The sequence below is a fragment of the Collinsella sp. AF25-2LB genome, assembly GCF_003458415.1.
Taxonomy (GTDB): domain Bacteria; phylum Actinomycetota; class Coriobacteriia; order Coriobacteriales; family Coriobacteriaceae; genus Collinsella.
Genome location: NZ_QRUF01000016.1, coordinates 1 through 43,087, shown reverse-complemented (window position 1 = coordinate 43,087; position 43,087 = coordinate 1). Strand labels below are relative to the sequence as shown.

The following is a 43,087-nucleotide window of genomic DNA, read 5'->3' as shown; positions in this document are numbered from 1 at the left end:
AAGCTGGCCGCTGCGCGGCCAGCAGACTAAAGTCTTGAAAACACAAAAGGAGGGGCCTCGTAAGGCCCCTCCTTAGGAAAGGGAATCGATTTATTCCACAGCCGTAGATTAATCCTAGCCGCTACTCCATCATGTCGAGAACGGAGGGGCGAAGCTCGCTCTCGGCGGCCTCGGGATCGGTCTCGCGCAGGCGGTTGATGTAGCGGTTGTACCACATCACGGCAAGGCCCAGGAAGACAACCACGCCGCCAACGTTGTAGACCAGCGTCAGCCACAGAGGCTGATCAAGCGGAATGGTGCCGCAGATAAGCACGAAGCAGAAGACCACAAGCAGGAATGCGGCAACGACCAGGCCAAAGCTGCGCGAGCCCATGCGGAAGTCACGGGGAGCGGCGTCGAAGTTCTTGCGCAGCATAAAGTAGGCAAGCAGAATCAGCAGCGGCGGGAGCAGAGCCGTGGCAGCCGTCATGTTGGTGACAATCATGAGCAGGTCGTCGAGGTTACCAGAGCCCAGAGCCGGGATGATCAGGATGGGAACGACGATAGCGAACTGCAGCCAAGCGGCGCGGGCGGGAATGCCGTGCTCGTTAAGCTCGACAATCTTGCTACCAAAGACGCCCTTGGGGATCTCGGTGAAGAAAACCTTGATGGGAGCCGAGGTCCACATCATGAGGGAGCCCAGCGTTGCGGCAAGAAGGATCAGGCCGATGACGCGCGTGGACACTTCCATGGGAATGCCAAAGTGGGCAAAGACAGCGCCGAATACGTCGAAGATGCCGGTGGAGATGGCAACGCTGCCCTCGGGGATGAACAGGTTAACCAGCAGCGAAGCGCCTGCATACAGAAGGCCGATGGTCAGGCCGGCGATAACGACAGTGCGCACGAAGGCCTTGACGCCGCCCTTGAGGTCGTTGAGGAACACGCCGACAGACTCAGCGCCGCCAACGCCCTGGATGATCCAGGCAAGCGTACCGAAGAAGCCCCACGTAGTTGCGAAGTTGCTCGTGTCGGGAGCCATGTTAGCGGGCGTGGGAGCCGTAGCGAACTCGACGCCGCCAAAAGCAGCAGCCAGAGACAGCAGGATGAACACGGCGGTCAGGCCGAGAGCCGCGGTCGAACCGAAGGAGGAAATGGAGCCGATCCACTTAGCGCCCTTGGTCGAAACCCACGTGGCGATAGCAAAGACGACGATCTCGATAATGGTGATCCACAGCTGCGAAAGCTCGGCGTTGGCACCAAAGAACACGTAGCTCGCGTAGATGATGACGTTGGGCAGGACGGACGCAAAGAAGAACAGGTTAACGAACCAGTAGCTAAATGCCGTCAGGAACGCCCAGCGACCACCCATCGAGGTCTTAACCCATGCGTACACGCCAGACTCGGAGTCCTTGTTGAGGCCGACGAACTCGGCGGTAACCAGGGTATAGGGGACAAAGTACAAAAGCGTGGCGAAGAAGAACGACGGCGCAGCCGCCAAGCCGATGGCCGCGTTGTTGTTGATGATGTTCTTGATACCGAACACGGCGGCGACCGTCATGCCCAGCAGAGCGAACGAACCAATCGTTCCTCGTTTTTCAGAGCTCATAAGCCCTCCCAATCATCTGTTAAATGTCATCTAAAACCGTCCGAGCTGCAAGTGCAATCGTGGACGGCGCACCTGCTAAGGGGAATGGGGAAAAGGGAGTCAACAAAGCCATCCCCCTTAACGGCGCGAAGCAAACGTCCAGGCGGACGAATACTACTTGTTGGGGAAGGAATAACCTTCAACCGTCACGTGCAGTACCACGACGCGGGGATCCGCGGCATCGGCCACGACACGGTAGGCCTCGTCAATTTCGACGACGGCAACGCCGCCGGCGGGAATCGTCACAGTCTCCCCCGTACCCTCAAAGCGCTCGCGATCATCGATATCGCTGTAAGCGCGGGTGCAGGTTAGGCTTGCCTTGGGGGCAACCTCGACGGTCAGGTCGCCGTCGAGCGGGGCGAGCACGGCATGATAGCGACGGTGACCGACCAGATCGGCGGTAGCCGCCTCGTGGGCGTTCACCCACCAGTACACCAACGAGTCGCCGATGGAGTAAGCCACGTCGTGCTGCAGGTCGGCAACACCATCGAGCGCCTGGCCGGTACGCATCCACTTCCTGACGGACTTCATCTGAGCGTCGAAATCGGCGCGCGAATTAAAGACATGCATGACTTATGCCTCCTTAATGGGTGCCAGCGCCTGAGCCAGATCGGCAGACGTCAGCGGTCGCAGGGACACCTCGAAACTGAAGCTCTCAAAACGGGTGCGATAGGAATCGAGCACCTCGGAACCCCAAGAGTTCGAGCCAAGGCCGAGCAGCTGGTCGTTGATGTTGACCGTGACCGTGTCACCCTTGACAAGGTCGTAGACGTGCTTGGCGTTATCGATGGCCTCGCAGCTATAGGGCCATGCCGAGAACGAGAACGGGTTGGAAGCGGCGTCGGTCGGACGAGTCACCAACACGCCGTCACCGTGGCTGGAGCGCAGGGCGACCCAACGGGTGCCCTCGCGGTTAGCGCAATCCTGGGGCATGACATACGGCGTGAACATGTCGTCGACCGTAGTGCGGTAATGGCCGACCGGGTTGGCGCGCAGCGAGTCCGGATAGCTCTCGCCCGGGCCGTGGCCATACCACTCGACGGCACGATCGCAACCGGGGACCTCGAAGGAGATGCCGATGCGCGGGATAATGTCCGAATAGTCGCCGTAAGGCTCGCCGGAAACCTTGAGGTCGACACGACCGCTCGGAAGCACGGTGTAGACGAGCTCGACGCGCATGCCGAACGCGCGGACGGGAGGAGCGATACGCTGGCTCACGGTCACGACGACCGCATTGCCATCCTGCTTCCAAGAAACCTTGCGGGTAGACGTCTGCATCACATCGATGAAGTTGTCCTTCCACAGTGAGTCATACTCCTGCGCATGGTTATCGACGAGCGGATGCCAAAAACCAACCTGGGGACCAGAGGCCATGACGTCGCGGCCGGATGCCTTCCACTCGCTCACGGTGCCGTTTACCTTACTGAAGGTCAGCTCGCCGTTGAGGGAGTGAATGCGAATCTCCTGCTCGGTCTCCTCGACCGTAAGCTCAGGACGAGTGGGAGCCGCGATGGCCGACGCTGGATGGTTTGCGATGGCAAACTGGCTTACGCCCAGTTGGAACATCGGCTCGCACCAGACGTGAGCGGCCATGGTGTAAGCGCGCACGGTCAGCAGGGTCTCGCCTACCGCGGCCTCGCGAATCACCAGCGGAAGCTGGACGGACTCGCCGGGGGCAACCGCGCCGGGCATGAGCGTCTTGCGGCACACTACGTCGCCGTTCACCAGGGTCTCCGCCGACAGGCAGACATCCTCGAGGGTGGTGAACCAACGCTTGTTGGTGACGGTCAGCTCGCCCGCCTCGGCGTCATAAGCCATGCGAACCGGGCAGATGACCTGGCCATACTCAGTGAGGCCCGGGCTCGGCTGCTGCCAGGGGAACACCATGCCATCGATGCAGAAGTTGCTGTTGTTGGGGTAATCGCCGTTGTCGCCACCATACATATCGTAGGCAACGCCGTCCTCGGTCACAGCAGCCAAACCGTGGTCGCACCATTCCCAGATAAACTGGCCTTGGATGCAATCCCAGCGATCGAAGACCTCCTGGTACTCGGACAGGCCTCCGGGGCCATTGCCCATGGAGTGACCGTACTCGCAGTTGATGCGCGGCTTGGGGAACGGATGCTCGCCAAAGTCGTTCATCTGCGACACACGGGAGTACATGGTGGAAATGACGTCGACGGTATCGGCGTTGCGGTCCTCCTCGTAATGGACCGGGCGACCATCGAGCTCGTGAGCCTTGGCGTACATCGCGCGGATGTTGCAGCCATAGCCGCTCTCGTTGCCCATCGACCACATAATGATGCAGGCGTGGTTGCGCTCCTGCATCACCAGGCGCTCAATGCGGTCGACATAGGCCGGCTCCCATGCCGGGTCGTCGGTGACCAGGGCGATATTGCCGATATTCTCGAAGCCGTGGCTCTCCATATCGGTCTCGGCGACCAGCATGATGCCGTACTCGTCGCACAGCTCGTAGAAGCGCGGATCGTTGGCGTAGTGGGACGTGCGCACCGCGTTGATGTTGTGCTGCTTCATGAGCTCCAGGTCGCGGCGCATGCGATCGAGGCCCACGGCGCGGCCCTTGTGATCGTCGTGATCGTGGCGGTTGACGCCATGCATCTTAAAGTAAGTGCCGTTGAGGTAGATATGATTGCCCTCGACCGTCACCTCGGCAAGACCCTGGCGATGTGGGACGTACTCGCTCACCTTGTCGCCGTCGTAGACCTCAAACGTAAGGTCGTAGAGGAAGGGGTCCTCGGGATTCCAGAAGTGGGCATCGGTCACGCTGCACTCGGCATGGCCGTCGACGCACTCGCCCGTAGCCACCACGTTCTCGCCATCGCTGAGCGTAAACACGATGCGGGAAGCGCCCTCGGCAACCGTATCGAGCGTAATCAGAGCAGTATCGCCCTCGCGGTGCGTGCGGAACCTAAAGTCGACCAAGTGCGCGGCGGGACGCTGCATAAGGTACACATCGCGGAAGATGCCCGAGGCCCACCACATATCCTGGTCCTCGATATAGCTGCCATCGCTGTACTGCAGGACCTTGACAGCAAACAGGTTGTCGCCCTCGACGAGCGCGTCGGTCACGTCGAACTCGGCAGACAGGCGCGAACCCTTGGTCATGCCGATAAACTGACCGTTGACGTACAGCTCGCCATAGCTCTCGATGCCGTCGAAGCGAATGATCTCGCGAGCGCCGGCAGGAACGGCGGGAAGGTTGACGATGCGCTGGTAGACGCCCGTGGGGTCGTCGGAGGGAACGAACGGCTGATCCACCGGGAACGGGAAACCCTCGTCGGTGTAGGCAAGGTTGCCATAGCCATCCACCTGCCACAGATGCGGGACCTCCACGCGATCCCACTCGGGCTTGTACGTGGAGAGCTCCTCGTTGGAGACGGTAGCGGGGCCCTCAAAGAGGCGGAACTGCCACGAGCCGGACAGCTGGACAAACCCGCGCGACAGCTCGCGGCTGTACGTCGCAGCGAGATCGGCGGTCTCGTAACCCATAAAGTACGCATGGGGTGCCAGGCGGTTCCTGTGGGTGAGCGCTTGGTTTTCCCAATCGTTAATGGCGTCCATGGTGATGCTCCTTCGTCATCGTAGTGATTCTTGTGCAACCGGTTGTCCTTATCTTACGGGCGATGCAAAAAACTGTGCAACCGGTTGTCCGCTGAACGGTCGATTTCGCCGGATTAACGGTGCAACCGGTTGTACAACCGCGGCACTTATGTCACCCTGAGTATCGAAACTCAGCGCAAGACATCGTTCTTAAGCTCGTAGGCAACCGCCACGCCCGCTGATATCTCACCCATACGAGACGTATTCGATTGCGGCTTGGTTGCAAAACGACACCGGTCACCGGATATCATGAACGCTGTTCAGGCGCACTATAGTAAGCTGTATCCGCACTAGCCCGTACCAGTGACAACATCGACCGCATTTTCCAGGAGACGCCATGACCCAACCAGTTCGCACCGCACCTACGCTTGCCGAGGTTGCCGCAGCTGCCGGCGTGTCGCGCTCCACGGCATCGCGCGCCCTCAACGATTCGCCCCGCATTAGCGAGGAAACCAAAAAGCGCGTCCGCGCGGCGGCCAAGGAAGTCAATTTTGTCCCCAACGCTCGTGGCCGAGCGCTCGCTGTCGGGCGCACGGAAATCATCGCCGTGCTCGTGACCGAGCCTCTGAGTGAACTCTTCAGCGACCCCACCTATAGCGAGTTTTTGAGCGGCATTACCGAGGAACTGTCGGAGTCTTCCTATCTGCCCGTTATCTTGCAGGCGTCTTCCACGCATGAGCGCAACCGCGCACGCGAGCACTTTGAGCGCCGCTCGTTCGACGCCGTGATCGACGTCTCCCCCTACAAGGGCAGCGAGCTGCTCGAGGTGCTGCGCGAGCTGGGCGTACCCACCGTGTTGTGCGGCCAGCTCGAGGGCCACCCCTATCGCGACGTGTTCTCGACGGTCTACTCTGACGACGAAGAGGGCGGACACTTTGCGGCACTCGCCATGAAGAAGCGCGGGCGCAAAGATATCGTCGCCGTGTTGGGACCGCAAGACAACCCCGCTGTTGTCGACCGCCTGCGCGGCTACCGCGCCGTCTTGGGCGAAGATCTCCCAGACGCAAACGTTATCTATACCGGCTGGAACAGCGGAGACGGCTATCAGGCCATGCACCAGATCCTCGCGCGCGAGATGGCTTTCGATGGCGTGCTCTGCGGATCGGACCGTATCGCGGCTGGCGTCATCACCGCACTCAACGAGGCAGGCCTATCCGTTCCGGCGGACGTTTCTGTCGTCGGCTTCGACGATCACGAGATTGCGACGCGCTGCGTCCCCGCGCTCACGACCGTCCGCCAGCCCCTGCGCGAAGAAGGCCACATGGCCGCCAACATTGCGCTCGATATGATCAAGGGTGCCGAGCCGACCACCTCCGTGATGCACATGCAGCTGATCCAGAGAGACTCGCTATAAGATACTGGGACAGGCTTTCCGCCAGACAGTTGTTGCGGAAAGCCTGTCCCGTTCTGGGCGCTCATTCTGGGGCACAGTTTCCGTTAGACAGCTCAACCGGAAACTGTGCCCCATTATTTTGCCGAATTCTGGGTCGCGCTTTCCCAGAGGACCCCCTTTGGGAAAGCGCGACCCGTTCTGGGCGCAGATTCCGGGACGCACTTTCCGCGATGCCCGGTCACCCCATACCCTCACAATCTCGGCGTATAAAAAACGAGGGAAGGCACACGTCCTTCCCTCGTTACGAGCAATATATAGCCGCTCGCCTACATCAGGCGCAGGCTGACGTCCTTGAGCTGGGCGCCGGAAACGGCACTCGGGGCGCCCGACATAAGGTCGGAGCCGCTGGCCGTCTTGGGGAACGCCATGACGTCGCGGATGGAGTCGGAACCGGTGAGCAGCATGCACACGCGGTCCAGGCCCAGAGCGAAACCGCCCATCGGGGGCGCACCAAACTTGAGCGCCTCCATGAGGAAGCCGAACTGAGACTCGGCGCGCTCCTCGGTAAAGCCCAAGAGCTTGAGCATGGACATCTGCATCTCGGCGTTGTGGATACGCATGCCGCCGCCGCCAGCCTCAAAGCCGTCCATGACAAAGTCGTAGGTGCAAGAACCAGCCGCCAACGGGTCGGCCTCGATCTTGGCGATGTCGGTCTCGGTCGGCAGGGTAAAGGGCTGATGCTCGGCTGCATAGGCCTTGCGGTCCTCATCCCAGTGGAACAGCGGGAAGTTGACGACCCACAGGAAGTCGTGGCCCTCGCGCTTGATCTCGAGCGCGTTAGCCATGTGGGAACGCATGCCGCCCAGGATCTCGTCGGAGAGCAGGCGCGGGCCGGCGGCAAACATCACAAGGTCGCCGGGCTCGACGTCCATGCGCTCGCGCAGAGCCGCCATCTCCTCGTCCGAGAAGAACTTGACGATGGGGCTGTTGATGGAGCCGTCCTCGCGGAAGGCGATCCAGGCCAGGCCCTTGGCGCCAAACGTGGAGGCCACGCCGGCGAGCTTGTCGATCTTGGCACGTGCCCAGGCACCGGCGCCCTTGGCGTTGATGGCCTTGACGACAGAGCCCTCCTCGTTCGCGGCAGTCGCAAAGACCTTGAACTTGGAGTTGGCAAAGATGTCGGTCAGGTCGACCAGGTGCATGCCATAGCGGGTATCGGGCTTGTCGGAGCCATAGGTGTCCATGGCCTCCCAGTAGTCCATACGACGCAGCGGCGTGGGCATCTCGACACCCATGCGGCCGAAGGCATCGGCAAGAACCTCCTCGAGCGCGCTCATGACATCGTTCTGGTCCACGAAGGACATCTCGATATCGACCTGGGTGAACTCGGGCTGGCGGTCAGCGCGCAGGTCCTCGTCGCGGAAGCACTTGGCAACCTGGTAGTAGCGCTCGACGCCACCGACCATGAGCAGCTGCTTCAGAAGCTGCGGGGACTGCGGCAGGGCGTAGAAGTTACCCGGCTGGATACGGCTGGGAACGATGAAGTCTCGAGCGCCCTCGGGCGTGGACTTAAACAGGGAGGGCGTCTCGACCTCCATGAACTCACGGTTGTGCAGCGCCTCGCGAATGGCAAAGGTGAAGTCGGAGCGCAGCTTGAGGTTGGCCATCATCTCGGGACGGCGGAGGTCCAGATAGCGATAGCGCAGGCGGGTGTCCTCGCTGGTCTCGATGCCGTCCTCGATCTGGAACGGCGGGGTGACGGACGTGTTGAGCACCTCGGCGTGGTCGGTCAGGACCTCGATCTCGCCGGTCGCGAGCTTAGTGTTGGTGGTCTCCTCGCCACGGGCGCGCACGACGCCGTGGATCTTGATGGGCCACTCGGGACGCATGGTCTCGGCGATCTTAAAGGCATCGCCGTCGGAGTGCTCGGGGTCGAAGGTGAGCTGCGTGATGCCCTCGCGGTCACGAAGGTCGCAGAAGATAAGGCCGCCGTGATCGCGGCGACGGCTCACCCAACCGGTGAGGGTGACCTCTTCGCCCACGTTCTCGAAGCGAAGCTCGCCGCAGGTACGGGTGTGCATGGAATGCTCATCGATGGGACGGGTCTGGCTCATACCAGTGATCCTCCTTTATGGATCTGTGCCGCCCCGTGTCGTTCCGGGCGGCGTCGTACAGATTTGCCCAGCCTGCGTAAACCGCGCAGCCAGACATGGCGTTCTATCTTATCGCACCCGCATCGATGTGCCGCGAAAAAGTAGCTCTTGCCCAAAGACTTGACGGAGACGAAACAATTGACGCACCGCGGCACCCGCCCGCGCTCGTCACGTGCGACAATGTGCCCCAATACAACTGCACTCGGAAAGGCCCGCCATGACCGCACGCCTCATCGTTATGGATATCGACTCCACGCTCATCAACCAAGAGGTCATCGACCTGTTGGGCGAAGAGGCCGGCGTGGGCGAGCAGGTGGCACAGATCACCGAGCGCGCCATGCGCGGCGAGCTAGACTTTAAGCAAGCACTCGAGGAACGCGTGGGGCTGCTCGCCGGCCTGGACGAGAGCGTATTCGAGCGCACCTTTGAGCGCGTGACATTTACCCCCGGCGCGCTAGAGCTTGTGCGCTCGGCACACAGCAAGGGCTGGAAGGTCGGCGTGGTAAGCGGCGGCTTTCACGAGGTCGCCGACAAGATCGTGGCCGCCGCGGGCATCGACTTTTGCCTCGCTAACCGCCTGGAGGTCGTGGACGGCAAGCTCACCGGCAAGCTGGCGGCAAACATTGTGACCAAGGAGTCCAAACTTATCCAGCTGCTGGATTGGGCAGTTGAGTGCGGCGTCGATATGGCACACACCGTGGCAATCGGCGACGGCGCCAACGACATCCCCATGATTCAGGCCGCGGGCACGGGCATCGCGTTTTGCGCCAAGCCCAAGACGCGCGAAGCCGCCCCGTTTGCCATCGACGAGCGCAACCTGATGCTCGCCATGGACATCATCCTGCGCGACTAGCAAGTTCGCCCAACAATTGAATCAGCCTGTCCTATAGTTTCCGAACAATTTTGTCTTAGTGTTCGGAAACATACCTTTTGAGTGCTAGACTTTGCGCCGTCGAAGGGAACATATATGGATAAGCGAGATCTTGAGCAGTTGCTGAGCGATGTTGCCGGCGGAGCAGTCACCCCGGCTGTCGCCCTTACGCGCATCCAGACGGCGCCAACCGCCGATCTGGGCTTTGCGCAGCTCGATCTTTCGCGCGGAGTGCGCCAGGGAGCCGGCGAGGTCGTCTACGGTGCCGGTAAAACCGCCGAGCAGATTGCCGCCATTATCGAAGCGCTGCACGATACCGGCCAGGAGCGCATCCTGGTCACGCGCCTGGACGCCGAAAAGGCAGCCCGCACCTCGGAGCTCCTCGACAACGGCATCGACCTGGGATATGTCCCGGACGCACAGCTCGCCCTCGTGGGCGGCAAGCCCTCCCCCACTGGCAACGGACGCATCGTCGTCGCCTGCGCCGGCACGAGCGACCTGCCCGTCGCCGAGGAAGCCGCATTGACGGCCGAGTTCTATGGCAACGAGGTCGACCGCCTCTACGACGTGGGTGTCGCCGGCCTGCACCGTCTGCTCGCGCATGCCGAGGAGCTTGCCCAGGCACAGGTGGTCATCGCCATTGCCGGCATGGAGGGCGCACTGGCGAGCGTTGTCGGCGGCCTGGTGAGCTGTCCGGTCATCGCCGTTCCCACCAGCGTGGGCTACGGCGCAAGTTTTGGTGGCGTAGCCGCACTGCTCGCCATGCTCAACTCCTGCGCCAGCGGCGTATCGGTCGTCAATATCGACAACGGCTTTGGTGCCGCCTACCAGGCAAGTCTTATCAATCATCTGAGCGCCGGCACACCCTGCGCCCGTTAAGGAGCATTCCATGTCCAACCATCAGCACACGCTTATCATCGACGGCACCTCGGGCATCAGCGGCGACATGACCGTCGCGGCCCTGCTCGACCTGGGCGCCAGCGAGGAGCACCTGCGCGAACAGCTCGCCACACTGCCGGTCGACGGCTTTACGATCGCCGTCACGCGTGCAAACAAGCATGGCATCGACGCCTGTGATTTTGACGTCCAGCTTGCAGAGGAGCTCGAGAACCACGACCACGATATGGCCTGGCTCTACGGCAACGAAGCAGCTGCCGAGCACATGCACGAGCATGAGCACCACCATCATGACCATGACGAGCACGAACACGAGCACTGCCACGAGCATGACCATGAGGGTCACCATCACGCCCACCACCATCACCACCGTTCTTTGGCGGATGTCACCGCCATCATCGATGGCTCACGGCTAAGCGATGGTGCCAAGCGTCGTGCCCTCGCCATTTTTTCCGTACTCGCCGATGCCGAGGCAAAGGCTCACGGCAAAACGCCCGAGACCGTCATGTTCCACGAGGTAGGCGCCGTCGATTCCATCGTCGACGTCTGCTCTGTCGCCATCTGCCTCGATGACCTAGGTATTGAGGACATCGTGGTCGAGTCGCTCTCCGAAGGCCACGGAACCATTCGCTGCGCCCACGGCCTTATGCCCATTCCCGTCCCCGCTGTCGTCAACCTGTGCCAGGCGGGCAATATCGCCCTCACGCCCGCACCGGTCGCTGGCGAGCTCGTGACGCCCACGGGCGCCGCCATCGTCACCGCGCTGCGCACGTCCGAGCACCTGCCGGCACGCTACCACATCGAGGCCGTCGGCTACGGCGCCGGCAAGCGCCCCTACGAGGGTTGCTCTGGCACGCTCCGTTGTCTACTCGTTGACGTGGATGCATAGCCATGGATGCCCGCAAAGAAAAAAGCCGCGCTGCCATCGTTGCAGCGTTCTCCGAGCTGCTACGCGAAGAGGATTACGGCAAGATTACCGTCGGCGACATCATCGCTCGTGCCCACGTAGGCCGCGCGACATTCTACGGCCTCTTTAAGAGCAAAGACGACCTACTGTCCGAGCTCGTGAACGACATCTGCACCCACGCCCTCGACGACGATGGTACGCCGCTCGACGACCCACTCGTGCAAGTCGAGCATATCCTCAACAACCTCTGGGAACGCCGTCAGGGCGTTCGAGCCCTCGTAGCCGGCGCCGGCTCACGCGTCTTCGCCGACTGCCTCCGCAAGACCATCATGTCGCGCGCAGCCGAAACCGTCCCCGTCGACCCCGCAGGCCCCGCCGCCACCATGGACCGCAGCTTCTTACTACACCACATAGCCTCAAGCTTCGTAGGAATGGTCCAATGGTGGGCCTGGCACAACTTCCAAGCAAACAAAGCCGACGTAGCCAAAGACTACCTCTCAGCCATAAAGCCCCTCTTCACCTAAGTAAGAAGCTCATCCCAAATCATCGACCCAACCCAGGCCGCCACGCATCCCAAAGTGTCATTCACACTTCAACGCCCCCAACAGCAACAAGCCCCTCCCATCTATATTCAGATATATATGTTGGGCTGCTTGTTCGAAGGCAACTGGATTCCCGCAGGGTCCGGCATAGGTTAACTTTCCGCCGCATTCCGCAGGACGCAAGAAGCTCCCGCCGCACGAAGTGCGCAGCGGGAGCTTCTTGCATGTCCGAGGACGCGGCGGAAAGTTAACCTATGCCGGACCCGGGCGTTATATCAATTGTCTTGGCCTAGAACATGCCCAAGAAACCATGCACAAACAGCGCGGCCAGAGCGGCACCGACAAACGGAGCGATGCCAGGAACAAGCAGGCCGTACTTCCAGTTGTTGTCAGCCTTGTTCTTAATCGGCAGCACCTGATAGGCCATGCGAGGACCAAGGTCACGGGCCTGGTTCATGGCGAAGCCAGTGATACCTCCCATGCCCATGCCAACAGCCCAAACGATCAGACCGACGCAGATAGCGAGCATCAGGACGTTCTCGCCAGCACGGTTAGCAGCAGCAAGGATGGCGCTGATGAACACAAAGGTGCAGATAGCCTCGCAGAAGAAATTACGGGCATAGTTCGTACCCTCGGTGGTGGGGTTGGTCGAGAAGATGTTGCGCTGAGCAATGGGATCGATGACACCATCGGAAGCCTTGAACTCATCGGCATACATCAACCATGCGATCACGGCACCCGCAAAGCCGCCGAGCATATCGGCAATCATGAAGGGGATGCAGCTGCTCCACGGCACCAGACCGACGATGCACTGGGCAAGCACCATAGCCGGGTTCATGCACACGGCGCCACCAAAGACAAACAGGCAGACCGAGATGCCAAAAGACCAAGTGGTGATGGCAAACATATGGCCGGAGCCCTGATACTTGGTACCCTTAAGCACGGTATCGCAGTGCACGCCCACGCCAAAGATGATCATGAGGGCCGTTGCGCCGAATTCGCAGAGGAGTTTGGTAAGCATAAAACCTTATCTTTCTTGTCGGTTATAAACGATTCGTTTAGGCCGCGTACTAGTGCTGTGCGACGACAACGCCCAGGCCATCGGGAATGACGGCCACCTTGGCATCGGCACCCTTCATCTCAAAGGCGAGCTTGAGCGCCTCATCGAGGGTGTTGACCGGCGTCATGTGCATATCCTTGATCATCTGGTGATCGCACAGGTCGGTGACCATGATCACAGGGTGATGCGCCAGGATGCGGGCAAAGATCTGGCTCGTCCACTGGTCGGGCAGGGTCTCGTCCTTAGGACGGTCGATGCAGGCACGCTCAAACTCCGCCGGATCGTTGTCGGCGATGTTGTGATAGAAGCCCTCGCCACCGTGACCGTCGGCACAGCCGGCGACGTCGATGATCACGCCGCCCTCGGGAAGCGTAGCCTCGGCAGAGCACATGCCCTTCACGGCCTGATAGATGTTCTGGTCGAGCGGGTAGCCGCCGTTGGTGGTAATGGCAATCTCGCACTCGACGGGCTCAACGCCGGCAAGGCTCTTCACGAACTCGCAGCCAGCCTCGTGCGCCTTGTGGATGTCGCCGGCAAAGGAGCCGATGACCTCGTGCTTGCCGTTGAGCACCACGTTGAGCACAAAGGCAAGGTGAGCCATCTCGGCAGCGGCAAACATGTCCTCGCTCACGTGGTTGTGGCACAGGTTGCCGGCACGCGAATGGGAATCGTTCACAAACTGACCGTTGTGGTTGTACATGATGGTCTTGTAGCTGGCGATGCCAGGCAGGACGGACTTGCGGCTACCAGAGAAACCGGCAAAGAAGTGCGGCTCAATAAAGCCCTCGGCAAGCAGCAGATCGCAATCGGCAGCAATCTTGTTGATGATGCACTCGCCGCCAGAAGGCAGGGTGCCGATCTTTTTCATCATGCTGTCATCGGTCGCGACGTGCATAACGATTTCCTCGTTGGCAACGATCTCCTCGCCGTACTTGTTGACGAGTTCCTCATGCGTCGACGGACGATGCATACCCGTAGCAACCAAAATGCGCACGCGAGCCTCGGGCGCAGCGGAATGGATGTGATGCAGCAGAATAGGCATCGTCACACGCGAGGGAACGGGACGCGTATGGTCGGAGCTAATGATGACGATATCCTTCTTGCCAGCACAAAGCTCCTCGAGCGACGGCGAGCCATAAGGGTTGGCAAGCGACTCCCCTACCAGCTCTTCCTGCGATTTCGTGGTCTTAAACTCGTTTTGATGACCTTCCATCACACCCGCGAAGTTCTTATCCTCGAGCTCCAGATGCAACGTCTTGTGGTCAAACGGCAGTTCACATTCAAACAATGACGAGCGCCCTCTTCCTTTTCAACTGACACACTAGATAAACCGTTGGAAGGATACGCCGCTCACCGAAAAACACCACCGTCCACCGACTCATTAACACAACGTTCATATTTGACCCACAACAAAACGGCCGCGACCCCAAACGGGACCGCGGCCGCTACAGTCGTAAGGCGAGAAGCACCACATGCATCTCAATCCCGATCGATAAGGCGCGCGGCGCGAAGCGCCAAACGCGCCGCCGGGACAGACCCCATCCAAAACGCGCGAAGCGCGCCATTAATTCCCCCAGCAGTAATCCACTGAAGACCGGACATCGCAGGGCCCGCCATTAGTTTACTTTTAGGCACACTCCGCAGGACGCAAGAAGCCCTCGCCGCACGAAGTGCGCAGCGAGGGCTTCTTGCATGTCCGAGGACGTGCCTAAAAGTAAACTAATGGCGGGCCCGGACGACTACAGGGCTATCGATTACCCCGTGTTCTGCAGTCCTGCCGAGACGCCGGTCACAGTCGAAAGAATCAGGCTCATGTACTCGGCCTTCTTCTCCTCGGCCATCTCGTCCTGGTTCATACGCACCTCGCGAAGGGCGCGGACCTGGGCGATGGACAGGGCGTCGACGTAGGGGTTACGCACGCGAACGGCGCAGCCGAGCACGCGACGACGCTGCAGCGGCCATTCATCACCGACGATGGCAAGGACCCACTTACGGGTGAGCTGCATCTCGGTAAAGACCTTCTTGGACAGATCATCGCGGTCGCCCAGATGCAGATACATCTTGGCGATGCGCTGATCGGTCTTAGCAATCGACATCTCGATGTTGTCGATAAAGGTGCGGAAGAACGGCCACTCCTGGTAGGCAGCCTTGAGCTGGTCAAGATCGCCCAGCTGCTCGCAGGCGGTGCCCAGACCGTACCAAGCGGCCAGGTTAATGCGCGCCTGGCTCCAGCTGAAGATCCACGGGATGGTACGCAGGTCATCGAGCGACTTGGCGCCCAGACCGCGCTTGGCGGGACGCGAGCCGATCGGCAGCAGACCGACCTCGGTCAGCGGCGTCACGGTCGAGAACCACGGTGTAAAGTCCTCGGTGTTCAGCAGGTCCAGATAGCGTTCGTGGCTTGCAGTGTTGAGCTTCTCGGCCATATCCCAGAACTTCTGCGTGGTCTCGGTGTTGGTCTTCTCGACACTCGGGGCCGACTGCAAAAGCGTTGCGGCGGCAACGGACTCAACATGGCGCTGAGCCAGCGTGCGGTTGCCGTAACGGGCAAAGATGACTTCGCCCTGCTCGGTAAGCTTAAAGAAGCAGTTGACCGAACCCTTGGGCTGCGCCAGCACGGCCTTGTTGGCCGGGCCGCCGCCACGGCCCACGGCACCGCCGCGACCGTGCATGAGCACCAGGTCGATATCGTTCTTCTCTGCCCACTTGGCGATGCGCTCCTGCGCGGAGTGCAGCGCGAGCATGGCCGTGGTAGGACCGGCATCCTTGGAAGAGTCGGAATAGCCCAGCATGACCTCCATGCGGCGGTTGGTCTGGGCAAGGCGCTTTTGCACCACGGGCAGCGTAAGCATCTGATCGAGCACGTCGACGCAGCCCTCGAGGTCCTCGAGCTGCTCGAACAACGGGATCACGTCGAGCTCGGGGACATCCTCCTCGTGTGCAAAGGACAGGTGCGCCAGCTCAAAGACGTCGGCCACATGCTGAGCGCTCTTGGTAAACGAGATGATGTAGCGGTGCGCCATCTTCTTGCCGTAGCGCTTTTGGATGGAGCCGATAGCGCGGAAGGTATCGATGACCTCGCGCGTCATGGGCTGCAGGTCGCCATGGATACCGTTCTCGTGGATATCCTTAAGGGCGCGGGCATGCACCACGGAGTGCTGACGGAACTCCATCTCGACCATATGGAAGCCGAAGGACTCGACCTGCCAGATGATGGTTTGGACCGGGCCGTAGGCAGCACGGACGGCACCGCAGGCGGCCAGCGAACGCTGGACGACGCGCAGGTCATCCAGGAACTCGTCGGCGCTGTGGTACATGGTGTCGGTGATACGACGGACGGTGGCGTTCAGGCGGTCGGCCATGACGAGCATGACGGCGCGATGCGGCTCGTGCTCGGAGATCAGCTCGGCGCGGGCCGTGTAACGAGGGCTCATCTCGACCTGATGGTTCCACAGGTTAATGAGCTCGGCCGACGGCTTGCTGTAGGTAGCCTCGAGCGTGAGGTTGCGGCCGATGTGGCGGCACTTGTCCTCGAGCTTGAGCACCATGTGCGTAAAGTACTTGGCGGCGACCTCACGGCTCACCTTGGCGGTGACGTTGGGGTTACCGTCGCGGTCGGAACCGATCCAGCTGCCGGGATGGAAGAACGCCGGGCACAGCGGCGGCACAGTACCGGCCTTGTCGCCCAGCACCCAATCGTCAAAACGACGATAGATAACGGGGATAACGTCGAACAGCGTGTTATCGAAGATGTCGATGATGGTATCGGCTTCCTCGACCGGCGTGGGCTTCTTGAGCGCGATGGGACTCGTACGCACCAGGGCGTCGATCTCCTGCAGCATATGGCGCTCGTTCTCCACCAGGTCGGAGCCGCCCAGACGCGGACGCTCCTCCAGCAGGTTGGAGATACGGCGGATCTTGCCCTCGACGGCCTTACGACGGGCCTCGGTGGGATGTGCGGTAAAGACAGGGTGGAACTCGAGCTTGTCGAGCAGCTCGTTGGCACCCTCGACACCCAGCTCATTCACCAGCTGGTGATAGGCAACGGTAAGCTCGTTGGCAGGATCGACCTCGGTATCGGTCGACGCACCGGCCTCGCGCTCGCGCAGCTGCGCCACACGGTAGTTCTCCTCCGACAGGTTTGCCAGATGGAAAAAGCTCGTAAAGGCGCGAACGATGACCTGCTGCTTATCGAGCGGCAGGCTGTCGATCAAATCGACGACCTCACGAAATGCCACGGCAGTGGGCTCGTCGGCGGTGGGCACGCCCTGCTCGTCGACGGCTTCGTCGGCAGCGCAGGTACCGGGGTTGCCGGCATTGACCACAATCTCGGCTGTCAAAATCTTGTCGAACAGGTCCGCGATCTCGGGATCATACTCGCTAAGCACACGGCGCTCCAGGCGCAAGAACAGCGCCAGATTGTCGCGCAGCTCCTCGGGGATCTCGATCTCGGCGAGACGCTCCCTGGACTCGGCATTCGAGCCGATTCGGTTAACGAGGCGGTTGACCACGGCAGCGACGCGCGCCGCGGCTTCGGGTACAGACTGGTTGCTTAGGTTCTCAGCCACGTTTCCTCCCATTCCTCCTTCTATGCACGTAACATGCGGTATTCATTATAGGCGCTTGAGAAATACTTTCGACACTGATTGCGCTTTACCACACAAAAGTATTTTCTGCATTGCAAAGGTTTTTGCCCTAAATGGTCGTATTTCTCGGTGGGCGGCATACGTAAACGGGGGCATTCCGCATAAAAGCGAAACACCCCCGTAACAATCGCTCTCCATGAGCAGGACACGTTAGCAGGCCCGAAGCTCAAAAAGATGCGCTACAGGCGCTCGCGAACCGCCTCGACGACGTTGTCCAGATCGGCGAGCACCTCGTCATGGCTCTGCATGTCGCGCACTTTGACCTTGCCGGCGGCAAGCTCGTCGCCACCCAGGACCAAGATGAGCTTGGCGCCTACCTTATCGGCTTGCTTAAACTGGGCCTTGAGCGAACGACCCTGATAGTCGGCCTCGGCCACGATACCTGCGGCGCGAAGCTCCTGCGTAATGGCAAAGACGTTCTGACGCAGCTCCTTGCCGGCGTTGGCGACATAGACGCACGGGGCCTCATCGGCACCCAAATCGCTGCCAAAGGCCTGCAGGGCCAGCAGGGCGCGCTCAAAACCGACAGCAAAGCCGACGCCCGCCGTGGGCTTGCCACCCTCGAGCTCGACCAGGCCATCGTAGCGGCCGCCGCCGCCGATGGAGCCGACGCCGGCGCCAGGGGCCTCGACCTCAAAGACAGTACGGGTGTAGTAGTCCAGGCCGCGCACCAAGGTGGGATCCTCGACATACTCGATACCGGCGGCATCCAGATAGCGCTTGACCTGCTCGTAGTGCTCGCGGCACTCATCGCACAGGTTGTCACCCATCAGCGGAGCCTCGGCCATGATCTCGCGGCAGTGGTCGTTCTTGCAGTCGAAGGCACGCAGCGGGTTGAGCTCGGCGCGCTCGCGGCACTCATCGCACATCTCGTCGGCGTGATCGAGGATGAACTGCTTAACCTGCTCGCGATAAGCCGGACGGCACTGGGCGTCACCCATCGAGTTGATGAGCAGACGAAGCTTGGAAAGATCGAAGCCCAGGCGCTTGTAGAACTCCATGAGCATGATGATGCACTCGGCGTCTGCCGCCGGATCGGGAGCGCCGAGCCACTCGATGCCCACCTGGTGGAACTGGCGCAGGCGGCCCTTCTGGGGACGCTCGCCGCGGAACATGGCCTCGGCGTAGTAAGCCTTAAACGGCGTGGAGCCCTGGGGCACCAGATTGTTCTCGACGACGGCGCGCACCACGCCGGCCGTGCCCTCGGGGCGAAGTGCCAGGCGCTGCTTGGGCTTGAGTTTGGTGTCGGTGCCCTCGGTAAAGACGCGCTCCAGGTTGGCACCGCTGAACACGCGGAACATTTCCTTGCGCACGACGTCGGTCGACTGGCCGATACCGTGGACAAACACGTCAACCTGCTCGATCGCGGGCGTCTCGATGGGTTTAAAACCAAACGGCTCGAACACGCCGGCCGCAATCTGCTGCATCTTTTGCCAGGCGCGCATCTCGGCGCCGATAAGGTCGCGGGTTCCCTCCGCCTTCTGTGCCTGCATGGGCAAACACCTTTCTTTTGTATCGCGTCATAGGTAGTGGACATTATACGGCACAAAGCAGCAACGCGGCGGCGCGCCTGACCGAACGAGGGTATGGGGACTCGTTCGGCCAGACGCGCCGCCGCTGTTTGTGATCCCTTTTCCTCCGTCCCCTTCGGATCACGTGATCCCTTGGGGACGGAGGAATAGGGATCATTTCGTAGGCCCGTGGCCGCCTTGGAAACCGAATGATGGTACGAGCATCCATTCGGCTTCCAAGGCGGCCACGGACAGAACGGGACGAACAGAAAAGAGCGACGGACGCCTACTCCCCCGCCACGCTCGCGCGCAGCTTGGCGGCGATGGGCTCGGATACCAGCAGGAACACGAGCATGACCACGGAGCACGCCAAGCACACGATCCAGGTGCTCGCAAAGGAGCCCGAGACGGCAAAGAGCACGTAGACCTGCCACAGCTCACCGACAAAGCTCATGCCGGCAAGCACCGCCGAGGTAGCGATAACGGTAAGCGAGCCCAATACGCGGCCACTCACCTTATCGGCAACATGACCGATAACGAGCGAACCCACGACACTCACCACGGTGGAGATGGCATTGGAGACGTTGTACTGCGCAAGGGAAATACCCAGGTTGCTGACGATCAGCGGCTGGAACAGGCTCATGCAGTTGACGAAAATCGTGTAACACGTGGCCATGATCACGAAGCCGGAGGCCACCACGAGCCAGCCGGGGAAGAACTTACGCTGCTGGGGCATACTGCTCCTTTTAGACAAACGAATAGCCTGCGCCGGGCGCCGGTAGTGCCCAAGATTGCCTTGAAAGACAAGGGCATAGGCCTTACGGCCATGCCCGCAGGCTTGAAAGGCAAGGTTGGGTGCTACCGGTGGTCGGCGATATAGCCCAAAGCGACGGCGGTATAGGCCGCGGCACCGAGCGGCAGCTCGGCATCGTTAAAACGTGCCTTGGGATGGTGCTGGGCAAAGTGTTCGTCCGTGTCGGTTACGGCCGCGCCCACGGTAAAGTACGCACTTGGGATCTTGCTCGAGATAAGCGCGAAGTCCTCACTCGCCATGGCATGGAAAAGCGGCAAGAAAGCCGTCTTGGGCAGCACTGCGCCCACGTAGCCAAGCGACGCCTGAGTCATATCGCTGTCGAGTACAAGCGGCGGAACATCCGAAAGCGTCTCGATGGTCGCCGGCGTACGATAGGTCGTAGCAACGCCGTTAACGACCTCCGCGATGCGGGTCTTTAGGTGAGCCATGAGCTCAACATCAAAGCCGCGCAGCGTTCCCTCGAGCACGCAGGTGTCGGGGATGACGTTGGCCGCCAAGCCGCCGGCGAACTTACCAACGGTAAGTGCGACTTCCTTGGCCGCCGGCACCTCGCGGGAGATAAGCTCCTGGAGCGCCAGGTGCACGTGGACGCCGGCCGTGATGGGGTCGATGCAGATCTCGGGGCTGGAACCGTGGCCGCCCTTGCCCTGGAGCGTGATGCGGAAACCGTACACACCCGAGAGCGCCGGGCTGCCGTAGAGCACCAGGCCAAGCGGCGACTGGCTGTTGACATGCATGGCAAAGGCCGCCTGAGGGCGCGGGTTCTCGAGCAAGCCGTCGGCGATGGCAGCGCGTGCTCCCTCAAAGGTCTCCTCGCCCGGCTGGAACAGCAACTTGACGGTAGCGTTGGCCTCCACAAGCTCGGCCTCGCGGGCCTTGAGCAGGCGCGCCGCACCAAGCAGGGCCGTCGCGTGCATATCGTGACCGCAAGCATGCATGCAGCCATTGGTGGATGCAAAGGGCTCGCCGGATTCCTCGACAACGGGAAGGGCATCCATATCGCCTCGGAGCATGACGACCGTTCCGGCCTGCTCGTCCTTGCACGTGCCATTGCCCTGAGCGGCCGCACCGGCACCGATCAGGCCAACGGCGCAGGAACCGTCGACTAGCGTGGTATGGGGGATGTCCATCTCGTCCAGACGTGCCTGGATATAGGCAGACGTCTGCGGAAGATTGTTACCCAGCTCGGGCATCTGGTGTAGATCGTGTCGCCATGCAGCGAGCTCGTCTGCAAAAGCCTGAGCTTCTGCGACAAGACCGTCACCGATAGCGGCCTGCGCCGCCGCGGTGGCCTGGGGCGCTGGTTGCGGTTGAAAATCGGACAGAGCTGATGCCATAGAAGCCCTCCAGTAACGTTTTTGCAGCACGCACTTTGATAGCGTAAAGTGCAAGGTACAACTGTAAGGGCATGACATAAAAATGCCGCCCTGGGAGGGCGGCGCAACAAGTTGTTTACAATTGCGGGTGTGATTTTCGGCGCAAGAAATCGAAATGCGTCTCGCTCAAGATAATCGAAAGAAAGATGAGCGCGAAGCCGGCGAGCAGGCGCGAGGTGAGCGCCTCCCCCATCAGCAGCACCGAGAACAGCACGCCCGAAGGCGACTCCATCGAAAGGAGCAGTGAGCCCGTCGAGGCCGAGACATGCGCCAAGCCGACGTTTTGGATGAGCAGAGCCGCGCATGTGCAACCAACCGAGAGAAACGCCATCGCGCTGATAAAGCTCGGCGTCCACACGGACAGAGGCGCTTGGGTCTCGAATAGCAGCGACGTTGCCAGGCTCAGCACGCCGTTGCCCACAAACATCCAAAACGTGATGACGTTGATGTCCATTTTGCGACCGTACTTGGCAGTCACCGCCATCTGGATGGCGAAAAAGACCGCACCCGCCAGCGTAATGACATCACCGATGTTGAATTCAACGCTATCGAGCGCCACCAAGCCAATGCCCGCCAAGCACAGCAGCGCCGCGCCCAGGTTATAGCGGGTGAGTTTTTCGCCGCTCAGAAAATAGCTCGCGAACGGCACAACGATGCAATACGTGCCCGTCAAAAAAGCATTCTTGCCCGCCGTGGTGTGCGCCAGACCGACTGTCTGCAGGGCGTAGGCGGCCCACATAAGTGCGCCCATGCCAAGTCCGACGATAAGGTTGCGGGCGTTGAGGTGCGCGATGATGCGCTTGTGGAAGATGAAAAACATGACCAACGCCGCAGGCAGAAAGCGCACGTAGAGCAGTTCGAACACCGGAATGGTGTCGAGCGCGTCCTTCATGGTCGTAAAGGAGTAGCCCCAGACGACTGCCACCGAAAGCAGCAGGACTTTCCAGAACAGCGGCGAGCGAGCGCCGGCGCCGCGGGAGGTGCCGCCCGCGCCCAGGTCCTCGCGAGCAACAGGGCTATCGGGCATCATTTCGATATTGTCAGTGGCATGCTGGGCCATAGGGCATCCTCGCGCTCAATCTGGGCGTGGTGTCCGCACGCGCATGGCTGCGTGCCGCCTCATGGTCAAATAAAAGCAGGGCGCACCGGACCCCCGGCACGCCCCGCTACTGTAGCAACAACCAAGCAGCCCGTGCAATTCACTACGCTAAAGCGTTTTGTTCCGCCGTTCTACCGAACGGCGGACCGGCCGACGCTGCGCGAGCTGCATTCACGCCAATCTGACGTTCAATTTCAAGGGCGCGACCAGAAGGTCAGCGCCCTTTCATTTCACGTCACCTTGGCGCAAATGCGGCTCGCTCGCTGGCATTAGCGCTGCATCGGCGTTAACGTTGCTGTACTAAATAAGCTTTGTTGACTCCAGTTTTTCGATGATCCAGTCGTTGGCTTTGATGACCGGACGGCGGAAGACGACGCCCAGGGCCAGCGACGGAATCAGATAGCTCGCCAGAATGCCTAGCTCAATCCAGTACTCCATATGGTAGGCGCCAGCCATGGCGGCATGCATGGCGTTGATGCCGTGGGTGAACGGCAGGAACGGATAGATCGCCTGGAACACGGGGCCGGTCATCTCGATAGGGAACGTGCCGCCCGAACCGCCGACCTGCATGACCAGCAGCACGACGGCGAGCGCCTTGCCGATATCGCCAAACGACACCGTAAGCGTGTAGACGATATTGGAGAACACGAGACTCGCGACCCAGCCCGCCAGCACAAACTGCAGCGGGTTGTCGCACTGAATGCCAAAGAACAGGATGTCGCCCGCACACACGAGCGTTGCCTGCAGCAGGGCCAGACCGCCAAAGAACAGGTAGCGGCCCAGGTAGATCTCGTGCAGGCGCACGGGGATGAGCTCGTTGATGAGCTCATCGTCAACCGAGACCTTCATCATGGCCGCCAGCACGATCGAGCCGACCCATAGCGACAGAATCGTGTAGAACGGTGCCATGGCCGAACCGTAGTTACGAATCGGATAGACCGGCTTGCGATCGAGCGCGACGGGGCCGGAAAGCGACACGGCCAAACCCTCGGGATCGTTGCCAATCATCGTCTTGATCGTGGCAAGGTCGTCCGACATCAGGGCGCCATCGAGCTCGTCCTTAAACGCACTGATCTTGTCCGACGCCTCGCCCAGCTGATCAGAAGCCTTGTTGACCAGCTTTGCAGCCTTGGAGAGGCCCTTTGCCAGCGAACCGGATGCGTCGGTCAGGCCGTCTACGGCGCTATCCAGATCGCCCGAGATGCCATCGAGCGAGTCCAGGATGCCCGAAACCGTCTTCTTGAGCTTCTTGGCCTTAACCGAGAACGTGGAATCGTAGTCGGACTTGGCGCCCGAAATGCCCGCCTTGGCATCGGCGATGGCCTGATCGACCTCGGCACGCGTGCTGTTGACCTCTGCCATGCTGTCAGAAAGGGACTTAGCAGTTGCCGTCAGGTCCTTGGCGTTGTTGCGATACTCCACCGCGATCCTGCCCAGCGATGTTGCCACAGATTTAAGGCTCTCCTGGAGCTTTTCGTCACTGACCTGCTCGGCAAAGCCGCGGAGCTGGTCGGCCGTGGCGTCGATATCGTCGGCACGTGTATTGAGCGCCGCCGCGGCATCGTTGAGCTGAGACACCGTAAGGTCGACATGCTGATTCGCGGCATCAAATGCCTTCGCAAGCCCGGCGGACACGTTGTCGAACGAGCCCGCGCTTCCGTCAATCGCGGCGTTGATGGCGTCGTTGGCGGCCTTCAGCGCTTCTTTGGAATCGCTCATGCCGCTCTTGGCATGCTCCATCAACTGCTTGGTCGACTCATCGACCGTACCCGTCTGCTGGAGCATACCGCTCGCCGACGTCAACGAATCGGACGTAGAGCTCAAAATGCCCGCCAGCGACGAAGCATTAGCCTGAACGTCTTGCAGGTCCCCAATCGAATCGCCGAGCGTCGAGGACAGGTTGGCGATAAAGTTGCTGACCTGGTCGGTGCTCATGTAATCGAGCAGGCTGGACACCGTCTTAAGACCGATGCTCGTAATGGTCTCGGTAAAAGATTCGTTAACCTGGTTCTGAACGGCGCTCGAACCCTTCTCGGTCACGATCTGCGCGATGGCGTTGGCCTTCTGATTCTCGTAAAACTCGATATCGGCATGCTTAACGTCGGTCGAAAAGAGCGTCATCATATCGGCACTAAACGTCTTAGGGATAACGACAGCCGCATAGTATGCGCCCGATTTGACGCCCTCGATAGCCTTTTCGCGATTGTTGAGCACAACCCAATCGAAGCTCTCGTTGCCGCGTAGGGTGGCGGTCACGTTTTCGCCCACGTTGACCTCGACGGGGATCAGATCGCTCTCGTAACCCTCATCGGTGTTGACCACGGCGATCTTAAGATTGCCGGTGTTGCCGTACGGATCCCAGCTGCCGGCGATGTTAAACCACGCGTACAGGCACGGTACGATAATGAGGCCCATCACGACAACCAAGCCGATTACGGAGCGAGACACGTTTTGGACATCGCGCTTAAACAGATGCAGGATGTTCTTCATTTATGCCTCACCTCCTTTGGAGTGCTTGCCGAGCGGGGCGTTCTTTTCATTCATCACAAACGTGTCATCCCCGTTCTCGGGCACATGGGCCGCATCGCGATGACCACATTGGTTGACAGCCTGAGTCTTGGGTTCAGACCCCCGCTCGCTCGCATTCAAGCCGAACATGCGACGAGCGGCCGGAATGGCGGCCGTGTGCTCGCGCATCTCGCGGCGCAGGTCCTCATCCGAAAGCGCCGAGATGCGCATCTGGGTGTTGAGGCTCGAGCGGATGTACTCGATATTGATAAGCCAGCCGCAGATGGCAATAACCGAGATGATCCAAATGACAAGCAGGATGATCTTGCCGTTATTGTCGATATCGAGAACCGTCGACAGGACAAAGAGCAGGACCTGAACGCCCACCACGGCGGCAAAACCGCCCTTGATGTAGTACGGGTAGCGATGTTCAAAGGCGACCGCATGATCGAGCAGTTCGCGACGGTACGAATCGGAATCGAGCATGACACGCATGGCCGTGCGCAGCGAGTAGCGCTGGCGCGGCAGGTCGTTGGACTCGCAAATCATCATACCGGTCGTGGAGAGCTGTTTATCAAAGAGCAGGTTAAGGTTGAGCAGCAGCGGACGCAGCTGCAGACCGATAAAGAGCGCCACGATCAAGAACACGCCCAGAATGCACAGGTTAAACAGGTAGTTGAACGAATACATGCCGCCGACCGTCTCGCGCAGCAGATTGATGCCGTAGGTAAAGGGCAGCAGCGGGTGCAGCCACTGGAAGAAGCCGGGCATCATCTCGATGGGGTACATGCCCGACGAACCCGGGATCTGCACGATGACGAGAATGACGCCGATAGCCTTGCCGATATGCTTAAACGTGGTGGACAGCGCATAGATGATATTGACGTAGGTGAACGAAATGGCGATGCCGCCCAGCACGAACAGCAGCGGGCTGACGCACTGCACGCCAATCACCAGATCGCCTACCGTAACGATGATGGCCTGCAACGCGCCCAGGATCACCATGAGCAACCAGCGGCCAAAGTAGCCTTGGCGCGCCGTAAAGCTGCCAACACCTTCACGGTCGACCTCGAGCTTGTAAATGGCGATGAGCACATAGCCGCCCACCCAAAGCGCCAGATTGGTGTAGAAGGGAGCGATGCCCGAGCCAAAGCTCTTGACCGGATAGATTGACTTGGACGTCAACTCAACCGGAGACGCCATGAAATCTGCCACGTCATTGACATCGACGCCCATCAGATCGGCCAGCTCGCCCATGGACTCGGAGGTCTGCAGCGCCGCGATGTCATTGGCGGCGGTTGCAAGCTTGTCCTGGACCTTGGCAAGCGAGGAATCGGTCTGGGACAGCGTGGTCTTGGCCTGGCCGAGCGTAGCGCTAAGCTGCGCCAACGTGCCGCGCGCATTTGCAAGTGTAGGTGTCATACCCGAGACGATACCGGTCAGGTCGCCCGAAACGGCAGCAAAAGAGTCGAGCGCGCTCGAGGCCTTCGGCAGCGCGTTTTGGCCCAAGTCCGTCTGGGCTTGGCCAAGGTTGGTCGCACCGGTATGAATTGCGTTATTGATAGCGTCACTGGCACCCGAAACAGCCGCTGCGTCATTCGCCATGGCGCTCGACTGCGCGGACAGACCGTCCTTGATGCTCTGAAGCTTTTCATTCTGCTCTCGAAGCAAATCGATGGTCGATACAATGCGCGCGTCAATTTCCTCGGAACCTGTCGACGTGTCATTGGCGAGAATCTCCAAGTGCCCGATAACGGCCTTATTGTGGTCGATCGTCGCTTGAAGAGACTCGAGCGAGTTGTCGATACGGGTGGTCGTAGATGTGACCGCGCCCGTCAGCTTGCCGATGGCAGCGTTCGCAGAGGCCGACGTCTTGGTGAGCGCAAGGCTGCCTTCCGAGAGCGCCTTGGAGAGCGAGGTGATGGAGTTGCCCGCCGTGGTGCGAGCTTCGCTCAGCAGGTCGTTGCCCTGGGAGATCGCCTGCGTCAGCGACGGTGCCTGGCCTTGCAAGCCGGCAAGTGCCGCATCAGCCGAGGCGATAGCGCCACTCGTCTTATCGATGGCGGCATTCATATCGCCAATCGAATCGCGCACCTCGCCCAAGGTGTCGGACGCCTCGGACACCGAACTTGCCAGCGAGTCCTGAGTCTGGGTTGCCTTGTCCTTTAAATCGACACCGGCATCCTTGGCGATACCGGCAACAGTCTTGCCTACCGTAGAGACAAATTCCGAGTTGATCTGCTCCTCGATGGTGTTTGCACCGGTATCGGTAACCTTGGGCGCAATGGCGCTCTTCTTCTCATTGACGTAGTACGTGAGCTTGGGCTGATGGTAGTTGCCGTCGAGCATCGAAACCAGGTTATCCGAGAAGTTCTTGGGAATCACGATAGCGGCATAGTACTCGCCGCTCTCGACGCCCTCCTTGGCATCGGCCGTCGAGTCGACGAACGTCCAGCCCAACTGATGATTCTCCTTGAGCTGGTCGACCACTTTGTCGCCAGCGTTGAGCTCACCCACCAAGTCGTTTTGGGTGCCTCGATCGTTGTTGGCGATAGCAATCTTGATGCCTTGGGTGTTTCCATACGGATCCCAGTTTGCCACGATGTTATACCAGGCATACAGCGAGGGAATAACGCACACGCCTAGGGTAACCACCAGGGCGACGGGGTTCACAAGCAGTCGCTTAATGTCGCGCTTAAATATCGCAAAGGACACCTTTGCATTGGATAGTTTGCTGCCGAGACTCACGCTTGGACCATCCATCCTGTCGTTGAATCGAATCGTACTATCGATAACCATTGTACGTAAGCGCTTTAGCGTCTCAGAGCACAATGGTATTGAGTTTTGCGGGTAGCAATATACTACGAAGACGAATTAGCGTACAGTTGTACAGTATCTTTAATTTCAGCAGGTCACAAAACCACAACCCGCACAAATTAGCAATTCAAATAGTCATCGGGGACGTTCTTAAACGACTGGTCAAACAAGAACGCCCCCAACGACTAGTTTGGACCACGGTAACATCGATGTTTTAGCAATGCCAGCGAGCGGGCGCCAGAGCGAACAAATTGGCATGAAAAGAGGACGGCATAGACCTTCTGGTCATGCCGTCCTCTTTGAATGACAAGTTGTCGCTCTGGCGCCCGCGCAGCGTCGACTGGTCCGCCGTTCGTTAGAACGGCGGAACTGAGGGCAGCGTCGAGCCGTTACGCGGTTTGGTAAAACCGCGTAACTACCTAACTACATCAAGTTGCAAACAGCCGCCGCGAAGGCAACGGGGTCCTCGGGGAGGATGCCCTCGACCAGCAGGGCCTGATCGTAGAGCAGACCAGAGTACTGCTTGATCTTGTCGGCGTCGCCTGCCTTCTGGGCAGCGACAAGCTTGTCAAAGACCGGGTGCTTGGCGTTGAGCTCGAGCACGCGTTGGCTCTTGGGCATGCCGTCGGGCGCGCCCTCGGGTCCCTTCTGGAGCACCTTCTCCATCTCGAGCGAAAGTGGGCCCTCGGTGGTGATACAAGCGGGGGCATCGGTCAGGCGCGCGGAGACGGCGACTTTCTCGACCTTGTCACCGAGCGCCTCCTTCATAGCGCTAAAGAGGTCCTCGTTCTCCTTGGTGGCGTCCTCGGCCTCCTTCTTCTCGTCCTCGGTCGCCAGGTCAAGATCACCGGTCGCAACGTTCTTGAGCTCTAGATGACGATCCTCGACCTCGGGCTCGGCACCGTCGGCCACAGCCTTCTCGGCAGCCTCGCGGGCAGCATCGTCCTCGTAGATCTTGGGCATATCGCACGCCACGTACTCACGCATAGCCTGGAACGTGAACTCATCCACATCCTGCGTCAGCAGCAGCACGTCATAGCCGCGGTCGAGCACGCCCTTTACCACGGGCATCTTGGCCAAGCGCTCACGCGAGTCGCCGGCGGCGTAGTAGATGGCCTTCTGATCCTCAGGCATGCCCTTGGCATACTCGGCCAGGGTAATCATCTTCTGTTCCTTGGCAGACCAGAACAGCAACAGGTCGGCGAGCTCATCGGCCTTCATGCCATAGCTCGAGTAGATGCCGTACTTAAGACCGCGGCCAAAGTTCTCAAAGAACTTCTCGTAGGCCTCGCGGTCGTTGTCACGCATATCCTCAAGGTCGGCGGTAATCTTCTTTTCCACACGCTTGGCGATGGCCTTGAGCTGACGGTTCTGCTGCAGCGTCTCGCGCGAGATGTTGAGCGACACGTCGGCGGAATCCACGACGCCGCGGACAAAGTTGTAGTAGTCGGGCAGCAGGTCGTCGCACTTCTCCATGATCAGGACGTTGGAGCTGTAGAGCGCCAGACCCTTCTCGTAGTCCTTGCTGTACAGATCGAACGGCGCGCGTCCCGGCACAAACAGCAGGGCGTCATACTCGAGCGTGCCCTCGGCGTGGAAGCTGATGGTGCGCGCAGGATCGTCAAAGTCGTGGAACGTGGACTTGTAGAACTCGTCGTAGTCCTTCTGCTCGACATCGGAGCTGTGCTTCTTCCAGATCGGTGTCATGGAATTGACGGTCTCGAGCTCCTGGTAGTCCTCGTACTCGGGCTTGTAATCGTCGCCGGCGTCCTCGGGCTTGGGTTTCTGGCGGCTCTTGGACACCATCATCTGGATCGGGTAACGCACATAGTTACTGTACTGCTGAATCAGGCTCTTGAGACCCCACTCGGTCAGGAAGCGATCGTAGGTCTCGGCCTCGCCGTCGGCATCGAGCTTCTCGTTCTCGCGCAGCGTCAGGATGACATCGGTACCGTGCTCGGCGCGCTCGCCGTCCTCGATGGTGTAGCCCTCAAGACCGTCGGATTCCCACACATGGGCGACATCCTCGCCGTAGGCGCGGCTGACGACCTTCACATGGCTGGCGACCATAAAAGCCGAGTAGAAGCCCACGCCAAACTGACCGATGATGTCGACATCGGAGCCCTGCTGCTCGGCGTTCTCGGTCTTAAACTCCTCGGAGCCGGAATGGGCGATGGTGCCCAGATTGCGCTCCAGCTCCTCGGCGGTCATGCCAATGCCGTTATCCGAGATGGTAATGGTGCGGGCGTCTTTATCAAAGGAGACGCGAATGGCCAGGTCGCCCTGGTCGATCTTGACGCTCGGGTCCTGCAGGCTCTTAAAGTTGAGCTTGTCGACGGCGTCGCTCGCGTTAGAGATAAGCTCGCGCAGGAAGATTTCTTTATTGGTGTAGATGGAGTTGATCATGAGGTCGAGCAGTTTTTTGCTCTCGGTCTTAAATTGACGCATGTGCAGTCCTTTCGCGCTACCCCTGTCCGCAAAAACGGCTCGGTCGCCCGAGCCGCATCGCAGACCTGCTATGTTCAGACTTAGATTTTATAACCCATTAACGCGCATATATACATACGGAATCGAAAAACTGTATGTCCGAGCGCTCTGATGCGCCAATTGCCAAGGAGTGTCCCAAACTGCCGGCAGGAAAGGAACGTTCCTATCTGCCATCTACGCGCTTGGCCATCCAGGCATGAGGCTGGCCCTCGTCTTCGTAGTCCACCGGGGCAATCTGCGTGTAGCCCGCCTTGGCATAGAGCGGCAGCACGTATTCCTGAGCATGCAGCTTAATGAGCTTGGCGCCGGCATCACGCGCGCACGTATCACTGGCCTCGACAATCTTGCTCGCCAAACCGCGACGGCGCATGCTCGGCAGCACGGCCACGCGCCCCATAATGTAGGTCTCCCCCGCCGCGACACCTTCGTCCAAGTCGCACGCCGGCGACACCGGAGCCTCTGCGTCAGCCGCGCGCTCAAGCTCTTCGGGAAACACGCGCGAGCAACCGGCAAGCTCGCCGTCTACATAGAGCGTCACATGAATGCAGTTCGGATCCTCGTCGATAGCGTCGAACTCATTCTCGTAGCCCTGCTCGTCCATAAAAATGACGCGGCGCACCAACGCCGCGTCATCAAAGCATCCCGTCTTAAGTTGGATATCCATGGCTGCCCTTTCATTCAATGCGAACGTTAGGGACAGATTTTAGCGAAAATGAGCTCCGCGTACGCTAAACTTCGCGCGAGCCTTCGCCAGGCAGTCGTAATGACCCACGTTATGGGCATCGCTCGCGATGAAGCTGTACAGGTTCTGATCGAACAGGCGCTGTGCCGGCTTTTTCTCGCGACCAAAGCGACCGCCGGCAATAAAGTCCGCCGAAGCCTGCAGCTTGCAGCCCATATCGACCAGGCGCTCCGCCACGCTTACATCCTTTTGAACCGCACGATAGCGCTCAGGATGAGCGATGATCACCTGGTAGCCACGGCACTGCAAATCGTAAATCGTGTTCTCGTACTCTCTAAACGCATACGCATCGGCATGTGTCGAAAGCTCGAGCAGAAACTCGTTGGTTCCATCGAAATGCAAGTGCTCCGCGGCATCGATACCAAGTTCAACGAGCTTTCGATGGTTGACCTCGAAGCCCATCTGGAGCGGAAAACCGTCAGCGTTATCACGCAGCAGCTCAAAGGCATCCCACATCTTGTCGTAATCAAAATAGGGATCACGGCAGTGAGGAGTGCAAACGATTCTGGTTACACCGGCCCGCTTGGCAGCCTCGAGCATCGCCAAGCTCTCATCGAGATCGGCGGCGCCGTCGTCTACACCCGGCAAGATATGGCAATGAATGTCACGCATAGGTCAGCCTTAATCAACTAAACGTTTGCTCGGTTGGTGAAGATGCCCTTTTTGGAAGTCCCCTGATCGTCGGAGCCCTTCTTAACCTTCTTACCGTCCTTGGTGTAGTAGGAGTAGTAGTACTCGCTGGTCTCGGTCTCGCAGTAGTTCATGACGGTACCGATGAGCTTGACCTTCTCGGACTTCTTAAGCTGGCCGATAGCGTTGAGTGCCTCCTCGCGCTTGGTGAAGTCCTCGCGCACCACGAACAGCGTACCGTCGGTCAGGCTGGCAATCTCGGCAGCATCGATGAAGGTGCCGACCGGGGGAGCATCAAAGATGACGTACTGGAACTTGGCGGACAGTGCCTTTACCAACTTGGCAAAGCGGTGAGAGACGATGATGTCGGCAGGATTGGGAATATGCGGCTCGGCATCGAGGAAGTAGAAGTTCTTCTGACCCGTCTCGACAATTGCCTGGTCAATGGAGATCTGCTCGGAAAGGACCGCATAGAGTCCGCCGCGCGAACGAACGCCGAGCATATCGGAAAGGGACCTGCGGCGCATATCGGCCTCGACCAGGAGCACGGACTTGCCGCTCGTGGCGATAGCCTGGGCAAGGTTGATGGAAACCGTAGACTTGCCCTCGTTGGGAATCGAGGACGTGACGGTAATGGTGCGAATGGGGTCGTCCACGCTCGCAAAGCGGATGTTGGCCAGAAGGGTCTTGGCGGCATTCTGTACAACGAGCTTATCGGTGTTCTTTGCCTTAGCCATGCCTATTTACCACCTTTCATAGCCGGAATTCGGCCAACAACGGGAATGCCCAGGAGCTCTTCTGCCTCTTCGGCACCGCGGATGCGGGTATTGAGCATGTCTGCCAAAACGACATAGGCGACTGCGATAAAGATACCGGCGAGGAACGCGACAGCAACGTACAGCATACGCTTGGGACCGCTGGGGGCTTCGGGGGTCTTAGCCTCGTCGATAACGTTGATGCTCTGGGCAGCGCCGACGTTCTGAGCGACCGTACTCACCGAGCTGGCCATGGCCTTTGCGACCTTAGCCGTCTCCTTGGCATCGGTGCCGGTAACCGAAAGCGTAATGACACGCGTGGTGGTCTCGGAGGAAACAGACACCTTGTAGTCATCCAGATCGGTGAGGCCCAGTTCATTGGCTGCGCCGCTCTTAACGCTATCGCTATCCAGCAGCGTGGCGATATCGTTGGAAAGCATCTGACTCGCCGAGAGATCGTTGTAGCTCATCTGACCGCTATCGTCGGTCTTGGCGAGAATGTACATGCTCGTCGTCGCGGTATAGGTGTTGTCCATCGCAACGAAGGACACGATGCCCATGGCGATCGCGCAGACCACCGGAAGGGTGATGACCAGCTTAAGGTGTTTTTTGAGCAGCTGGAACAGTTCGAGAAGGGTCATGCAGCTTGCCTTTCATTTCCCCAGTTCGGATTGACAAAACCGTCCGTATGTTATCGCATCTTTTTACCGAGGCCAAACTCTATACATAAGAAACAGGCTCTCCTGTAAAAATGTCGGAAGCAATCGTAAAATTGCACAACAACGCCGCACCCGAAAGTCAAATGCGGCGTCTACATCAATATCTATGTTGCATCGCTATGCGAATGGCTCGTCCTGCTGTATGGGAAACGTCACCGTAATGGTGGTTCCCACGCCCAACTCGCTCGACAGATCGAGCGTGGCGTGATGATACAGGGCCGCATGCTTGACAATGGCAAGCCCCAGACCGGTTCCGCCGCGTGCCTTGGACCTACTCTTGTCCACGCGATAGAACCGCTCAAATACCTTGCCCTGTTCTTCAGGCGCGATACCGATTCCCGTGTCGGCGACCGCGAGGAACGGATGGCCTTCGTCGTTGGTGCCGCACTGCAGCGTAACCGTACCGCCGGGTCGATTGTAGCGGATGGCGTTGCTTGCCAGATTATAGATGAGCTCGTCAATCAAGCGCGACACGCCCTCGATGACCACAGGCTTGGTCTCATGACTGATCGTCACATTCGCCTGACGGGCGACCTGTTCAAGACGCTGCTCAACCGCGTAGATGGCACGCGAGAGCTCAATAGGCTCCGTGGATCCAATGGGCACCGCCTCGCCCTCAGTTGCACGCTCGGCCTCGTCCAAGTTAGACAGCGTAAGGATGTCGTTGACAAGCGCCGCCAAACGGCCCGCCTCACGATAGATGCGACCGCCAAAGTTGCGCAGGTCGTCCTCGCCCTCGACCATGCCGTTTGCGATGAGCTCGGCATAGCCCGAAATCGCCGTAAGCGGCGTCTTGAGCTCATGGGTGATATTCGCCGTAAACTCGCGGCGCATACGATCGTTGTCCGCTAGCACCGCCATTTGGCGCTTGAGTTCCTGGCGCTGCGACTCGATACGCTCAAGCATGGGGACCATCTCGGCATAGGCGTGCTCATAGCTACGGCGTGGGTGGTCCAAATCCACCTCTTGCAACGGCGCGATGATGGCACGGGACTCGCGGCGCGCCATAAAAAACGAGAGTACCGCACCCGCTGCCGCGATAAGCAGCATCGGCGCCACCATCGACAGCAAAATCGCCGCAACGCCAGGCTGGGCCTGCGCCAAGCGGACAACCTGGCCGTTATCAAGGGCGACGGCGCGATACAGCATAATCTCGTCGAGCGTAGAGCTTGCGCGCTCCGCGGAACCCAAACCACTCTCAAAGGCCTCGATGACCTCGGGGCGATCGCCATGGTTGGGCAGTGTGGAAGGCGACGCCTCGTTGTCGTAGGCAACCGATCCATCCTTGTTAATCAGCGTGATGCGCAAGTCCTCGCGATCGAGGCTACGCAAGAACGGGATGGGCTCCTGCTGCTCGTCGAGGGCGGCAGCAATGAGCTCGGTTTCCTGCGCCAGGTTGGCACTCGTGGCATCCGCCAAGGTGTTTTGCACAAAGAACGCGCCCAGCACCGTAAACGCCACGATAACCGCCATGGCACAGACAAAGATCGTCACAAAAACGCGGTGCGACAGCGTATGTTTTCCCTGGGGGGCGAAGACCACGGGTTACTCCTCCGATGCGGTAGCCGCGGTGTCGTCACCTTCGGCACCATCACCGGCAGAAGGCTCGGCCAAGCGGTAGCCCACGCCGCGCACGGTCTCGATGGCGCTGGCATGCTCGCCCAGTTTTTGGCGAAGCGTCTGCACGTGCACGTCAACGGTGCGCGAACCGCCGTCGAAGTCCCAGCCCCACACGCTCTGCAGCAACGACTCGCGGGTAAAGACCACGCCGGGCTTGCGCATGAGGTACTCGAGCAGGTCGAACTCGCGCAGGGTGAGCTTAAGCGGCTCGCCGGCAACGGTCACCTCGCGATGGCTGGGCGAGAGCACAATGTCGCCCACGCTGAGCACATCGCTTGCCTGTTTGACCATGCCGCCGCGACGCAGCAGTGCGCGGCAGCGGCTGGCGAGCTCCATGAGCGAGAAGGGTTTAGTCAGGTAATCGTCGGCACCGCCATCGAGCGCCATCACCTTGTCGAGCTCGGTGTCCTTGGCGGTAAGCATCATGATGGGCACCGTCGCCGTCAGGCGGTCGGCGCGCAGGCGGCGCATAATCGCCAAACCATCGGTATCGGGCAGCATGATGTCGAGCAGGACAGCATCGGGTACCCGTCGCGCCACGGCGGCCTTAAACTCGCCGTCGCACGAAAAGCCCTCGGCCTCGATTCCCTGCTTGTGCAGCGCATAGACCGTCAAATCCCTGATGTTGTCATCGTCCTCGACGTAATAGATCATGTTGAACCCCTTTGCGGCCGACATGACCGCATCTTAACCCTAAAGGTGCCTGTACTAGATGGTATCAGCCAAAACGGCCCGTCAAATAATCCGCCGTGCGCGGATCGATCGGGTTTTTGAAGAGCTGGGCAGTGGGCGCATGCTCCACCAGCTCGCCCAGCAAAAAGAACGCGACCGAGTCGGAGATGCGCGCCGCCTGCTGCATATTGTGCGTAACGACCACGAGCGTGCAGGTCTCTTTGAGCTCACAGGCCAGCTGCTCCACCACCAGCGTCGACACAGGGTCGAGTGCCGAGGTCGGCTCGTCCATCAGCAGAATGTCGGGCTGCACGGCCAGCGCGCGGGCGATGCACAGACGCTGCTGCTGGCCGCCCGAAAGACCCAGACCCGATTCTTTGAGCTTGTCCTTGACCTCGTCCCACAGGGCGGCGCGTCGCAGGGAGTCTTCGACCAGCTCGTCGAGCACGACGCGGTCGCGCACTCCCATGCCGCGAGGACCGTAGGCGACGTTGTCGTAGATGCTCATGGGAAACGGGTTGGGGCGCTGGAACACCATGCCCACGCGCTGGCGCAAACGGCAGATGTCGTAATCGCCCAGGATATCTTGACCATCGAGCGCAATCTTGCCCTCGATACGGCAATCCTTGATGCCGTCGTTCATGCGGTTAAAGCAGCGCAGCAACGTGGACTTTCCGCAGCCCGAAGGCCCGATAAATGAGGTGATCTGCTTGTCGCGGATCTTGATATTCACGTCCTTGAGCGCATGATGGTCGCCATAGAACAGGTCGAGGCCCTCGACGTCGATGCGCGTCGGCGAGGCGGCAAGATCCTCTGCCGTGGGGCGAGTCGCATCCCCAACCTCGCGCTCGTGCGCGGCCTCGGCCTGCGCTTCCATGAGTTCTTCAAGCTCCGTGGGCTCCACAGCCGCAGCAGCCGTCATACCGCATACCTCCACATCGATATCAATTCAGCAGTATCGATAGTAGAAATCGCGGCTCATATGCACGTGAGCGCATTGTCAAGTGTTTGTAAGGGCACGCTGGCTATGCGGCGGGCAGCTCGATGGTGAATATCGTGTGTTCGGGCGTCGATTCACATGCAACGGTACCGCCGTGTGCCGCGATGATCTCCTTGGCAATAGCAAGGCCCAGACCGGCACCACCGCGATTGGTCGCACGCGCCGCATCCAGGCGATAGAACTTCTCAAAGATCACCTTGAGCTTAGCCGCAGGGATAGGATCGCCCTGATTGATAAAGCGAACGCGCACGCCGCCATCGTCTTGGCGCCCGGCCTCAATCGTGATAGTCGAGCCCTCATAGCTATAGGCGACGGCGTTTTTCATGATGTTGTTGAACACGCGAGCCATCTTGTCGCCATCCACGAGCACCGTCAGGTCCTCGTGGATATCAACTTGGGCTTCCTTATGCTGCTCGTTGAGGATGGGATAGAACTCGTCAGCCACCTGAGCCAGCAGCAACCCCAGATCAACATAGCCGCGCGTGAGCACGATATCGTGGAAGTCAAAGCGTGTGATATCGAAGAACTCTTCGATGAGTGCATCGAGCCGGTGCGCCTTGTCGAGAGCCACGCCCGTAAAGTGCGCACGTTGCTCAACCGGCAGCTCAGGAGCCTCTTGCAGCAGCGAAAGATAGCCCACCACACTGGCAAGCGGGGTGCGTAGGTCATGTGCCAAGTACGTGACCAGATCGTCCTTGCGATGCGACTCGTCACGCAAGGCCTGTTGCACCTTGCGCTCACGGTCACGCACGCGGTTAAGGGCGCCCTCGACCTCCAAGAAGTCGCCGTCGATGTTGTCCCAGGTGTCGGGGTGATCGATCAGGCGATCTTGAATACGAGCGGCCAGCACACAATCGGCATGCTGCTCGCCCTGTTCGTAGCCCTGGTAGTACAGGGCGCGGCCACACAAGAACAGCACGCACGCGGCAAGCGCCAGCACAAAGCCAAGCATGTTGAATACAAAGCCGGCATCGAACAGCACCGGCCCTTCGATGCCGCCGAGCGCCATGGCGCCAATCGCCAACGTCATGGCCCACGCGGCGCCGCCAATCACCATGCAGCGGCGCACGATCTCAAATCGATCGATCAGCAAAAAGCCGGCAAGCAGCACCGTCAAGATTCCGGCGATGTTGTCGATGCCAATCAGCAGCAGGCTCAGCAAAAAGAGCAGCACCGTTGCAAGCGCGCGGTTGTCGACGACCGACCTCACGTATTCAAAGAGCCGATCGGGTACCTCGAATGCCTGCCTATCGTCTTTTGTCATATCCACTTCCCCACCATCAAAGGCGCTATTCGATGATGTAGCCGACGCCCCAGACGTTTTTGATAAAGCGTGGCTTTTGTGCGTCGTCGCCGATTTTTTCGCGCAAGTGGCGAATGTGCACCATCACCGTATTGTTGGAGCCGGGCATAAAGTCCTCGTTCCATACCGCGCGGAACAGGTCCTCCACGCCCACCACGCTGCCGCGATGCTCGACCAGATACAGCAAGATTGAATACTCGGTGGGTGTGAGGCGTACCGGTGCACCGTCCACCGTTACGGAACGAGCATCGCGGTTGATCTCCAAGCCGTCGAGCTGGAGGGTCGGCGACTCGGCCGCCTGTGCGCGGCTACCGTAGCTGGTGTAGCGGCGAAGCTGAGCATGCACGCGCGCGATGAGCTCCAGAGGACGAAACGGCTTAACCACGTAATCGTCCGCGCCAAGCGAAAGGCCCTCGATCTTGTCTTGCTGGGCATCGCGCGCCGTCAGCATGATCACGGGATAGGTATGGCTGGAACGGATCGTACGCAGCAGCTCAAAGCCATCGATATCGGGCAGCATGACATCCAGCAGCGCCAGATCGAACTCCTGCTCCAAGATTGCCTTGGCAGCATCGGCCCCGCTATAGGCAATCTGGACATCAAAGCCCTCTTTTGTAAGGTAGATACCAACCAAGTCGGCGATGGCCTTTTCGTCATCAACTACCAAAATGCGCTCGTTCATGCGTGCTCCTCTCGCGCTCCATTATGCCCGAGGGGGCGCCCGTCACACACAACAAGCGTGGGTGATTAAGTCGGCCTTAAGCACCCTTGTGCCCGTTCGGGCGCGGATGTGGGCCACGCACGCACGCGATGATCGCCGATGCCGGCAAACGATATACTCTAGTTCCAGAAGTGACCATCCCGTCGAAAGCGAAATCCGTGAAGTCCCTCACCTCTTTTGCAAAGCGCTCAGCCCAGCTTGCCGCCGGCTTTGTCTGCGCTATCGCCCTTGCCGCCGGCGTGCCCACCGTCGCCGGCGCCCAAGTGCTCACGACCGACAATGTTTGCGGCAAAACCGCCGATGTGCGCGGTATCACGGCCGAAAACCTGCCCGATATCGATGCGACCAATGCCCTCGTCATGGGCAAAGACGGCACCGTCTACTATGCCCGCGACGCCGATGAGCAGGTCAAGATTGCCTCGATCACCAAGGTCATGACCGCAATCCTAACCGTCGAGAATTGCAAGATGGACGAGAAGGTCACGGTGAGCAACGCCGCAGCCACCGTGGGCAATTCGACCGCCGGCTTGCTCGGAGGCGACGAGCTTACCGTGGAGCAGGCGCTGCGCGGCCTGATGATTCCCTCGGGCAACGACGCCGCCATCGTGCTCGCCGAATATGTGGGCAAGAAGATCGACCCTAAGACCAAAGACGCCGAGGCCACATTTGTGAAGGCCATGAACGAGCGCGCTAAGAAGCTCGGCTGCACCGGCACGGTCTTTGAGAACCCACACGGTCTGGACTTTGATGAGTGGGCTGGCGATATGCACTCAACCGCACACGACGTAGCGCTGATGATGCAGGAGGCCATGAAAAACGACACGATCCGCGAGGTCGTAGCGAGCGAGGATTCCTGGATCGAGGTCACGGGCGCCGACGGCGCCGACCATTCGCATTCCATGGACACGCATAACTATTTGCTGGGCCAAGATGGCAACATCGGCGGCAAGACCGGCACCACCGACGACGCGGGCTATTGCTTTACGAGCGCCTACAACCGCGATGGCGACGAGATCTACACCGTCGTTTTGAACTCCACCACCACCGACCAGCGCTTTACCGATACCGCAACCCTTGCCAATTGGTACTACGGTCACAAGGTGACGGTCGCGATCGCCAACACGCAGGAAAAGACCGCCAACGGCAACCCGCTTATGGCGCGCATTGGCCAAACCGACTGGACGGATAAGACGATCGACGCCACACTCGCCGATCCTACGGCGCAAGCGACCGTGTTTTCCCTTGCCGGCGAGGTGACCGAAAAGGTTAGCTACGACGATCTTTCGGGCACGGTGCATGTGGGCGACAAGGTGGGCAGCGTTACGCTCAAGCAGGACGACACCAAGATCGCCGTCATGGACCTAGTTGCCGACGAGGAAGGTGCAGGGCCGAATCCCATTGAATGGCTGCTCGTGAAGCTCGATCGCTTGGGCCGCCGCATCGACAACCGCCCACTCACGGCAGAAAGCGAGACCGTCGCCAAGGCGCCCGAGATGTAAGATCGAAGAACAATACACTCGCTGAAATGAGGCGTCCAACGGGGCGCCTCATTTTTTTGAGGGTTCGAATCCCCAGTCTCCTTTCTCCACACAAAAAAGGGTCCCAAATGGGACCCTTCTTCAAATTCGTACTGGCGGAGAGCTGGGGATGTCCGGGCATGCTGCGCATGCCCTCCGGCTTCAAAGCCTGGCGGCTTTTCGCCCACGGGCTACAAACGCTTTCGCGTTTGCTTAACGCCCGTGCCCTCTCGGGTTCGAATCCCCAGCTAACGTGGTTCAACTAAAAAAGGGCCCCTTTCGGAACCCTTCTTTAAAGTCTTACTGGCGGAGAGCTGGGGATTCGAACCCCAGATGCCCTTTTGGGGCATACTCGCTTAGCAGGCGAGCACCTTCGGCCTCTCGGTCAGCTCTCCGTAACAGCCGTTCTATAGTAACCAAACAGCCAAGGATGGGCAAGAGGAAATTTTCTAATTGCCTAGCATCCTTTCCTCCTTGGAGGCTTCGCCTACCCCAGCGAGCGGTTGAGGGAGCCGAGCTCGTCGTTGCCCATGGTGCGCCACATTTGGAAGATGCAACCGCGTGCCAGGAAAAAGAAGCCGTTGTCGACCAGTTGCACAGCGGCATCTGCCAGCTGATTCGTCACGGCGGACACTGGCGGCAGCTCGAGTCCAGCCTTGCGGATGGTCTCGACCGCCTCCTCGAACGTCGGAGGCTCGCTGACGCCCATCTCATTCATAAGGCCCTGCATTTCTTCCAGCGCACTACTGCCCGATTCCTCACCGCGCGGCACCAGACGGTAACAAGCCAGCGCTAGGTCGAGCTGATCGCAATTCCAATAGGCAAACGCCAAGCGATAGAACAGGTAGCCGATTGCAGAACGATCGCTGGCAATACGTAGGCCGTGGCGCGCCACCTCGATAATCTCGTCAAAGCGCTCCAGACGCGCAAGCACGTTGATGAGCGCAAAGTGCGATTGCATGGACGAGCGTGCCAGATCGTAAAGATGGCGCACCTCGGGCAGTGCTCGTTCAAAGTCCTCTTGCTCGGCGTAAAAGCTGCAGATCTCGTGCTGGGCAAAGTACAGTGCATCGGGCGCACGAAGGATTCGCACAGAGCGGTCTTCTTCCAACACCGGTAGCACCATGCGCACCAGCTGGTTATCGCAAAACTGCGTTTGAACCGGACCTGTCGCCAAAAGCTCGGCGACGGCGCACTTAGCCTCCAACTCCTCGACAAGACGAGAAAAGCCTTCAAAAGCACCTGTACGGTCGACTTTTGCCTGCTCGCGCAATTCAACAACACGGGCCACGTATGGGTCGTCGTCCTCTTCCATGACCTCCAACTCGTCAGCCGTATCGGCAAGCAGCAGATCGCGCAGCGCCGGCGGCAGTGTGCGATGGTCATCACGCGGACGAGCATGAACCTCCGCAGGCTCAATCGTCTCCGGAGCGGTTGACTCATACGCCTCAAGCACACGCTTGCACGGCATATCGTCCATGTCCATGCTCTCAAGATCCTTGGCGACAGGCACGCAATCGGCCAGATAGGCCGCGCGCCCAAAGAAATACGTTGCGACAACGCGCTCGCCCTGCTCACTGTCGGGAGCAGCAATCTGCACATAGCAGCGCGTGATGCAGGTGCCCGCGGCAAAACACGCTGCCGCAAGCGTAAGTGCCACGCGCGCATCGTGCTCCGCGGCCCAGATCGCGCGCATGTCCTCGTCCAGCTCGCGCCAGGCGTCATCCTGAGCGTCGTATTCACGTTGCGGCATGGCATCAACGACAGACCGCCCAAACCGAACGAGCATAATCCCCTCGGCAACGTTTGCCCGATAGGTATAGTCGAGCCGTGTGACCACGTTAAGCGCCTCAACGATTCGCGCAAAACGGGTGCGCACGTCCCACTCGCCGCCCGGCTGGCAAGCCACCGTACCCGGCTTGCCCCACGGGTTATCGCTCGAAGCCGTATCGAGCAGTCGGGGAATATCGTTGGTCGTCTTGGCGATATGCCACGCATCAAAGAGCGCGCAGCCCTCAAGGCTCGGCGAGGATGCCGCAGGGACCAATCCGGCCCCGATGCGCTCAAGGATGCCGGAGAGGCGGTTGAGACGGCACTCGATGGCAAGCAGCATGTCAATCTCGTCCTGGTCCAACAGGCTACGATCAAAATTGAGATAGAAAATCTTTGAGCGATCAATGCGAGCCAGGCTCATCTCGGACTTGGCAGCGATGGTGCGCAGGCGGGGCAAGTCAATTTCGCTCATAAGGGCGGCGGCATAGCGCTCGATACCGCTCGGATTCTCGGCATGGTCAACGCGGTAGAGCAGCGTCTCGATAGCATCGGGGAGCGGTGCCGTGTTAAAGCCCAAAAACACCTCGACCGGCTCGGGCAACTTTACGAGCTTGATCTTGTCGACAACGTTTTGCATACCCTCGTCGAGTCCGCCGGCGTCCGCCGTGTTCACAATAGCGCTTTCGGAGTTGGCAAATATCACGTAGCGCAAGAACATCGAGGCCATGAACTCGCCGTAAGGAAGGGCGCGGGTCGAATTCCATGTCTCGTGGTCGGACTGCTCGCGCATGGGGCCTTCGGGAGAGCCGGCAGTTTGCGCACACGCGCGCATTGCACCGTTGGCTTCCCTTACCATAATCTCACCAATACTGGAATCCGACTCGTCAAGGACCAGTTCCATGTCGGGATCGTTGGGCAGCGGAGCCTCGCTGACGGGGCGGTCCACCTTGTACACCTCACCCGAAACGCTTACGTAGCCCAAAAGCGACACATGACTTTTGCCAACGAATTCGACGACATAACAAGATTCAAGCTGATCCTCGCCAAAGAGTTTCCAGACCACGCCATATGAGCGTCCCGCAGGCTGCTCGGGCATCGCCGGAAAGCGCTTCTTGGGATCGAGAAACCTGAGCTTGTATGTCGGACGCTCTGCCACGAAGTATCACCCTGATCGGTCGCTTGAAGAAGGAGTGGTCGCGAAAAAGTCGCGACATCTACTCGGAATCTTACACGAGTCGACAGGAAATCGTCCGCTTCACGCTCGCGCCTCGACCGAGGTTCGAATCCATGCAGCGGCGACATAAAAGAAAAGCCCCCGTTGCCGGGAGCTGAACTGCCTCCCATTTCTTGGACACAAGAAATGGGAGGC

General features: G+C 59.7%; 30 protein-coding genes and 1 tRNA gene. 6 read left to right on the top strand and 25 right to left on the bottom strand.

The window, feature by feature from the left end:
• Window positions 1–121: 121 nt before the first annotated feature.
• The 3 genes from DWY51_RS07850 to DWY51_RS07840 all read right to left on the bottom strand — a co-directional run bounded on the left by DWY51_RS07850 (window position 122) and on the right by DWY51_RS07840 (window position 5,206).
• Window positions 122–1,585 carry an amino acid permease gene (locus DWY51_RS07850; protein WP_117770450.1) on the bottom strand — a complete coding sequence of 488 codons (1,464 nt, stop codon included), beginning with the start codon at window positions 1,583–1,585 and terminating at the stop codon, window positions 122–124.
• Window positions 1,586–1,738: 153 nt separating this feature from the next.
• Window positions 1,739–2,194, bottom strand: coding sequence for a hypothetical protein (locus DWY51_RS07845; protein ID WP_117770449.1), 456 nt, complete (start codon window positions 2,192–2,194; stop codon window positions 1,739–1,741).
• A gap of 3 nt (window positions 2,195–2,197) precedes the next feature.
• Complete coding sequence (locus tag DWY51_RS07840) at window positions 2,198–5,206, bottom strand: glycoside hydrolase family 2 TIM barrel-domain containing protein (protein ID WP_117770448.1); 3,009 nt, start codon at window positions 5,204–5,206, stop codon at window positions 2,198–2,200.
• Window positions 5,207–5,582: 376 nt separating this feature from the next.
• Here DWY51_RS07840 and DWY51_RS07835 point away from each other — a divergent pair, with 376 nt between their 5' ends.
• Complete coding sequence (locus DWY51_RS07835; protein WP_117770447.1) at window positions 5,583–6,599, top strand: LacI family DNA-binding transcriptional regulator; 1,017 nt, start codon at window positions 5,583–5,585, stop codon at window positions 6,597–6,599.
• Between the two features lie 305 nt (window positions 6,600–6,904).
• Here DWY51_RS07835 and aspS read toward each other — a convergent pair whose 3' ends face one another.
• Complete coding sequence (gene aspS, locus DWY51_RS07830) at window positions 6,905–8,692, bottom strand: aspartate--tRNA ligase (RefSeq protein WP_117770446.1); 1,788 nt, start codon at window positions 8,690–8,692, stop codon at window positions 6,905–6,907.
• A 256-nt stretch (window positions 8,693–8,948) separates the two neighbouring features.
• On the opposite strand from aspS, the gene serB reads away from it, so the two are divergent.
• The 4 genes from serB to DWY51_RS07810 all read left to right on the top strand — a co-directional run bounded on the left by serB (window position 8,949) and on the right by DWY51_RS07810 (window position 11,930).
• Complete coding sequence (gene serB / locus DWY51_RS07825; protein WP_117770445.1) at window positions 8,949–9,584, top strand: phosphoserine phosphatase SerB; 636 nt, start codon at window positions 8,949–8,951, stop codon at window positions 9,582–9,584.
• A gap of 114 nt (window positions 9,585–9,698) precedes the next feature.
• Complete coding sequence (gene larB / locus DWY51_RS07820) at window positions 9,699–10,481, top strand: nickel pincer cofactor biosynthesis protein LarB (RefSeq protein ID WP_117770444.1); 783 nt, start codon at window positions 9,699–9,701, stop codon at window positions 10,479–10,481.
• 10 nt (window positions 10,482–10,491) lie between these two features.
• A complete protein-coding gene (locus DWY51_RS07815) occupies window positions 10,492–11,388 on the top strand; it encodes a LarC family nickel insertion protein (protein WP_117770443.1) in 897 nt (298 codons plus the stop codon).
• A 2-nt stretch (window positions 11,389–11,390) separates the two neighbouring features.
• The gene (locus DWY51_RS07810) at window positions 11,391–11,930 is read left to right on the top strand and encodes a TetR/AcrR family transcriptional regulator (RefSeq protein WP_117770442.1); all 540 of its coding nucleotides are present in this window, start codon (window positions 11,391–11,393) and stop codon (window positions 11,928–11,930) included.
• 307 nt (window positions 11,931–12,237) lie between these two features.
• Here the strand turns inward: DWY51_RS07810 and larD are convergent, their stop codons facing one another.
• The 19 genes from larD to DWY51_RS07715 all read right to left on the bottom strand — a co-directional run bounded on the left by larD (window position 12,238) and on the right by DWY51_RS07715 (window position 38,389).
• Window positions 12,238–12,969, bottom strand: coding sequence for a D/L-lactic acid transporter LarD (gene larD, locus DWY51_RS07805; protein WP_006234784.1), 732 nt, complete (start codon window positions 12,967–12,969; stop codon window positions 12,238–12,240).
• Window positions 12,970–13,018: 49 nt separating this feature from the next.
• A complete protein-coding gene (gene larA, locus DWY51_RS07800) occupies window positions 13,019–14,296 on the bottom strand; it encodes a nickel-dependent lactate racemase (RefSeq protein WP_117770441.1) in 1,278 nt (425 codons plus the stop codon).
• A 466-nt stretch (window positions 14,297–14,762) separates the two neighbouring features.
• A complete protein-coding gene (locus DWY51_RS07795; protein WP_369832481.1) occupies window positions 14,763–17,576 on the bottom strand; it encodes a phosphoenolpyruvate carboxylase in 2,814 nt (937 codons plus the stop codon).
• 257 nt (window positions 17,577–17,833) lie between these two features.
• Entirely contained in the window at window positions 17,834–19,147 is a 1,314-nt protein-coding gene (hisS, locus tag DWY51_RS07790; protein ID WP_117770439.1) for a histidine--tRNA ligase, read from the bottom strand.
• 304 nt (window positions 19,148–19,451) lie between these two features.
• Window positions 19,452–19,901 carry a hypothetical protein gene (locus tag DWY51_RS07785; protein ID WP_195521812.1) on the bottom strand — a complete coding sequence of 150 codons (450 nt, stop codon included), beginning with the start codon at window positions 19,899–19,901 and terminating at the stop codon, window positions 19,452–19,454.
• A gap of 122 nt (window positions 19,902–20,023) precedes the next feature.
• Entirely contained in the window at window positions 20,024–21,316 is a 1,293-nt protein-coding gene (locus DWY51_RS07780; RefSeq protein ID WP_117770438.1) for a M20 family metallopeptidase, read from the bottom strand.
• A 115-nt stretch (window positions 21,317–21,431) separates the two neighbouring features.
• Window positions 21,432–22,415, bottom strand: a complete 984-nt coding sequence (locus DWY51_RS07775; RefSeq protein ID WP_117770437.1) for a DMT family transporter — start codon at window positions 22,413–22,415, stop codon at window positions 21,432–21,434.
• A 339-nt stretch (window positions 22,416–22,754) separates the two neighbouring features.
• Window positions 22,755–24,944: a YhgE/Pip domain-containing protein gene (locus DWY51_RS07770; RefSeq protein WP_117770436.1), complete on the bottom strand. Its 2,190-nt coding sequence runs from the start codon at window positions 24,942–24,944 to the stop codon at window positions 22,755–22,757.
• The gene (locus DWY51_RS07765) at window positions 24,945–27,710 is read right to left on the bottom strand and encodes a YhgE/Pip domain-containing protein (RefSeq protein ID WP_233504660.1); all 2,766 of its coding nucleotides are present in this window, start codon (window positions 27,708–27,710) and stop codon (window positions 24,945–24,947) included. It lies immediately after the preceding gene.
• 492 nt (window positions 27,711–28,202) lie between these two features.
• Entirely contained in the window at window positions 28,203–30,227 is a 2,025-nt protein-coding gene (gene htpG / locus DWY51_RS07760; RefSeq protein WP_117770435.1) for a molecular chaperone HtpG, read from the bottom strand.
• A gap of 202 nt (window positions 30,228–30,429) precedes the next feature.
• Window positions 30,430–30,930 carry a GNAT family N-acetyltransferase gene (locus tag DWY51_RS07755; protein WP_099432637.1) on the bottom strand — a complete coding sequence of 167 codons (501 nt, stop codon included), beginning with the start codon at window positions 30,928–30,930 and terminating at the stop codon, window positions 30,430–30,432.
• Between the two features lie 39 nt (window positions 30,931–30,969).
• The gene (locus tag DWY51_RS07750) at window positions 30,970–31,620 is read right to left on the bottom strand and encodes a tyrosine-protein phosphatase (protein ID WP_022094060.1); all 651 of its coding nucleotides are present in this window, start codon (window positions 31,618–31,620) and stop codon (window positions 30,970–30,972) included.
• A gap of 17 nt (window positions 31,621–31,637) precedes the next feature.
• Entirely contained in the window at window positions 31,638–32,375 is a 738-nt protein-coding gene (locus tag DWY51_RS07745; RefSeq protein ID WP_055309657.1) for a CpsD/CapB family tyrosine-protein kinase, read from the bottom strand.
• Between the two features lie 2 nt (window positions 32,376–32,377).
• Window positions 32,378–33,034 (bottom strand): YveK family protein, encoded by a 657-nt coding sequence (locus tag DWY51_RS07740; protein ID WP_117770434.1) that lies wholly within the window; start codon window positions 33,032–33,034, stop codon window positions 32,378–32,380.
• Between the two features lie 195 nt (window positions 33,035–33,229).
• Complete coding sequence (locus tag DWY51_RS07735; RefSeq protein ID WP_117770433.1) at window positions 33,230–34,654, bottom strand: cell wall metabolism sensor histidine kinase WalK; 1,425 nt, start codon at window positions 34,652–34,654, stop codon at window positions 33,230–33,232.
• A 3-nt stretch (window positions 34,655–34,657) separates the two neighbouring features.
• Window positions 34,658–35,386: a response regulator transcription factor gene (locus DWY51_RS07730; protein ID WP_117770432.1), complete on the bottom strand. Its 729-nt coding sequence runs from the start codon at window positions 35,384–35,386 to the stop codon at window positions 34,658–34,660.
• Between the two features lie 64 nt (window positions 35,387–35,450).
• Window positions 35,451–36,326 (bottom strand): phosphate ABC transporter ATP-binding protein PstB, encoded by an 876-nt coding sequence (gene pstB / locus DWY51_RS07725; protein WP_199411396.1) that lies wholly within the window; start codon window positions 36,324–36,326, stop codon window positions 35,451–35,453.
• 103 nt (window positions 36,327–36,429) lie between these two features.
• A complete protein-coding gene (locus DWY51_RS07720) occupies window positions 36,430–37,668 on the bottom strand; it encodes a sensor histidine kinase KdpD (RefSeq protein ID WP_117770431.1) in 1,239 nt (412 codons plus the stop codon).
• 25 nt (window positions 37,669–37,693) lie between these two features.
• Complete coding sequence (locus DWY51_RS07715; RefSeq protein WP_117770430.1) at window positions 37,694–38,389, bottom strand: response regulator transcription factor; 696 nt, start codon at window positions 38,387–38,389, stop codon at window positions 37,694–37,696.
• A gap of 197 nt (window positions 38,390–38,586) precedes the next feature.
• On the opposite strand from DWY51_RS07715, the gene DWY51_RS07710 reads away from it, so the two are divergent.
• Window positions 38,587–39,927, top strand: coding sequence for a D-alanyl-D-alanine carboxypeptidase family protein (locus tag DWY51_RS07710; protein ID WP_158556931.1), 1,341 nt, complete (start codon window positions 38,587–38,589; stop codon window positions 39,925–39,927).
• A 322-nt stretch (window positions 39,928–40,249) separates the two neighbouring features.
• On the opposite strand, the gene DWY51_RS07705 is transcribed toward DWY51_RS07710, so the two are convergent.
• Window positions 40,250–40,340: transfer RNA gene (locus DWY51_RS07705), tRNA-Ser, on the bottom strand.
• Window positions 40,341–40,432: 92 nt separating this feature from the next.
• Window positions 40,433–42,874, bottom strand: a complete 2,442-nt coding sequence (locus DWY51_RS07700; RefSeq protein WP_117770428.1) for a lipopolysaccharide assembly protein LapB — start codon at window positions 42,872–42,874, stop codon at window positions 40,433–40,435.
• Between the last annotated feature and the right edge of the window lie 213 nt (window positions 42,875–43,087).

Excerpts from the sequence above, each read along its gene's own strand:
- DWY51_RS07850 (WP_117770450.1), bottom strand. The coding sequence starts at position 1,585 with ATGAGCTCTGAAAAACGAGGAACGATTGGTTCGTTCGCTCTGCTGGGC.
- DWY51_RS07845 (WP_117770449.1), bottom strand. The coding sequence starts at position 2,194 with ATGCATGTCTTTAATTCGCGCGCCGATTTCGACGCTCAGATGAAGTCC.
- DWY51_RS07840 (WP_117770448.1), bottom strand. The coding sequence starts at position 5,206 with ATGGACGCCATTAACGATTGGGAAAACCAAGCGCTCACCCACAGGAAC.
- DWY51_RS07835 (WP_117770447.1), top strand. The coding sequence starts at position 5,583 with ATGACCCAACCAGTTCGCACCGCACCTACGCTTGCCGAGGTTGCCGCA.
- aspS (WP_117770446.1), bottom strand. The coding sequence starts at position 8,692 with ATGAGCCAGACCCGTCCCATCGATGAGCATTCCATGCACACCCGTACC.
- serB (WP_117770445.1), top strand. The coding sequence starts at position 8,949 with ATGACCGCACGCCTCATCGTTATGGATATCGACTCCACGCTCATCAAC.
- larB (WP_117770444.1), top strand. The coding sequence starts at position 9,699 with ATGGATAAGCGAGATCTTGAGCAGTTGCTGAGCGATGTTGCCGGCGGA.
- DWY51_RS07815 (WP_117770443.1), top strand. The coding sequence starts at position 10,492 with ATGTCCAACCATCAGCACACGCTTATCATCGACGGCACCTCGGGCATC.
- DWY51_RS07810 (WP_117770442.1), top strand. The coding sequence starts at position 11,391 with ATGGATGCCCGCAAAGAAAAAAGCCGCGCTGCCATCGTTGCAGCGTTC.
- larD (WP_006234784.1), bottom strand. The coding sequence starts at position 12,969 with ATGCTTACCAAACTCCTCTGCGAATTCGGCGCAACGGCCCTCATGATC.
- hisS (WP_117770439.1), bottom strand. The coding sequence starts at position 19,147 with ATGCAGGCACAGAAGGCGGAGGGAACCCGCGACCTTATCGGCGCCGAG.
- DWY51_RS07785 (WP_195521812.1), bottom strand. The coding sequence starts at position 19,901 with ATGCCCCAGCAGCGTAAGTTCTTCCCCGGCTGGCTCGTGGTGGCCTCC.
- DWY51_RS07780 (WP_117770438.1), bottom strand. The coding sequence starts at position 21,316 with ATGGCATCAGCTCTGTCCGATTTTCAACCGCAACCAGCGCCCCAGGCC.
- DWY51_RS07775 (WP_117770437.1), bottom strand. The coding sequence starts at position 22,415 with ATGGCCCAGCATGCCACTGACAATATCGAAATGATGCCCGATAGCCCT.
- DWY51_RS07770 (WP_117770436.1), bottom strand. The coding sequence starts at position 24,944 with ATGAAGAACATCCTGCATCTGTTTAAGCGCGATGTCCAAAACGTGTCT.
- htpG (WP_117770435.1), bottom strand. The coding sequence starts at position 30,227 with ATGCGTCAATTTAAGACCGAGAGCAAAAAACTGCTCGACCTCATGATC.
- DWY51_RS07755 (WP_099432637.1), bottom strand. The coding sequence starts at position 30,930 with ATGGATATCCAACTTAAGACGGGATGCTTTGATGACGCGGCGTTGGTG.
- DWY51_RS07750 (WP_022094060.1), bottom strand. The coding sequence starts at position 31,620 with ATGCGTGACATTCATTGCCATATCTTGCCGGGTGTAGACGACGGCGCC.
- DWY51_RS07745 (WP_055309657.1), bottom strand. The coding sequence starts at position 32,375 with ATGGCTAAGGCAAAGAACACCGATAAGCTCGTTGTACAGAATGCCGCC.
- DWY51_RS07740 (WP_117770434.1), bottom strand. The coding sequence starts at position 33,034 with ATGACCCTTCTCGAACTGTTCCAGCTGCTCAAAAAACACCTTAAGCTG.
- DWY51_RS07730 (WP_117770432.1), bottom strand. The coding sequence starts at position 35,386 with ATGATCTATTACGTCGAGGACGATGACAACATCAGGGATTTGACGGTC.
- pstB (WP_199411396.1), bottom strand. The coding sequence starts at position 36,326 with ATGACGGCTGCTGCGGCTGTGGAGCCCACGGAGCTTGAAGAACTCATG.
- DWY51_RS07720 (WP_117770431.1), bottom strand. The coding sequence starts at position 37,668 with ATGACAAAAGACGATAGGCAGGCATTCGAGGTACCCGATCGGCTCTTT.
- DWY51_RS07715 (WP_117770430.1), bottom strand. The coding sequence starts at position 38,389 with ATGAACGAGCGCATTTTGGTAGTTGATGACGAAAAGGCCATCGCCGAC.